Origin of the sequence: Pseudooceanicola algae (assembly GCF_003590145.2) — a bacterium.
Classification (GTDB): domain Bacteria; phylum Pseudomonadota; class Alphaproteobacteria; order Rhodobacterales; family Rhodobacteraceae; genus Pseudooceanicola; species Pseudooceanicola algae.
Genome location: NZ_CP060436.1, coordinates 3,360,172 through 3,415,829 on the forward strand (window position 1 = coordinate 3,360,172; position 55,658 = coordinate 3,415,829).

Annotated in this window: 54 protein-coding genes and 1 riboswitch (2 of these 55 only partly in view); of the genes, 30 read left to right on the forward strand and 24 right to left on the reverse strand. The window is 64.5% G+C overall.

The features are described from left to right. Together PSAL_RS15705 and PSAL_RS15710 are read right to left on the reverse strand one after the other, a co-directional pair. Positions 1–447, reverse strand: the 5' portion of a protein-coding gene (locus PSAL_RS15705) for an alpha/beta fold hydrolase (RefSeq protein WP_119838237.1). It extends 372 nt beyond the left edge of the window; the window shows 447 of its 819 coding nt (coding positions 1–447); the start codon lies at positions 445–447; the stop codon falls past the left edge of the window. After that, the gene (locus PSAL_RS15710) at positions 447–1,142 is read right to left on the reverse strand and encodes a haloacid dehalogenase type II (RefSeq protein WP_119838238.1); all 696 of its coding nucleotides are present in this window, start codon (positions 1,140–1,142) and stop codon (positions 447–449) included. The genes PSAL_RS15705 and PSAL_RS15710 overlap by 1 nt, the downstream gene beginning before the upstream one ends. A 201-nt stretch (positions 1,143–1,343) precedes the next feature. Between PSAL_RS15710 and PSAL_RS15715 the strand changes: the two genes are divergently transcribed. Next, the gene (locus PSAL_RS15715; protein ID WP_119838239.1) at positions 1,344–1,772 is read left to right on the forward strand and encodes an FKBP-type peptidyl-prolyl cis-trans isomerase; all 429 of its coding nucleotides are present in this window, start codon (positions 1,344–1,346) and stop codon (positions 1,770–1,772) included. Positions 1,773–1,853: 81 nt separating this feature from the next. Here the strand turns inward: PSAL_RS15715 and irr are convergent, their stop codons facing one another. Further along, positions 1,854–2,273 carry a Fur family transcriptional regulator Irr gene (gene irr, locus PSAL_RS15720; RefSeq protein WP_119838240.1) on the reverse strand — a complete coding sequence of 140 codons (420 nt, stop codon included), beginning with the start codon at positions 2,271–2,273 and terminating at the stop codon, positions 1,854–1,856. A 183-nt stretch (positions 2,274–2,456) separates the two neighbouring features. Here irr and fabA point away from each other — a divergent pair, with 183 nt between their 5' ends. The 3 genes from fabA to PSAL_RS15735 are packed head-to-tail and all read left to right on the forward strand — an operon-like array spanning position 2,457 to position 5,014. Further along, positions 2,457–2,966, forward strand: a complete 510-nt coding sequence (gene fabA / locus PSAL_RS15725; RefSeq protein ID WP_119838241.1) for a bifunctional 3-hydroxydecanoyl-ACP dehydratase/trans-2-decenoyl-ACP isomerase — start codon at positions 2,457–2,459, stop codon at positions 2,964–2,966. A 22-nt stretch (positions 2,967–2,988) separates the two neighbouring features. Continuing rightward, a complete protein-coding gene (gene fabB, locus PSAL_RS15730) occupies positions 2,989–4,218 on the forward strand; it encodes a beta-ketoacyl-ACP synthase I (protein WP_119838242.1) in 1,230 nt (409 codons plus the stop codon). Between the two features lie 7 nt (positions 4,219–4,225). Next, complete coding sequence (locus tag PSAL_RS15735; RefSeq protein ID WP_119838243.1) at positions 4,226–5,014, forward strand: enoyl-ACP reductase FabI; 789 nt, start codon at positions 4,226–4,228, stop codon at positions 5,012–5,014. A gap of 263 nt (positions 5,015–5,277) precedes the next feature. Here PSAL_RS15735 and trmB read toward each other — a convergent pair whose 3' ends face one another. From trmB to PSAL_RS15765, 6 genes are all read right to left on the reverse strand, one after another. After that, positions 5,278–5,991, reverse strand: coding sequence for a tRNA (guanine(46)-N(7))-methyltransferase TrmB (gene trmB / locus PSAL_RS15740; protein WP_119838244.1), 714 nt, complete (start codon positions 5,989–5,991; stop codon positions 5,278–5,280). A gap of 138 nt (positions 5,992–6,129) precedes the next feature. Then, on the reverse strand, positions 6,130–7,311 hold the full coding sequence (gene metK, locus PSAL_RS15745; protein ID WP_119838245.1) for a methionine adenosyltransferase: 1,182 nt from the start codon (positions 7,309–7,311) through the stop codon (positions 6,130–6,132). Between the two features lie 7 nt (positions 7,312–7,318). Continuing rightward, positions 7,319–7,367, reverse strand: a riboswitch (SAM-SAH riboswitch). 10 nt (positions 7,368–7,377) lie between these two features. After that, on the reverse strand, positions 7,378–8,967 hold the full coding sequence (gene lnt / locus PSAL_RS15750) for an apolipoprotein N-acyltransferase (RefSeq protein ID WP_196222726.1): 1,590 nt from the start codon (positions 8,965–8,967) through the stop codon (positions 7,378–7,380). Positions 8,968–8,975: 8 nt separating this feature from the next. After that, entirely contained in the window at positions 8,976–9,848 is an 873-nt protein-coding gene (locus tag PSAL_RS15755; protein ID WP_119838297.1) for a hemolysin family protein, read from the reverse strand. A gap of 295 nt (positions 9,849–10,143) precedes the next feature. After that, entirely contained in the window at positions 10,144–10,662 is a 519-nt protein-coding gene (gene ybeY / locus PSAL_RS15760; protein ID WP_119838247.1) for an rRNA maturation RNase YbeY, read from the reverse strand. Positions 10,663–10,792: 130 nt separating this feature from the next. Then, positions 10,793–11,839, reverse strand: coding sequence for a PhoH family protein (locus tag PSAL_RS15765; protein WP_408004187.1), 1,047 nt, complete (start codon positions 11,837–11,839; stop codon positions 10,793–10,795). Between the two features lie 457 nt (positions 11,840–12,296). Here PSAL_RS15765 and PSAL_RS15770 point away from each other — a divergent pair, with 457 nt between their 5' ends. Then, entirely contained in the window at positions 12,297–12,617 is a 321-nt protein-coding gene (locus tag PSAL_RS15770) for a hypothetical protein (protein WP_119838249.1), read from the forward strand. Positions 12,618–12,626: 9 nt separating this feature from the next. On the opposite strand, the gene miaB is transcribed toward PSAL_RS15770, so the two are convergent. Continuing rightward, a complete protein-coding gene (gene miaB, locus PSAL_RS15775; RefSeq protein ID WP_119838250.1) occupies positions 12,627–14,003 on the reverse strand; it encodes a tRNA (N6-isopentenyl adenosine(37)-C2)-methylthiotransferase MiaB in 1,377 nt (458 codons plus the stop codon). Between the two features lie 163 nt (positions 14,004–14,166). Here miaB and PSAL_RS15780 point away from each other — a divergent pair, with 163 nt between their 5' ends. Then, the gene (locus PSAL_RS15780; protein ID WP_119838251.1) at positions 14,167–15,033 is read left to right on the forward strand and encodes a glycosyltransferase family 2 protein; all 867 of its coding nucleotides are present in this window, start codon (positions 14,167–14,169) and stop codon (positions 15,031–15,033) included. Here the strand turns inward: PSAL_RS15780 and PSAL_RS15785 are convergent. Then, positions 15,008–15,937 (reverse strand): LysR family transcriptional regulator ArgP, encoded by a 930-nt coding sequence (locus PSAL_RS15785; protein ID WP_119838252.1) that lies wholly within the window; start codon positions 15,935–15,937, stop codon positions 15,008–15,010. The genes PSAL_RS15780 and PSAL_RS15785 overlap by 26 nt on opposite strands. Positions 15,938–16,054: 117 nt before the next feature. Here PSAL_RS15785 and PSAL_RS15790 point away from each other — a divergent pair, with 117 nt between their 5' ends. From PSAL_RS15790 to PSAL_RS15800, 3 genes are all read left to right on the forward strand, one after another. Continuing rightward, positions 16,055–16,654, forward strand: a complete 600-nt coding sequence (locus tag PSAL_RS15790) for a LysE/ArgO family amino acid transporter (RefSeq protein WP_119838298.1) — start codon at positions 16,055–16,057, stop codon at positions 16,652–16,654. A 99-nt stretch (positions 16,655–16,753) separates the two neighbouring features. Continuing rightward, positions 16,754–17,647, forward strand: a complete 894-nt coding sequence (locus tag PSAL_RS15795) for a DMT family transporter (protein ID WP_119838253.1) — start codon at positions 16,754–16,756, stop codon at positions 17,645–17,647. Between the two features lie 83 nt (positions 17,648–17,730). Continuing rightward, entirely contained in the window at positions 17,731–17,982 is a 252-nt protein-coding gene (locus PSAL_RS15800) for a YdcH family protein (protein WP_119838254.1), read from the forward strand. Here the strand turns inward: PSAL_RS15800 and PSAL_RS15805 are convergent. Continuing rightward, positions 17,967–19,367, reverse strand: coding sequence for a helix-turn-helix domain-containing protein (locus tag PSAL_RS15805; protein WP_119838255.1), 1,401 nt, complete (start codon positions 19,365–19,367; stop codon positions 17,967–17,969). The genes PSAL_RS15800 and PSAL_RS15805 overlap by 16 nt on opposite strands. Positions 19,368–19,463: 96 nt before the next feature. After that, entirely contained in the window at positions 19,464–20,693 is a 1,230-nt protein-coding gene (locus PSAL_RS15810) for a multidrug effflux MFS transporter (RefSeq protein ID WP_408004188.1), read from the reverse strand. A 221-nt stretch (positions 20,694–20,914) separates the two neighbouring features. Here PSAL_RS15810 and PSAL_RS15815 point away from each other — a divergent pair, with 221 nt between their 5' ends. The 10 genes from PSAL_RS15815 to PSAL_RS15860 all read left to right on the forward strand — a co-directional run bounded on the left by PSAL_RS15815 (position 20,915) and on the right by PSAL_RS15860 (position 30,763). Beyond that, positions 20,915–22,447, forward strand: a complete 1,533-nt coding sequence (locus tag PSAL_RS15815) for an acyl-CoA carboxylase subunit beta (RefSeq protein WP_119838257.1) — start codon at positions 20,915–20,917, stop codon at positions 22,445–22,447. Positions 22,448–22,480: 33 nt separating this feature from the next. Next, the gene (locus PSAL_RS15820) at positions 22,481–22,843 is read left to right on the forward strand and encodes a hypothetical protein (RefSeq protein WP_119838258.1); all 363 of its coding nucleotides are present in this window, start codon (positions 22,481–22,483) and stop codon (positions 22,841–22,843) included. Positions 22,844–23,206: 363 nt separating this feature from the next. Next, entirely contained in the window at positions 23,207–23,347 is a 141-nt protein-coding gene (locus PSAL_RS15825; protein WP_196222727.1) for a hypothetical protein, read from the forward strand. 66 nt (positions 23,348–23,413) lie between these two features. After that, positions 23,414–23,770, forward strand: coding sequence for a hypothetical protein (locus PSAL_RS15830; protein WP_119838259.1), 357 nt, complete (start codon positions 23,414–23,416; stop codon positions 23,768–23,770). Between the two features lie 394 nt (positions 23,771–24,164). Then, on the forward strand, positions 24,165–24,386 hold the full coding sequence (locus PSAL_RS15835; protein WP_119838260.1) for a hypothetical protein: 222 nt from the start codon (positions 24,165–24,167) through the stop codon (positions 24,384–24,386). A gap of 144 nt (positions 24,387–24,530) precedes the next feature. After that, on the forward strand, positions 24,531–26,531 hold the full coding sequence (locus tag PSAL_RS15840; RefSeq protein WP_119838261.1) for an acetyl-CoA carboxylase biotin carboxylase subunit: 2,001 nt from the start codon (positions 24,531–24,533) through the stop codon (positions 26,529–26,531). Between the two features lie 32 nt (positions 26,532–26,563). Then, positions 26,564–28,690, forward strand: a complete 2,127-nt coding sequence (gene scpA / locus PSAL_RS15845) for a methylmalonyl-CoA mutase (RefSeq protein ID WP_119838262.1) — start codon at positions 26,564–26,566, stop codon at positions 28,688–28,690. Between the two features lie 228 nt (positions 28,691–28,918). Then, on the forward strand, positions 28,919–29,458 hold the full coding sequence (locus PSAL_RS15850; protein WP_231388548.1) for a GNAT family N-acetyltransferase: 540 nt from the start codon (positions 28,919–28,921) through the stop codon (positions 29,456–29,458). A gap of 42 nt (positions 29,459–29,500) precedes the next feature. Beyond that, entirely contained in the window at positions 29,501–30,181 is a 681-nt protein-coding gene (locus tag PSAL_RS15855) for a molecular chaperone DjiA (RefSeq protein WP_119838264.1), read from the forward strand. 240 nt (positions 30,182–30,421) lie between these two features. After that, positions 30,422–30,763: a hypothetical protein gene (locus PSAL_RS15860; RefSeq protein ID WP_147407606.1), complete on the forward strand. Its 342-nt coding sequence runs from the start codon at positions 30,422–30,424 to the stop codon at positions 30,761–30,763. Between the two features lie 46 nt (positions 30,764–30,809). Here PSAL_RS15860 and PSAL_RS15865 read toward each other — a convergent pair whose 3' ends face one another. From PSAL_RS15865 to PSAL_RS15880, 4 genes are read right to left on the reverse strand one after another with little or no spacing between them, the layout of a single operon-like run. Further along, complete coding sequence (locus PSAL_RS15865; protein ID WP_119838266.1) at positions 30,810–32,378, reverse strand: Ppx/GppA family phosphatase; 1,569 nt, start codon at positions 32,376–32,378, stop codon at positions 30,810–30,812. A 53-nt stretch (positions 32,379–32,431) separates the two neighbouring features. Further along, positions 32,432–34,615, reverse strand: coding sequence for an RNA degradosome polyphosphate kinase (locus PSAL_RS15870; RefSeq protein WP_119838267.1), 2,184 nt, complete (start codon positions 34,613–34,615; stop codon positions 32,432–32,434). Positions 34,616–34,659: 44 nt separating this feature from the next. Then, on the reverse strand, positions 34,660–35,358 hold the full coding sequence (locus PSAL_RS15875; protein ID WP_119838268.1) for a DnaA/Hda family protein: 699 nt from the start codon (positions 35,356–35,358) through the stop codon (positions 34,660–34,662). A 4-nt stretch (positions 35,359–35,362) separates the two neighbouring features. Then, on the reverse strand, positions 35,363–36,463 hold the full coding sequence (locus PSAL_RS15880; protein WP_119838269.1) for an AI-2E family transporter: 1,101 nt from the start codon (positions 36,461–36,463) through the stop codon (positions 35,363–35,365). Between the two features lie 145 nt (positions 36,464–36,608). On the opposite strand from PSAL_RS15880, the gene proS reads away from it, so the two are divergent. Continuing rightward, entirely contained in the window at positions 36,609–37,946 is a 1,338-nt protein-coding gene (gene proS / locus PSAL_RS15885) for a proline--tRNA ligase (RefSeq protein ID WP_119838270.1), read from the forward strand. A 70-nt stretch (positions 37,947–38,016) separates the two neighbouring features. Here the strand turns inward: proS and PSAL_RS15890 are convergent, their stop codons facing one another. The 6 genes from PSAL_RS15890 to PSAL_RS15915 form a co-directional block, all read right to left on the reverse strand. Then, the gene (locus PSAL_RS15890) at positions 38,017–38,949 is read right to left on the reverse strand and encodes a 2-hydroxyacid dehydrogenase (protein WP_119838271.1); all 933 of its coding nucleotides are present in this window, start codon (positions 38,947–38,949) and stop codon (positions 38,017–38,019) included. A gap of 96 nt (positions 38,950–39,045) precedes the next feature. Further along, complete coding sequence (rodA, locus tag PSAL_RS15895) at positions 39,046–40,185, reverse strand: rod shape-determining protein RodA (RefSeq protein WP_119838272.1); 1,140 nt, start codon at positions 40,183–40,185, stop codon at positions 39,046–39,048. Then, positions 40,182–42,125, reverse strand: coding sequence for a penicillin-binding protein 2 (gene mrdA / locus PSAL_RS15900; RefSeq protein WP_119838273.1), 1,944 nt, complete (start codon positions 42,123–42,125; stop codon positions 40,182–40,184). Before mrdA ends, rodA begins: the two co-directional genes overlap by 4 nt. Before the next feature lie 31 nt (positions 42,126–42,156). Continuing rightward, on the reverse strand, positions 42,157–42,705 hold the full coding sequence (locus PSAL_RS15905; RefSeq protein ID WP_119838274.1) for a rod shape-determining protein MreD: 549 nt from the start codon (positions 42,703–42,705) through the stop codon (positions 42,157–42,159). Next, positions 42,698–43,657 (reverse strand): rod shape-determining protein MreC, encoded by a 960-nt coding sequence (gene mreC, locus PSAL_RS15910; RefSeq protein WP_119838275.1) that lies wholly within the window; start codon positions 43,655–43,657, stop codon positions 42,698–42,700. Before mreC ends, PSAL_RS15905 begins: the two co-directional genes overlap by 8 nt. Positions 43,658–43,747: 90 nt before the next feature. After that, positions 43,748–44,794 carry a rod shape-determining protein gene (locus PSAL_RS15915; RefSeq protein ID WP_119838299.1) on the reverse strand — a complete coding sequence of 349 codons (1,047 nt, stop codon included), beginning with the start codon at positions 44,792–44,794 and terminating at the stop codon, positions 43,748–43,750. 211 nt (positions 44,795–45,005) lie between these two features. On the opposite strand from PSAL_RS15915, the gene PSAL_RS15920 reads away from it, so the two are divergent. The 5 genes from PSAL_RS15920 to PSAL_RS15940 all read left to right on the forward strand — a co-directional run bounded on the left by PSAL_RS15920 (position 45,006) and on the right by PSAL_RS15940 (position 48,804). Beyond that, on the forward strand, positions 45,006–45,794 hold the full coding sequence (locus PSAL_RS15920; RefSeq protein ID WP_119838276.1) for a 23S rRNA (adenine(2030)-N(6))-methyltransferase RlmJ: 789 nt from the start codon (positions 45,006–45,008) through the stop codon (positions 45,792–45,794). A gap of 74 nt (positions 45,795–45,868) precedes the next feature. Further along, complete coding sequence (locus PSAL_RS15925) at positions 45,869–46,411, forward strand: sugar O-acetyltransferase (protein WP_147407607.1); 543 nt, start codon at positions 45,869–45,871, stop codon at positions 46,409–46,411. 76 nt (positions 46,412–46,487) lie between these two features. Next, positions 46,488–47,045: an NUDIX domain-containing protein gene (locus PSAL_RS15930; protein WP_196941866.1), complete on the forward strand. Its 558-nt coding sequence runs from the start codon at positions 46,488–46,490 to the stop codon at positions 47,043–47,045. 92 nt (positions 47,046–47,137) lie between these two features. Continuing rightward, positions 47,138–48,097, forward strand: a complete 960-nt coding sequence (locus PSAL_RS15935; protein ID WP_119838278.1) for a DUF808 domain-containing protein — start codon at positions 47,138–47,140, stop codon at positions 48,095–48,097. A gap of 287 nt (positions 48,098–48,384) precedes the next feature. Continuing rightward, positions 48,385–48,804, forward strand: coding sequence for a thermonuclease family protein (locus PSAL_RS15940; protein ID WP_231388549.1), 420 nt, complete (start codon positions 48,385–48,387; stop codon positions 48,802–48,804). A 90-nt stretch (positions 48,805–48,894) separates the two neighbouring features. Here the strand turns inward: PSAL_RS15940 and PSAL_RS15945 are convergent, their stop codons facing one another. Beyond that, complete coding sequence (locus PSAL_RS15945; RefSeq protein ID WP_119838280.1) at positions 48,895–50,463, reverse strand: 2-isopropylmalate synthase; 1,569 nt, start codon at positions 50,461–50,463, stop codon at positions 48,895–48,897. Between the two features lie 443 nt (positions 50,464–50,906). On the opposite strand from PSAL_RS15945, the gene PSAL_RS15950 reads away from it, so the two are divergent. From PSAL_RS15950 to PSAL_RS15970, 5 genes are all read left to right on the forward strand, one after another. After that, on the forward strand, positions 50,907–51,644 hold the full coding sequence (locus tag PSAL_RS15950; protein ID WP_119838301.1) for a sulfite exporter TauE/SafE family protein: 738 nt from the start codon (positions 50,907–50,909) through the stop codon (positions 51,642–51,644). Positions 51,645–51,694: 50 nt separating this feature from the next. Next, positions 51,695–52,360 (forward strand): SDR family NAD(P)-dependent oxidoreductase, encoded by a 666-nt coding sequence (locus PSAL_RS15955; RefSeq protein ID WP_119838302.1) that lies wholly within the window; start codon positions 51,695–51,697, stop codon positions 52,358–52,360. A gap of 76 nt (positions 52,361–52,436) precedes the next feature. Then, positions 52,437–53,786 carry a 3-phosphoshikimate 1-carboxyvinyltransferase gene (gene aroA, locus PSAL_RS15960; RefSeq protein ID WP_119838281.1) on the forward strand — a complete coding sequence of 450 codons (1,350 nt, stop codon included), beginning with the start codon at positions 52,437–52,439 and terminating at the stop codon, positions 53,784–53,786. A 129-nt stretch (positions 53,787–53,915) separates the two neighbouring features. Then, positions 53,916–54,554 (forward strand): (d)CMP kinase, encoded by a 639-nt coding sequence (locus PSAL_RS15965; protein ID WP_119838303.1) that lies wholly within the window; start codon positions 53,916–53,918, stop codon positions 54,552–54,554. A 267-nt stretch (positions 54,555–54,821) separates the two neighbouring features. After that, on the forward strand, positions 54,822–55,658 hold the 5' portion of the coding sequence (locus PSAL_RS15970; protein ID WP_119838282.1) for a LysR family transcriptional regulator. It continues 45 nt past the right edge of the window; the window shows 837 of its 882 coding nt (coding positions 1–837); its start codon is at positions 54,822–54,824; its stop codon lies beyond the right edge, outside the window.

The following is a 55,658-nucleotide window of genomic DNA, read 5'->3' on the forward strand; positions in this document are numbered from 1 at the left end:
GGCGGCGGCTTCGTCAAAGCTGTGATAGGGCGGGTCGATCCCGATATAGGTCGCGATGCTGGCGATCCCGGCGCTGTCGACCTCGGGGCCGACATCGTTCAGCGCCACGCCCAGCAGGCGGTCCTTGGCCGTGGCGGCCAGCACCATGGCGATCAAACCGCCGCGCGAGGTGCCAAGGATCGCGGCCCGGTCCAGCCCGAGGTGGTCAAGCAGCGCCAGTGCATCCTGAGATTCGGTGGGAATCGTGTAGGTCCCGGCGCCGGTCCAGGCCGACAGGCCGCGTCCCCGGTAATCCATCCGGATCATCCGCACCCCGTCCAGATGCGGCGCAAGGAAATCGAAATCCCGCGCGTTCCGGGTCAGCCCGGACAGGCAGAGCAGCGGCAGCCCTGTCTCGCTGTCTTCGTAGTAAAGCGAGGCCCCGTCGGGTGCCAGAAAGTGCGGCATCAGAAGATCTCCAACCCGGCGATCGGTGCCAGTGTGCTGAGGACGACATCGGGATCGCCCGGCAGGCGATCGGGTGGCAGGCCCGCCCGGTTGACCCAGGCCGCGTGAAAGCCATAGCTGCTGGCCGCCGTGACATCCCATCCGTTCGAACTGACAAACAACACGCTGTCGGGGGTGCCGCCGAAGCGCTGGCAGACAAGGTCATAGACCGGTCGCGCGGGTTTGAAAATCCCGACGGATTCGACCGACAGAAGATCGTCGAGAAGATCCGCAATTCCGGCCGATCCTGCCGCCGCAACGAGCATTTCCGGCGATCCGTTCGACAGGATGGCCGTCCCGATGCCGCGCGCCTTCAGCGTTTCAAGCAGGGCGGGCACCTCCGGATAGGCGGGCAGGTCGCGGTATAGATCCAGAAGCCGACGGCGCTGGGCAGGGGCGTCGGGCCCCTTGTCCAGGCCGGTGCTCTCCAACGCCCAGTCCAGCCCGTCTTCCGTCACTTGCCAGAAATCGCAATGCAGATCCCGGACCGCCCTGATCCAGGAATATTCCAGCTGCTTGCGCCGCCAGGCCTCGGCCAGTTCAGGCCAGGAGGCGGCCAGCGCCTGGTTCCCCGGTTCCTCGGCCGCGATCCGGGCCGCGCCGTTCACGTCGAACAGCGTGCCATAGGCGTCGAAAATGCAGGTCTTGATGGTCATGGTCACCGATGCCTTTCCCCAGGGTCGCGATGGGCGAAACCTGCCATGCCGCCGGGCGCGGGGGAAGGGCGGATGGGGGCAGGGACGGGTGGTTTGCACCTTCTGCGCGGCTGGGCTAAGATTGGGTCAATAGCGATGGGAACCTGGGGCCAGACCCCCAGCCCCGAAACTCACCCCCCAGAAAACAAGATTGGAAACGGCATGAGCACAGCCAAGGCAGGCGATACCGTCCGTATTCACTATACCGGCACCCTGAAGGACGGCACCACCTTCGACAGTTCTGCAGGGCGCGACCCGCTGGAATTCACCGTTGGGTCCGGCCAGATCATTCCCGGTCTCGACAATGCCATCCCGGGCATGGAAATCGGCGACAAGAAAACCGTCGAAGTCCCCTGTGACGAGGCCTATGGCCAGCGTGACCCCGATGCGATGCAGACCGTGCCCCGCGATGCGATCCCCGACACGATCCCGCTGGAAACCGGCCTGCAGCTTCAGATGAGCTCCCCCCAGGGGCAGGTGATTCCCGTCACCGTGGCCGAAATCAAGGACACCGAAGTCCTGCTGGATGCCAACCACGCCCTGGCCGGCAAGGATCTGGTCTTTGCCATCGAGATGGTCGAGATCGTCTGAGCACGACACGCAAGGACCGGAAACGAAATCGGGCGCCGCAAGGCGCCCTTTTTCATGTCGTCCGGAACTGCTGTTAGCGCGTTATTCCTCGCGGCGCAGGCGGATCACCACATCGACCTTGGCGATCGACGCCCCCTTGGGAGCGGATGGCAGTCGGGTGATTTCAAGCTGGTCACTGGGGGCGTCGGTCAGTTCGCCATCGTCTTCCCAGTAGAAATGCGGGTGGTCATGCATGTTGGTGTCGAAATAGCTGCGCGACCCGTCCACGGTTATCTCGCGCATCAATCCGGCGTCACAGAAGGCGCGCAGGGTATTATAGACAGTGGCCAGCGATACCGGCTGTCCCGTGCCCTTGGCCGAAGCGAAAAGGCTCTCGGCGGTCACATGCCTGTTGCGGCCATCCCCGATCAGAAGGGTGGCCAGACCAAGTCGCTGCCTTGTCGGTCGCAGACCTGCCTTGGAAAGCCAGGTCGCGCCCCGTTCGGTTGCCGTAGAACTCATGGCGTTCTTGTATCCCTTTGCCTGCTCGACAATATAGAGAAAAATGGGGGTGGGACGCAACACCAGTGGCAAAAGCGCAATCGGGTCGCACCCCGGCCGTTTTCCCGCCGTGCTTGCATGGCCTGCTGGCGCGGTGATAGAGGGGGCGGAACATGAAAAAGTTTGAGAAAGAGCGAGCTTCGGATGACCGACTACCCCACCAGCTTTGACCGCGACGACCTGCTGAAGTGCGCCCGCGGCGAATTGTTCGGGCCCGGCAATGCGCAGCTTCCGGCGCCGCCCATGCTGATGATGGACCGGATTACCGATATTTCGGGCGATGGCGGCCCGCATGGCAAGGGTCATGTGGTGGCGGAATTCGACATTACCCCGGACCTTTGGTTCTTTGATTGCCATTTTCCGGGCAACCCGATCATGCCGGGCTGCCTGGGCCTTGACGGTCTGTGGCAGCTGACCGGCTTCAACCTTGGCTGGCGTGGCTGGCAGGGGCGCGGATATGCGCTTGGCGTCGGCGAAGTGAAGCTGACCGGCATGGTCCGGCCTGACCGCAAGATGCTGACCTACCACGTCGATTTCACCAAGGCGGTGCAAACCCGCCGTCTGACCATGGGTGTTGCCGATGGCCGGGTCGAAGCCGACGGTGAAGTGATCTATATGGTCAAGGACATGAAAGTGGCTCTGTCAGAAGGCTGAGCCCAAATCCAGGGAGGCTTCCATGCGCCGAGTCGTGGTTACCGGATTGGGGATCGTCTCCTCTATCGGAAACAATGCAACAGAAGTGGTCGCGTCGCTGAAGGCGGGCCGCTCCGGGATCGAAGCATCGCCGGAAATGGCCGAGCACGGCTTCCGGTCCCGCATTGCCGGGACGCTCAAGATCGATCCTGCCGAGTTCATCGACAAACGGACCCTGCGTTTCATGGGGCCGGGGGCGGCCTATGCCCATATCGCCATGAGCCAGGCGATCGAGGATGCAGGCCTTTCGGAAGGCGATATCGTCAATCCGCGCACCGGCCTTGTGGCAGGATCCGGTGGGCCTTCGACCTCGGCCATGTTCGCGGCGCATCAGACGGTGCTGAAATCCGGCGCAACGAAGCGGATCGGCCCCTTCGCGGTGCCCAAGTGCATGAGCTCGACGATCTCGGCCAACCTGTCGACGGCCTTCAAGATCAAGGGCATCAACTATTCGATCACCTCGGCTTGCTCGACCTCGCTGCATTGCATCGGCAATGCGGCCGAACAGATCATGTTGGGCAAGCAGGACGTGATGTTCGCCGGTGGCGGCGAGGAACTGGACTGGACCTTGTCCTGCCTGTTCGACGCCATGGGCGCCATGAGCTCGAAGTACAACGACACGCCGGACCTGGCGAGCCGGGCCTTCGACGCCAACCGCGACGGTTTCGTGATCTCGGGTGGCGGCGGCATGCTTGTGCTGGAAGAACTGGAACACGCCAAGGCGCGCGGCGCAAAGATCTATGCCGAAGTGACCGGCTACGCGGCGACCTCGGACGGGCACGATATGGTCGCGCCGTCGGGCGAGGGCGGTGAACGGGCGATGCGTCTGGCACTGGAGACCCTGCCCGAAGGGCGCAAGGTCGGCTACATCAACGCCCATGGCACCTCGACTCCTGTCGGCGACGTGGGCGAAGTCCAGTCTGTGCGGCGCATCTTCGGCGAAGGCAATACACCGCCGATCAGCTCGACCAAGTCCATGACCGGCCACGCCCAGGGCGCTGCCGGGGCGCTGGAAGCGATCTTCTGCCTGCTGATGCTGGACGGCGATTTCATTGCCCCCTCGATCAACGTGCAGGAACTTGACCCGGCCATCACCCCGGCAGAAATCGCCACCACGCTGGTGGAAAATGCCGGTCTTGATACAGTGATGACCAATTCCTTTGGCTTCGGCGGCACGAATGGTTCGATGCTGCTGTCGCGCTATGACGGGTAGGGTGCAGATGGCAGGATCTATGCAGGGTAAACGCGGCCTGGTGATGGGGGTCGCGAATGACCGGTCTATCGCATGGGGAATCGCCAAGTCACTGGCAGAGGCGGGGGCGGAACTTGCCTTCACCTACCAGGGTGATGCCTTCGGCAAGCGGGTGAAGCCGCTGGCCGAAAGCGTCGGATCGGACATGCTGCTGGATGCGGATGTGACCAACGATGCCTCAATGGACGCGGCCTTCGCGATTTTGGCGGAAAAATGGGGCAAGCTCGATTTTCTCGTGCATGCCATCGCCTTTTCCAACAAGGACGAGCTTTCGGGGCGGTTCATCCACACCAGCCGCGAAAACTTCAAGAACTCGCTGGATATCTCCTGCTATTCGCTGATCGACGTGTCGCGCCGTGCGACGCCGCTGATGACCGATGGTGGGTCGATCATGACCCTGACCTACCAGGGCTCCAACCGCGTGACGCCCTATTACAACGTGATGGGCGTCGCCAAGGCAGCGCTTGAATCCGCTGTGCGCTACCTTGCCAACGATCTCGGGCCCCAGGGGATCCGCGTCAATGCGATCTCTCCCGGACCGATGAAGACCTTGGCCGGCGCGGCCATCGGCGGTGCGCGCAAGACCTTCCGCCAGACCGAGGCCAATTCCCCGATGCGGCGCAACGCGACCCTTGAGGCGATCGGCGGCACGGCGGTCTATCTCGCGTCGGATGCAGGGGCCTGCACGTCGGGCGAAATCATCCGCGTCGATGGTGGCTATCACGTGCTGGGCATGCCGCAGCCGGAAAACCTCTGAAGCCCATAGGTGGCTCTCTCCTCAGCCGGGCCAACGCCTCCGGCGGGGATATTTAAGACAGGGAAACTACGAAAAAACGCCCCTCTGACGGTACTGCCGAACAGAAGGGCGTTTCCCTGTGCGGTCATCGGGATCCCTCCCTGTACCGCGCCGCGATGGTCGCATTTCGAGCTTGACGATAGGTGAATTTCACCCCGTCCGTTTCCCTGTTTCAAATATCCCCCCGCCGGAGGCGTCGGTCAGCATGCTGACCGAAATCGAGACTACAGCTTCCGGAACGTCAGGTAGTGGGGCAGGCGGTCTTCGCGCAGAGCTTTTTGTTCGTAGCGCGTCGAAATCCAGTCGTCCCAGGGGGTCCGCCAGTCGGCAGGGCTTTCGGCAAGCCATTCAAACCCGTGGCGGGGCACCTGTTGCAGGGCCTGGCGGACATAGTCCGGGATGTCGGTCGCCACGCGGAAGATCGCGCCGGGTTTCAGCACCCGCGCGAGCGGGGCCAGATGTTCGGGCGTCACGAAGCGGCGACGGTGGTGGCGTTTCTTTGGCCAGGGGTCCGGGTAGAGCAGGAAAGCGCGTGAAACCGAGGCGTCGGGCAGCACATCGAAGACATCGCGCACATCGCCCGGATGCACGGCCAGGTTCGACACGCCCGCGTCGCGGATCTTTCCCAGCAACATCGCGACGCCGTTAAGGTAGGGCTCTGCGCCGATGATCGCGATCTCGGGGTTGCTGGCGGCCTGGTGCACCAGATGTTCGCCGCCGCCAAAGCCGATCTCCAGCCAGACCGGTCGATCACCAAAACGCGCGACCAGGTCGAGCGGGGTGCGGTCGGGGTTTTCTTCCCACCCGACTTTGCCGGGGGCCAGGGCGGCGAGGTCTTCCTCAAGGAAGACTTCCTGGGACTTGCGCAACCCCTTGCCCTTGAAGCGGCCGTAGAAGTTGCGCCATGGGGCGCCGGAGGGATGGGTGTCTTCACTCATAGCCGCCCTTTAAACGGGGCGCAGGCGCGGATCAACCGGGCATTTGGAGGTCTCCGGCTGCCCCCGGTTCGTCTTCGCTGAAAATGAAGGCCCCGCAGGAGGGATCCTGCAGGGCCTGGTCATGTTTCGTCTTGGCCCTCAGCAGGCTTTCTTCAGCGCTTCGATCAGGTCGGTCATTTCCCAGGAAAAACCGCCGTCCGCATCGGGTTCGCGCCCGAAATGGCCGTAGGCGGCCGTGCGCTGGTAGATCGGCTTGTTCAGCTCGAGATGCTCGCGGATGCCGCGCGGGGTCAGATCCATGACCTTGGCGACGGCGGCTTCGATGACGCTTTCGTCGACTTCGCCGGTGCCATAGGTCTCGGCATAGATCGACAGCGGTTTCGAGATGCCGATCGCATAAGACAGCTGAATCGTGCATTTCTTGGCCATGCCGGCCGCGACCACGTTCTTGGCCAGATAGCGCGCGGCATAGGCGGCCGAACGGTCAACCTTGGTCGGGTCCTTGCCGGAAAATGCGCCGCCACCGTGGGGCGCTGCGCCGCCATAGGTGTCGACAATGATCTTGCGCCCGGTCAGCCCCGCGTCGCCATCGGGCCCGCCGATGACGAACTTGCCGGTTGGATTCACCCACCATTCGGTTGCATCCGTCAGCCAGCCATCGGGCATGACTTCGCGGATATAGGGTTCGACGATGGCGCGGATATCGGCGCTGCTCTGGTTTTCGTCGGCGTGTTGGGTCGACAGCACCAGTTGCGTGACCTCGACCGGCACGCCGTTTTCATAACGCAGCGACAGCTGGCTTTTCGCATCCGGGCGCAGGGTAGGTTCCTCGCCGGATTTGCGCGCTTCGGCCAGCCGCTTGAGAATGCCATGGGCGTAGTGGATCGGCGCCGGCATCAGCTGTTCGGTTTCATCCGTGGCATAGCCGAACATGATGCCCTGATCGCCCGCGCCTTCGTCCTTGTCGTTGGAGGCATTCACCCCCTGGGCGATATGGGCGGATTGTTCGTGCAACAGGTTGGTGACCTTGCAGGTGTTCCAGTGGAACTTGTCCTGTTCATAGCCGATGTCCTTGATGCACTCGCGGGCAATCGTCTCGATCTTGTCCATGTACTGGCTGAGTTTCTGCTGGTCGGCCAGGCCGACCTCTCCTCCGATCACCACGTGGTTGGTGGTGGCGAAGGTCTCGCAGGCGACGCGGGCCTCGGGTTCTTCGGCGATCAGCGCGTCCAGCACCGCATCGGAAATTCGGTCGCAAACCTTATCGGGATGGCCCTCTGAAACGGATTCAGAAGTGAAAATATAGTTCTGTCGTGTCATTTGAAAGTGCTCCGGTATTACTAACCTGCCCCGTCAGGAAGCCGTTGGGGCGGCGGATAATCCTCGTTACGACTGCCCGCCGATATGGTCAATCGCTTTATGGGATGCGGGTGTATGCCGGGTTAACCTTGCCCGGATCGCGAAGATAAACGCCACAAATGCCAGCAGCAGGGCCGGCAGGTCGCCGAAACGGGCGTAGGGCGTGGTCGCGAGGGGCGGCGGCAACACGACATCCAGATAGCCGTCGACGCCAAGCGGCAGGCTGTCCAGTACCTTGCCATCCGCCGCAATCAAGGCTGAAACCCCGGTATTGGCGACGCGGATCATCGGCAGCCCCTGTTCGGCGGCGCGCAGCCGTGCCTGTGCAAGATGCTGATAAGGTCCGGAAAATGTGCCGAACCAGCCATCATTGGTGATCTGCAGCAGGAAATCGGGCCGTCGGGGTGCGTCGCGGATGTCTTCGGGAAAGACCGCTTCGTAGCAGATCAGCGGCAGGGCCGCGCCGACGCCGGGAATATCCAGCACCTGGGGGCCGGGGCCGGGCGTATAACCGCCCCCGAATTGCGCCGCCAGTGCGCCAAGTCCAAAGCGGCCCAGCAGGGTATCGAAGGGCAGGTATTCCCCGAAGGGCACCAGATGGTGCTTGTCGTAGATATCGGCAATCCTTGCGTCCGATCCGATGACCGCGAGAGAGTTGAAGTATCGTCGGCGCGGGTCGCTGTGTTGCAACCCGACGGCCAAGGGCACCCCGAGAGAGGCCTCTGACAGGACCTGCGGCAGGCTTGGGTTCGTATCCAGCAGATAGGGCACGGCGGTTTCGGGCCAGACGACAAGGTCGGGGCGGGCAGGGCCGTCAGGGCCGTTTCCGGGGGCGCCGGAGTAGTCCAGAAGACGATTGAAATACATTACCGACTTCTCGGGGTCCCATTTGTCGCGTTGCGCGGCATTGGGTTGAACCAGCCGGATGATCGGCGCGTCCGGGCCGGCGGGCAGGGCGAGAGCAACGAACCGGGCGGGCAGCAGCAGCATGGCGGCGAGCAGCACCGCCCCGGTCAGTCCCGGCACAAGGGCGCCGCGGCGTGTCGCTCCGGTCAGGCTGGCGATGACCATGCCCAGGCTGGCGGCAGGCAGCAGCAACGCCAGGCTAAGCGCATGGGCCCCGCCGATGGCTGCCAGCGGCAAGGCCGGGCTGGAGATCAGGCCATGGCCGATCAGGGCCCAGGGGAATCCGGTGAAGATCACGCCGCGCAGCGCTTCGGCCAGGGTCAGGGTGGCGGCAAAGGCCAGCGCCGGACGCCAGCGCCCCACCGGGGCGGCCCATTTCGCTGTGCCAAGCGCCAGGCCCCAGAACAGCGCCAGCCCGGCTGCCATCAGGATCAACGCAAAGGGCGCCATCCAGCCATGCCGGGCGATATCGACCAGAAAGGGCTCGACGATCCAGCTGAGCGCCGCGCCGAAATATCCAACGCCGAAACACCAGCCAAGCCGCGCGGCGGACTTTGGCGAGGGCGCGCGCAGCAGTGCGGCGAACAGCAAGGCAAAACCGATCAGGGGCAGGGGCCAGAGCGATACGGGCGCCTGCCCGCCAGCTGCCAGCCCCCCGGCCGCAAGCGGCCAGAGAGCATTCAGCCAGCGGGCTTTCCTGTCCTCACGCACGGAGGCCGTCAGCCGTTTTCGCCGAGGGGAACATGGGTGTTCAGTCGCACACGCAGCTTCTTGATGCGGCGCGGGTCGGCCTCGACCACTTCGAATTCATGGCCTTCGGGGTGTTCCACGACCTCTCCGCGTGCCGGGACGCGGCCCGACAGCATGAAGACCAGTCCGCCGAGGGTGTCGATCTCTTCTTCGTCGACCGCATCGACATCGGTCAGGGAGGTGCCGATTTCTGCCTCGAAATCCTCGAGTGGGGCCTTGGCCAGCGCGAGGTAGCTGCCCGAGGCTTCGCGGGACCACATGGCGTCTTCGTCGACGTCGTGTTCATCCTCGATCTCGCCGATGACCTGCTCGATCAGGTCTTCGATCGTGACCAGCCCGTCTACGCCGCCGTATTCATCGATCACCAGTGCCATGTGCCGGCGTTCGCTTTGCATTTTCTGCAGCAGCACACCTATGGGCATCGAGGGCGGCACGAACAGCAGCGGGCGCAACAGCGCCTTCAGACTGAAGCGGGTCATCCCGTTCCAGCCGTGCTTCAGAGCGAAATCCTTGAGGTGGACCATGCCGGTCGGGCTGTCGAGCGTGCCCTGGTAGACCGGCAGACGCGTCATGCCGCTTTCACGGAAGATCGCCACCAGGTCGGGCTGGTTGATGGTCGAGGGCACGGCCACGATTTCCGCCTTGGGAATCGCGACGTCTTCCACCCGCATCTCGCGCAGGTTCAGCAGCGAATGCCGCCGCCGTTCCTCCTGGCTTTGCCGGGGCGTGTCCTGATTGGCATAGGGAGAGTCGTCTTCGGGTGTGCCGCCGAAACCCAGCCAGCGCTTCAGGAAGCCGGGACGCTGGGGCGCATCCGGTCCGTCGGGGTCATTGGCTGCCATTTCGAAATGCAATCCTGCATGAGAGGCGCCATTGGTACGCTCCGTTTCGTCGGAGGTCCCGGAGTGAAGGCCGTGGCCCTCGTGGCCGAGGCGGCCAGCATCTCCTGACTCTGCATCCAGGCCGGTGTCGTCACCAAAGCCGGATCGCGCGGCGTCGTCGAATTTCACGACAGATCCGCCGATCTGCGCCCCGCTTATAGACGCGGGGTCTGGGTCCATTGAACGCGCGCCCTGCGCCGCGTTAGGAGACCCGTCTGTACTATCGCCCATCTTACCTTTCCATCAAACAGCCGGATCAAGTTCCGGGTATTTGATTATATGGGTCAGGAATGCCCAGTTTGCCAAGTATTTCCACCTCGATTTCTTCCATCAGCTCCGCATCTCCGTCGCGGATGTGGTCATAGCCCAGAAGATGAAGGATTCCGTGCACCACAAGATGGCTGACGTGATCGGCGAAAGGCAGCCGGGCGGACTCGGCTTCGCGTGTGCAGGTGTCGAAGGAAATCGCGATATCGCCCAATTCCACCGGGCCGGGAAAATCGGGGGGCGAGGGCGCATGGGGGCGCGCGCCTTCATCTTCCGGGGCCAGATCCTCGGCCGGCCAGGAAAGCACATTGGTGGGCGTGGGCTTGTCGCGGAATTCGGTGTTCAACTCGGCGATGCGCGCGTCGTCGCAGCCCATCACGCAGATCTCGAACCCATCGGGGTCAAGCGAGAGGTGGGCAAGCGTGGCCAGCCCGGCGGTTTCGGCCAGGGTGTCCAGGTCGATGTCCTGCCAGCGGTCATCTTCGTATAGGCAATCTATCAGTGTCATGGCGCCGCCATAGCATCATGGACAGCGGCGCGCCATCGACCGAATTGCCGCCCCGCGATGGGGCGGCAAGGCGCGGAAATTGGCCTTTCGCCGGCCCGTCGTGAGGCTCGTCGCGAGGCCCGTCGCGCGGTCAGGCTTCGTCAGCCTCGTAGGCCTCGATGATCTTGGCGACCAGCGGGTGACGCACGACATCCTTCGACGTGAAGTAGTTGAAGGTGATGTCGCCGATCTGGCCAAGCAGCCGTTCGGCATCCTGAAGACCCGATTGCACGCCACGCGGCAGGTCGACCTGGGTGCGGTCGCCGGTGATGACCATGCGGGAGCCTTCGCCCAGACGGGTCAGGAACATCTTCATCTGCATCGAAGTCGCGTTCTGCGCCTCGTCCAGCACCACGTAGGCATTGGCCAGCGTTCGCCCGCGCATGAAGGCCAGCGGCGCGATCTCGATCCGCTTTTCCTCAAGCAGCTTGGCCAGTTGCTTGGCCGGAAGGAAATCGTTCAGCGCGTCGTAGAGCGGTTGCATGTAGGGATCGACCTTGTCCTTCATGTCGCCGGGCAGGTAGCCAAGCTTTTCGCCGGCTTCGACGGCGGGGCGGGACAGGATGATCTTGTCGACATGGCCTTCGATGAACATCGACACGCCCACGGCCACGGCAAGATAGGTCTTGCCGGTCCCCGCCGGGCCAATGCCGAAGCCCAGTTCATGGGCAAAGAGGTTCTGCACATAGGCCTTCTGCGCGGCGGTGCGCGGTTCGACCATCTTCTTGCGGGTCTTGATCTCGACCGCGCCGCCGCGGAACATTTCCAGCTGATCGCCAAGCGGCTTGGGCGGGGTCTTGGCACCGTCGCCTTTGCCGTTCATGCGCAGTTCGCGGTCGATATCGGCGCTGCCGACCTCGCGCCCCGCTTCCAGCCGGGCATAGAGCGCGCGCAGCACGTCGATCGTCTCCTTGGCGGCCTCCGCGCTGCCGATGGCAACAAGGTAATTGCCCCTCCGCAGGATCTGGGTGCCAAGCTTGCCCTCCAGTTCTGACAGATTGCGGTCATGTTCGCCGCACAGCTCTATCAGCAGGAAGTTGTCGGGAAATTCGACGGCAGCTTCGGCAAGTTGAGTGTCATCCGGTTGCGGGGGCAGAAGGCTTGTGGCCAAGAAGGACTCCTTCATCAATAGGGTCATGGCGGGGCATGGCAGGGGCCATTTGCCGCCCTGAGGTCAGCGTGGCAGGGCGCGAAGGTTCCGGCAAGACAAGAATGACCTGAAACCCTGAAATCCCGCTGCGATGCCCTGACGACAGCCTCGGGCGGCCAGTTCCCGCCGTTCTGGCCGAGGGCTTTCGGGCTCCGACAAGCACGAGAGGGCGCTTGGAGGGGAGCAAAACAAGGTAAACACGCCGGGTCCCGGGAAATTGACCATAAAAGCAGAAAAACGCGGTGATGCTGTTTCGGGCCATTGACGCTGCGGCTTGGCCGGCAAATATTGCGCCCAGACGATTAAGAGAGCGTGAATCGCACTCTCCGCTTCATCCGGGACCGCAAAGCGGCTTTCGAAGCGGATGTCTTTCAGTAAATGCAATGGATTGCCGGTTCGGCGCTGCCTTTGGGTGGCCTGACGGCTGGCATCAAGAGGATAAAAGATGATCTATAATATTCTTCGGGCCGCTGCTGCGGCTGGCCTTGTTGCGCTTTGCGCAGGCCCTGTCCTGGCCGAACAGCCTTCCGACGATGCCACGGCGCAAGGGGTGGTCAAGGTGTCCTGTTTCCGCGGGCCGTTCACGGCGGTGATCTGGGATCACCCAAACGAATCCTTCGTCGACACGCTGATGGATATCGGTTTTTCTCATGATCGGGCCGTCGAGATCGGCGAACGGGTGTGCCGCGATGAACGGATTGTGGATCACCACGATCAGATCGTTGCACGCACGCGCGAGTTGATCGCAAGCACGCCACGCAACTAGGTCGCTGGCCTAGATCAGCGCCCCGGAGAGCGAATTCGTCCCGCTGCTCAGGATCCGCACGCGTCGCAGATCGCCGGGGGCCAGTGCGGGTGCCCGATCACCCGTCCGGCCGCCGGTTCGGTCGCCAGTCTGGTTGTCGACGGTGACATGGACGGCATGAAGGTAGTCGGACTTGCCGATCATCTGCCCGTCCAGCCGACCGGGTTTTTCGAACAACACGCCGACTTCGCGGCCGACCATGGCATCCTGCAGCTTGCGTTGCTGGGTGGCCAGAAGCGATTGCAAGGCCTGAAGGCGGGCGGCGGCGACATCGTCGGGGACCATGCGCTCGCCCTTTTCCGCCGCCGGTGTGCCCGGACGGGCGGAGTAGCGAAAGCTGAAGGCGGTGCCGTATTCGACCCGGCGCACCAGATCCAGCGTGGCCTCGAAATCGGCATCGGTTTCACCTGGGAAGCCGACGATGAAATCCCCCGAGAGGTGAATATCGGGCCGCGCCTGGCGAATCCGGTCGATCAGGCGGAAATAATCGTCGCGCCCGTGTTTGCGGTTCATCGCCTTCAACACCCGGTCAGAGCCTGATTGCACTGGCAGATGCAGGTAGGGCATCAACTTGGCGCAGGTGCCATGGGCCGCGATCAGGTCGTCCTGCATGTCATTGGGGTGCGAGGTGGTGAAGCGCAGGCGTTCCAGGCCGTCGATCTCGGCCAGGGCATGGATCAGGCGGGCCAGGCTCCAGTCGCCCCCCCTCGGCCCGGCGCCGTGGTAGGCGTTGACGTTCTGGCCCAGCAGGGTGATTTCGCGCACACCCCTGTCCACCAGGTCGCGGGCTTCTGTCAGGATCCGATCGGCGGGGCGGCTGAATTCGGCGCCGCGGGTATAGGGAACGACGCAGAAGGCGCAGAACTTGTCACAGCCTTCCTGCACGGTCAGAAAGGCCGTTGGCCCCCGCCGGGCGCGGGGCCGTGCCTTCAGGGCCTCGAACTTGTCCTCTTCGGGGAAATCCGTGTCCAGCACCTTGGCGCCGTGACCGGCCTTTGCCTCCATCTCGGGCAGGCGGTGGTAGCTTTGCGGGCCGACGACCAGATCGACCATCGGCTGGCGGCGCATGATTTCCTGGCCTTCGGCCTGGGCCACGCAGCCGGCCACACCGATCTTCAGATCCGGTTTCGCCTCTTTCAGGTTCTGGAAACGGCCAAGCTCCGAATAGACCTTTTCGGCGGCCTTTTCGCGGATATGGCAGGTGTTCAGCAGGATCATGTCGGCGTCTTCGGGCGAAGAGACCTGATCATAGCCCGACCCGCCGAGCGCCTCGGCCATGCGTTCGCTGTCATAGACATTCATCTGGCAGCCGTAGGTCTTGATGAACAGCTTCTTGGTTCCGGCCATGGGCGCCTGCCTTTTGCAGAAAAACAAGGGGATCAGGGCGTTTCCCTACACCAGGTGGCAGGGGGCTTGCAATGTGCGCGCGTGCGGGGTTTCCTGCACCAAAGCAATGCGGCGGCGGCCCCTTCGCCCGATTGAGACCGACAAAGACCCGCGGAGGCGCTTCTTGTATTTCAACAGCCTGCAAAGATTCATTGCCCGCGGCGCGGCGATCCTGGAAAAGGGTCCGATCGCAATGATCTTCGCCGAAGACGAGGTGGAGCTGGACGCGACCCTGCGTCATCATCGCGAAGCCGGGTTCCTGCAGATCCTGCTGTTCGCGCCGGACCATTTTACCCTGGCCGATGATCTTGATCCGGTGGTGACGCGCATCGGCTATTCCATGACCCGCGACAAGGCACTGTCGACCGCCGTCAACGCGGTGAACGAGGCCGCGCCGGTGGGGACCTGGCTATATTACTGCTACAACGCCGAATTCCTGTTCTACCCCTTCCGCGAAACCCGCACGGTGGGCGAATTGCTGATCTTCCATGCCGAGGAACGGCGCGATGCCATGCTGACCTACGTGGTCGACATCTATGCCGACGATCTGAGCCGCTACCCCCATGCGGTATCGGTCGAGAATGCCTATCTCGACCGCTCGGGCTATTACGCGCTGGCGCGGCTGGACGAGAACAATCACCCGCGTGAACGTCAGCTGGATTTCTTTGGCGGTCTGCGCTGGCGCTACGAGGAACATGTGCCCGAGAACCGGCGCAAGATCGACCGGATCTCGTTCTTCCGGGCGCGGCCGGGGCTGCACCTGCGCGAAGATCACACCTTCGACGATCAGGAGCTGAACACCTTTTCCTGTGCTTGGCACCACAATCTGACGGCCTGCATCTGTTCCTTCCGCACCGCCAAGGCGCTGAAGCATAACCCCGGATCGCGCCAGGATATCCAGAGCTATTACTGGTTCAATTCCGAGAAATTCGAATGGAGCTCGCGTCAGCTTCTGGACCTCGGGCTCATGGAGCCGGGGCAGTGGTTCTAGGCGCCTCTGCCGGCAGCAAACGGGCAAGGGCGACCTGACGCAGGGAGTCGGTCAGCGGGGCAAGGCCGGGGCGCATCAGGCGCGAGACCTGCCAGTAGAGCGCGACATCGACGGGCGTGTCGGGGCGCAGTTCCACAAGGGCTCCGCTGGCCAGGTCGGCGCGGACACTCAGTTCCGGGTTCAGACCCCAGGCGAGGCCGTGACGCGCGCCCTGCTGAAAAGCTTCGGACGAGGGCATCACGTGGCGCGGCGGGGGCGGCAGGTCGGTGGGCGCGACATGGGCGTCGACCCACCTGTCCTGCAGGCGGTCCTTGGCATCGAATAGCAGGACCGGCGCGCGCGCCATGGCTTCGGGCGTCAGCCCGACGGGAAAGTACCGCGCGACAAAGCCCGGGCTGGCCGTCGCGAGATAGCGCATCCGGCCAAGGAAAATCGCATCGCATCCGCGCAGCGGCGTGGCGGTGGCGGTGATGGCGGCCATGACGCGGCCTTCGCGCAGCCAATCCGCCGAATGGCCTTCGTCATCGACCCGCAGGTTGAACTGCAGGCCCGGCGCGCTGTCCTGCGCCCGCGCCAGCGCTTCGGGGAACCAGGTCGCGAGGCTGTCGGCATTGACGGCGACAGAGACCTGGCCGCCGGGGCGTTCGACCTGCCCGATCTGGTGCAGGGCGCGGGATTCCAGCAGGGCAAGCTGTTCGGCATGCTGGGCCAGACGTGCCCCGGCCTGTGTGCCGGTCGCGGGCGGGCCGCGCTGTACCAGCACCATGCCAACCTGTTCTTCCAGCGCGCGCAGACGTTGTGACACGGCCGATTGCGTCACGCCCAGTTCTGCCGCCGCGCGGTCGAAGGATCCGCGCCGCAAGATCGCGGCCAAGGTGGCAAGCTGGGCGGGGTCTAGGGGCATTAGCTTTGCTTATCCAGATCAAGGAATATTCACTGGATACATCGCGCCACGCCCCCTAGTCAAACCCGACAGAAGTCACGGGCCGTCCGGGCCCGGCAGGGAAGGGCCCAGTAAATGATGACAGCATGGCGCGCGGGATTCGGGATCGGATTGTCGCTGATCGTGGCGATCGGGGCTCAGAACGCCTTTGTATTGCGCCAGGGGCTGTTGGGGCGTCATGTCTGGGCAGTGGTGCTGATCTGCGTGCTGTCGGACGCGGCGCTGATTGTCTTCGGGGTCACGGGGTTTGCCCATCTGACCAACCGCTTTCCCGGGCTCGACATGGTTCTGCGGCTGGGCGGCGCCCTGTTCCTTGTCCTGTTCGGCGCCATGTCCCTGCGCAGTGCATGGCGCGGCGACAGCGTGCTGGAAGCCGCCGGCCAAACGGTCTCGGGCCTCGGCCGGACCATCGGGGTCTGCATGGCGCTGACCTGGGGAAATCCGCATGTCTATGTCGATACGGTCCTGCTGCTTGGCGCAGTTTCTGCCGATTTCGAGGACAAGCGTGCCTTTGCCATCGGGGCCATTACCGCATCGACCCTGTTCTTCATCCTGCTCGGCTTCGGTGCCCGGTGGTTGCGCGGGCTGTTTCGCACCGCGCGGTCCTGGCAGATCCTGGATGTCGTGGTGGCCCTCATCATGTGGGCCATCGCCGCCCGGCTGCTGTTCTGGAGCTAGGCTGCCGCCCCGCAGGCCCGTCGGTTGGGTCGGCGGCGTCTGGCGCGCGTCCCACGCCAGTACTTGTGTGAACCAGGCATTGGCCTTAGGGCAGGATGCATGATCGAAGCACGTATCTCTCGCCCGCTCTACGGGGTGTTCTGGATGCTGGCCACGGGGCTGGTCTTCGTGGCGGTGACCGCGCTTGTCAAAAGCCTCGGGACCGCTTTGCCGGCCAGCGAAGCGGCCTTTTTGCGCTTTGCCCTGGGGCTGGTCCTGCTGCTGCCGCTGCTGAAGAAGTTCTCCCGGCTGAAAATCACCGCTACGCAGTGGAAGCTGTTCCTGCTGCGCGGCGCGATCCATTCGGTCGGGGTGGCCTTCTGGTTCTTTGCCATGGCGCGGATCCCGCTGGCCGATGTGACGGCGATGAACTACCTCTCGCCGATCCTGATTACCATTGGTGCCGCGATTTTCCTCGGGGAAAAGCTGCATGTGCGCCGGATCGGGGCCGTGATCGCGGGGCTGATCGGCGCGCTGATCATCCTGCGGCCCGGCCTGCGCGAGATCGGCGCGGGGCATCTGGCGATGCTGGCCACGGCCAGCTGTTTCGCGGCCTCCTACATGATTTCCAAGCGTCTGTCCGATGACAGCGACCCGGCGCTGATCGTGGCCATGCTGTCGGTTACGGTGACCATCGGTCTGGCCCCGATGGCGCTGCCGGTCTGGGTGGCGCCGGACCTGACACAGCTTGTCACGCTGTTCGCGGTCGCGGTTTTGGCCACGGCGGGGCATCTCTTCATGACCCTGGCCTTCAAGGAGGCGCCGATGACCGTGACCCAGCCGGTCACCTTCCTGCAGCTGGTCTGGTCGGTGCTTGTCGGCGCGCTGGTCTTTCACGAGGCGGTCGATCCCTTCGTGATTCTGGGCGGTGTGCTGATCCTCTCGGCCGTCAGCTTCATCACCTGGCGCGAAGCGGTGCTGAAACGGCGAGAGATCACTCCGCCTGCGGTCTAGACCCCTTCCCGTTTGATCCGCGTCAAGGCGGGGCGGCCCGGCGGCGGCTAGGTCTGTTGCAGCAACAAAGGAAGGGACCCCAGATGTCCAATACACCACACCAGCTGCACGACGAATTTCCGCAATTCGCGCAGGCCCTGCATGACCTGAAGACGCAGGATGCGCATTTCGCCCGCCTCGCGGAGGAGTATCAGGAGGTCAACGGCCAGATCCACCGGGCCGAAACCGATGTCACCCCGATCTCGGACGCCGCAATGACCGACCTGCGCAAGCGCCGGGGCGCGCTGCGGGATCAGATCTTTGCCGCGCTGAAGATGGCTCAGCCCACCTCGTAAGGCAGGGTGCCGCGGGCGTTGGGATCGATCGTCAGCTTGCGTTCCAGGGGCGGAACCGAGCGTTGGTGGCAATCCTCGCGCTCGCAGATCCGGCAGGAAATCCCGATGGGTTCAAAGGCGCGCGGATTGCCGATGTCGAGGCCATCCGCATAGACCAGCTTGTCCGCATGGGCCACTTCGCAGCCGAGCGCGATAGCATAGCGGCGCACCGGCGCGCCCCAGCGGCCGCCGGGTTTGCTGACGTCATGGGCCAGGCTGACATAGCGCACACCGTCCGGGGTTTCGGCCAGTTGGCGCAGGAACTGGCCGGGCGTCTCGAAGGCGCGGTGGACGTTCCACAGCGGGCAAGCCCCGCCGTAGCGGGCGAATTGCAGCAGTGTCGCTGAATGCCGCTTGGTGATGGTGCCGGCCTGATCGACCCGCACGAAGAAGAAGGGTACGCCCTTGGCGCCGGGCCGTTGCAGGGTCGACAGCCGGTGCGCGACCTGTTCGATCGAGGCGCCAAAGCGCATCGCCAGAACCTCAAGATCATGGCGCTCGACCCGCGCGGCCTCGAGGATCCGGGCATAGGGCATCAGCGCGGCCCCGGCAAAGTAGTTGGCCAGCCCGATCTTGGCGATGGCGCGGGAGGTTTCGGACTGGAACCGGGCCAGGTCCAGCGTGGCTTCCAGCAGCTTGTCCTGTTCCAGCAGGGCGACCTGCAACAGCAGCTGAAAGGTCTGGGTTTCCGGCGCGGCGCGCAGCGACAGGGTCAGCTGCTTTTCCCCCGGATCGTAGTGGCGCAGGGCGTCGGTATCGGCAAAGCGCACCCGCACCCCGCGATTGCCAAGTGCTGCGACGGCGCGGACCCGGATGTTGTTTTCATTCCGCACCGGCGTCGCGAAATGTTCGGCCGCGCGGTCCACCGCATCAATGTAATTGTCGCAGTAATGGAAGAAATCGCGCACCTCGTCCCAGGGGCTGGGGGTGGCGCGGGCGTCTTCGCGCCCCAGTGCCTCGTCCAGCGAGGCAAGCCGTTCATGGGTCTGCCGATAGGCCCGGTGCAGATGCAGGAAGGCCCGCGCCAGCGTCGGCGCGTTCGAGGCCGTCAGCCGCAGGTCGGCCAGGGGCGGCGAAATCTCGGCCAGCACCGGGTCGGCCATCGCCTCGCGCATGTCGCTGACCAGGCGTTCGTGATCGCCGGTCGAAAGCTCGGTCACATCGACGCCGAATTCCTGCGCCATGGCCAGCACGACCGAGGTCGAGACCGGCCGATTGTTGTTTTCCATCTGGTTCAGATAGGGCAGGGAGACGCCAAGCTTGGCGGCAAAGTCCTTTTGCGTCAGGCCGAGGCGCTGACGTATTTCCCGAAGCTTTGCCCCGGCATAGAGTTTCTGAGCAGCCATTCCCCACCTGTCAACGATTTGCAACTTAGCCCGTCGGCAAGGCTAACTTTGCAAACCATGGTTAACAAGCGGTAAGGTTTCGTGGGAATTTCGGGTCTAAAGCGCGGCCAGCCGGGCTTCGCGCCGCATCACGGCGAGGATCGACAGCATTCCCCCGATGCCGCAGGCCAGCATCAGCCAGATCAGTGGGAAATGCCCGCTTTCGGGGCTCAGCAGCGCGCCGGCCAGGGCCGACAGGGCCGCGCCGCCGCCGATCATCATGGCGCCGCCAAGGCCCGAAGCGGTACCGGCCAGGTGCGGGCGCACCGACAGCATGCCCGCATTGGCCGACGGGACGATCATGCCATTTCCCAGGCCGACAAAGACCATGCCGCCGAAAAACGCGTAATGGCTGCCGATTTCCCCGTAGGCGAGGCCAAGCGACAGGATCATGCCAAAGGTGATGATAATGGTGCCGATCAGGATCAACCGGTTCATCCCGACCCGGGTGGCCAGGCGCGCGGTGGCCCAGTTGCCGAAGAAATAGCCGCAGCCTGCCGTGGCGTTGAAGGTGCCGAATTGCGCCGGTGTCAGGTGAAAGACCTCTGTCGCGACGAAGGGTCCCCCGCCGAGGTAGGCAAAGAAGGCACCCGATGCCAGGGCCGCGGCCATGCAATAGCCCCAGAACCGGGGCGAGGTCAGCAGGTCGGGATATTCGCCGAATTGCCGCATCAGCGACAGGCCGCTGGGTTTCGATGTTTCCCCGAGGTCGATCCAGGTCACTGCAAAGACCCCTAGGCCGAAGCTGAACAGCAACCAGAAGGAGGCCTGCCAGCCGAACCAGACATCCAGCACGCCGCCCAGCATCGGGGCGAACATCGGCACCATCGACATGCCCATGGTGACATAGCCCATGACGGCCGCCGCCCGGTCGCCTTCGTACATGTCGCGCACGGCGGCGCGGGACAGGGCCATGCCGGTGGCAATGGCGGCCTGAAGGATGCGGAAGGCGATGAACACCTGAAAGTTCGGCGCCATCAGGCAGCCGAGCGTCGCCAGGAGGAAGACCACGAGGCTGAAGAGCAGCACCGGACGTCGCCCGAACCGGTCGCCGAGCGGTCCGATGAACAATTGCAGCGCTCCGCTGGCCGCCAGGTAGGCGGCGACCGACAATTGGACGACCTTGTAGTCGATCTGGAAATGATCCGCGATCCGGGGCAGCGACGGCAAGAAAATGTTCATTGTCATGGCCGACAATCCGGCCAGCATTACCAATGTGACAAGATGCGGCGGCGTGCGCCCTGTTCTTGTGCCCTGTGGCGTGCCATGATCGCTGGAGTTCATCATGGCATCCTGCTAATCGCGTGATAGGGGCATGTCCATGTGCTCTGCATCCACTTTGCAGATTTGCACTTTGCAAATTCCCGATTGCAATGGATTTGCAAATTTGCCCGATTTCCCTTTGTAACGTCGATTTCCAGCCTTATGGTCACGAAAAGCGCGGCGCGGACGACCCGTGGCGCCAGCGACCGTGACAGGCGCCCGACGGGGCGCGGGAAGGACATCGCATGAAGGACATCCTGCAGGAGCTGAAAGATCGGCGCGAAACCGCCCGGCTGGGCGGCGGCACGACCCGGATCGACGCGCAGCATGGCAAGGGCAAGCTGACGGCGCGGGAACGCATCGACCTGCTGCTGGATGCCGACAGCTTCGAAGAATTCGACATGTTCGTGGCCCATCGCTGCACCGATTTCGGCATGGAAAAGAACCGCACCTACGGCGATGGCGTGGTCACCGGTTGGGGCACGATCAATGGCCGCATGGTCTATGTCTTCAGCCAGGATTTTACCGTTTTCGGCGGCTCTCTTTCCGAAACCCATGCCCAGAAGATCTGCAAGATCATGGACATGGCGGTGCAAAACGGCGCCCCGGTCATCGGGTTGAACGATTCCGGCGGCGCGCGCATCCAGGAAGGTGTCGCCTCGCTGGCCGGTTATGCGGATGTCTTTCAGCGCAACGTGCTGGCCTCGGGCGTGGTGCCGCAGATCAGCGTGATCATGGGCCCCTGCGCAGGCGGGGCGGTCTATTCCCCCGCGATGACCGACTTCATCTTCATGGTGAAGGACAGCTCCTACATGTTCGTGACGGGCCCCGATGTGGTCAAGACCGTCACGAACGAGGTCGTCACGGCCGAGGAACTGGGCGGCGCCAGCACCCACACGAAGAAATCCAGCGTGGCCGACGGGGCCTTCGAAAACGATGTCGAGGCCCTGGCCGAGGTCCGGCGCCTGGTCGATTTCCTGCCGCTCAACAATCGCGAAAAGCCGCCCGTGCGGCCCTTCTTCGATGATGTGACGCGGATCGAGAAAAGCCTCGATACGCTGATCCCGGAAAACCCCAACGCGCCCTACGACATGAAGGAACTGATCCTGAAGACGGCGGACGAGGGCGATTTCTACGAGATCCAGGAAGACTTCGCCAAGAACATCCTGACCGGTTTCATCCGGCTCGAAGGGCAGACCGTGGGCGTGGTGGCGAACCAGCCCATGGTGCTGGCCGGCTGCCTTGATATCGACAGTTCGCGCAAAGCCGCGCGCTTCGTGCGGTTCTGCGATTGCTTCGAGATTCCGATCCTGACCTTCGTCGATGTGCCCGGGTTCCTGCCCGGCACGGGGCAGGAATTCGGCGGTGTCATCAAGCACGGCGCGAAGCTGCTGTTCGCCTATGGCGAAGCGACGGTGCCCAAGGTGACCGTGATCACCCGCAAGGCCTATGGCGGGGCCTATGACGTGATGGCGTCCAAGCATCTGCGCGGCGATTTCAACTATGCCTGGCCGACGGCCGAGATCGCGGTGATGGGCGCCAAGGGCGCGACCGAGATCATCCATCGTGCCGATCTGGGCGACCCGGACAAGATCGCCGCCCATGCCAAGGATTATGAAGACCGCTTCGCAAATCCTTTTGTCGCAGCAGAACGCGGCTTCATCGATGAGGTGATCCAGCCGCGTTCGACCCGACGGCGCGTGGCGCGGGCCTTTGCCAGCCTGCGCAACAAGAAGCTCGAAAACCCATGGAAGAAACACGACAATATCCCGCTTTGAGGGGTGGAGCGGGCAAGGCAGGTAAGGGACGGTATGACGCGCAGCAGGTGGCACAGGCTGGAACAGCAGGACGGCACGGTGACCGTGACCCGCCGTCTGCCGGTGCGTTTCGATCTGCGGGTCGAAACCTGTCTGGCCGCGCCCGACCCACTGTCGCGCACCGCGTTGGCGCATCAGATCCGCCAGGACCTGTGGCGCGCGCTGCGGGATCTGCCCGGCCTCAGCCCGGCGGTCACGCTGCGCCGCACCGGCGGGGTGATCGAGATCACCGCCGGAGGGCGACTTGAACGCGGTCGGGTGTCGGAACGCGACAGAAACCGCTGCCTTGCAGTGCTGGAAGACCCGGCGCGACAGGCAAGGTGGCTTGCACATGCGGGGCGGCGCTGCGATGGCTGACCTTTCCTGTCCCCAATCCGCATCCTTGCGGGGTCGGGGGCCAGATACACTCCGCTCCGGTCTGCGGCCCGCCCTTCAGGCAGCCGCGACAGGACACAGAGGCGAAACTCCCTGCCGGTCGACGGCAGGCCGCGATTGGAACACAGACCCCATGCCTTCGGCCCAGATCCAAGCGTTTCGACGGGCGCCGCGCCCGGATGATGCGCAAAAGAAAAGTAACGATACCTCTACACGAATCCGAAACTCCGCTATCCTCTTGCAGGGGCGCCAGCGGGCGTCCCGTAACGCAGTCCCCGGACCGGCAGCGACAGCATTGCCCGCGCCGGGCCTCATGTCGGGCCTTTGGCCTTATCGGAGCATTTCATGTCCAAATTCCTTCCCGTCCTGTTCGCGCTCGGTCTTGTCGGCGGTCTGTCCGCCTGCGCCCAGCCCGAAGAAGAAGTCATCATGGTCGCGCCCGAGCCCATCTCGAGCGAACCGGTCTACACCGGCAAGTACAAGTAAGACCGTCGCGGGCCGGATCATTCCGGTCCGCGCACGCCTGTCCGGCGCAGCACGGGGGGGCATCGCATGCTGAAGCATCGCGGCTTTCCGGGGCGTCTTGCCGGGACCGATTTCCAGTTCACCATCCGGCGCGCCAACCCCAAGGGCGTGACGCCGATCAAGCGGCTGGAACGCTATCGCGACCGCCGGGCCCCCGACCGCAAGGCCGACGAGGCCTTCATGGGGGCGCTCTGGGCGCATTTCGGCGATCAGCCCTTTGAACGCGGCAATCTCGATGCAGGGCGGCTGAGCTGGTTGTTCGGCCGAGAGGTCGTGGCGGCCGAAGATCCCTTTGACCCGGTCAGTTACGACGCGCTGCTCGTCATCGACGAGACCGCCGCGCGCGCCGCCTTCCCCGATGCCTTCGAGGGAGATTGGGCGTGAACCTGCCGAGCCTGCGCCATACTGGGCCGAAACTGGCTGATCCCCCGGGGTCAGGCAGGTTTCGCTTTGCGCTTTCGGCCGGGCGGCGCAGGCTGACGTTGAACGCTCTTGCTGGTCTGCGGACTGGTGAGGCGGTCAATCACTATTGTTACCCTTCCCCTTCTGGGCGGCCCGGTGTCCCCGATTGCCGGCCGCCCAACTTTTTCCCCCGATCCCTTGCGGCCGCACCCGCCGATGCGGGTTTCCTGCCGGTTTTTCCCAAGGCGGCGGCGAAGTCCTGCCGGGGGGGCTGCGCCTGCGCTTTCCCGAAGCGGGCGTTTCAACTATTCATGGAACTTGCCCCTGCGGTCAGCGTTAGACCTATCAGATGGGATCAACATGAAGGTGTGAAGAGATGCGGAATATCACTGGTCAAAAGAAAAACTGGATCATCGCGGCCCTGTTCTGCACGGGTCTCGCGGCCTGTGGCCAGACGGTTGGTGAACAGGCCATCGTCGGCGGCGCCGTGGGCGCGGGCGCCTCGGCCGCAACCGGTGGCAGCATGGGGTCGGGCGCGCTTGTCGGCGCTGCGGCCAACGTCGCCTACTGCCAGACCAACCCCAGCGCCTGCAACTGACCAGGCCCTGATTTCAGACCTGCCGGCCCGCTCCGAACCGGGGCGCGGCCTTTCAATGACCCTCGTCGCGAACCTTCGCGGCGGGGGTTTCGTTTTGCCTGCCGCTGCCATGGCGGGTGGGGTTATTTCGCGAAGAGGCACAGCATGTTCAAAAAGATCCTGATCGCCAACCGGGGTGAGATCGCCTGCCGGGTCATCAAGACGGCCCGCCGGATGGGGATCTCGACCGTGGCGATCTACTCGGACGCCGACCGCAACGCGCTGCATGTCGAAATGGCGGATGAAGCCGTCCACATCGGCCCGGCCCCTGCCAACCAGTCCTACATCGTCATCGACAAGGTGATGCAGGCGATCCGCGCCACCGGTGCCGAGGCCGTCCACCCCGGCTACGGCTTCCTGTCCGAGAACCCGAAGTTCGCCCAGGCGCTGGAAGCCGAGGGCGTTGCCTTCATCGGCCCGCCCGTCAAGGCGATCGAGGCGATGGGCGACAAGATCACCAGCAAGAAGATCGCGCAGGAGGCCGGCGTCAGCACCGTGCCCGGCTACATGGGCCTGATCGCGGATGCCGAGGAAGCCGTGAAGATCTCGGGCGAGATCGGCTATCCGGTTATGATAAAGGCCAGCGCGGGCGGCGGTGGCAAGGGGATGCGCATCGCCTGGAACGAAGGCGAGGTCGCCGAGGGCTTCCAGTCGTCCAAGAACGAGGCAGCCAATTCCTTTGGCGACGACCGGATCTTCATCGAGAAATTCGTCACCCAGCCGCGCCATATCGAGATCCAGGTGCTTTGCGATGCCCATGGCAACGGCATCTACCTGGGCGAGCGGGAATGCTCGATCCAGCGCCGCAACCAGAAGGTCGTCGAAGAGGCCCCGAGCCCCTTCCTTGACGAAGCGACGCGCAAGGCAATGGGCGAACAGGCGGTCTCGCTCGCCAAGGCCGTGGGCTATGCCAGCGCCGGGACGGTCGAATTCATCGTCGATGGCGCGAAAAAGTTCTACTTCCTTGAAATGAACACCCGCTTGCAGGTCGAACATCCCGTGACCGAGATGATCACCGGCGTCGATCTGGTCGAACAGATGATCCGCGTTGCCAATGGCGAACCGTTGAGCATCGGCCAGGACGACGTGACCCTGACTGGCTGGGCCATCGAGAACAGGCTGTATGCCGAGGACCCCTATCGCGGCTTCCTGCCCTCCATCGGGCGGCTGACCCGTTATCGCCCCCCCGCCGAGGTCGCCGAGCCCGGCCTTATGGTGCGCAACGATACCGGCGTCTACGAGGGCGGCGAGATCTCGATGTATTACGACCCGATGATTGCCAAGCTCTGCACCTGGGCCCCGACACGGGCCGAGGCGATCGAGGCGATGCGGGTGGCACTGGATTCCTTCGAGGTCGAGGGGATCGGTCACAACCTGCCCTTCCTGTCGGCGGTCATGGATCACCCGGTCTTCGTCAGCGGTGAGATGACCACCGCCTTCATCGCCGAGGAATGGCCGGACGGCTTTGCCGGTGTGGAACTGGACGGTGCCGCCCTGCGCCGCATCGCCGCCGCCTGTGCTGCCATGCACCGCGTGGCCGAGATCCGGCGTACCCGGATTTCGGGGCGCATGGACAATCATGAACGCAAGGTCGGCAACGATTGGGTCGTGACCCTGCAGGGCGAACGTTTCGACGTGACGGTCTGCGCCTATCCCGGCGGGTCCGAGGTCGGTTTTGACGATGGCACGTCGCTGAAGGTTTCGGGCGATTGGACGCCGGGCGATACGCTGGCCTCCATGACGGTCGATGGCACGCCGCTGGTGCTGAAGGCCGACAAGATCACCGGCGGTTTCCGCATCCGGTCACGCGGTGCGGACACGAAGGTGCTGGTGCGCAACCCGCGGCAGGCGGACCTGGCCCGGCACATGCTGGAAAAGGTCGCGCCGGATACCTCGAAACTGCTGCTCTGCCCGATGCCCGGTCTGGTGGTGAAGATCGACGTGGCCGAGGGCGACGAGGTCCACGAGGGCCAGCCGCTTTGCACCATCGAGGCAATGAAGATGGAAAACATCCTGCGGGCCGAAAAGAAGGGCGTCATCGCCAAGGTCAATGCAGGCCCCGGCGACAGCCTTGCCGTGGACGAGGTGATCCTGGAATTCGAATGAAGGCCGCAAGGCAGCGCAGGGAAGGGGGCAAGATGTCCAAGACCGATGAATGGGCCGAACTGGCCAAGAAGGAACTGCGCGGGCGTCCGCTGGACGACCTGACCTGGGATACGCTGGAAGGCATCCCGGTCAAGCCGGTCTATACGGCCGAGGATACCGACGGGCTGCCCCATATGGGCAATATGCCCGGCTTCGGTCCCTTCACCCGTGGGGTGAAGGCGACGATGTATGCGGGCCGCCCCTGGACGATCCGGCAATATGCGGGCTTTTCGACGGCCGAGGAAAGCAACGCTTTCTATCGTCGCAACCTGGCTGCCGGTCAGCAGGGGGTGTCGGTGGCGTTCGACCTGGCGACACACCGGGGCTATGACAGCGACCACCCGCGCGTCGAAGGCGATGTCGGCAAGGCGGGCGTGGCCATCGACAGCGTCGAGGACATGAAGATCCTCTTCGACGGCATCCCGCTGGACCAGGTGTCGGTTTCCATGACGATGAACGGCGCGGTGATCCCGATCCTGGCCAGCTTCATCGTCGCGGGCGAAGAGCAGGGCCATGACAAGGCACTGCTGTCCGGGACCATCCAGAACGACATCCTGAAGGAGTTCATGGTCCGCAACACCTATATCTATCCGCCCGAACCTTCGATGCGGATCATCTCGGACATCATCGAATATACCTCCGCCGATATGCCAAAGTTCAACTCGATCTCGATCTCGGGCTACCACATGCAGGAAGCCGGGGCGAACCTGGTGCAGGAGCTGGCCTATACCCTGGCGGACGGGCGCGAATACGTGCGCGCGGCCATCGACGCCGGGATGGATGTGGACAAGTTCGCCGGGCGGCTGTCGTTCTTCTTTGCCATCGGTATGAACTTCTTCATGGAAATCGCGAAGCTGCGCGCGGCCCGGACCCTCTGGCATCGCGTGATGACCGAGGTAGGGGCGAAATCCGACCGCTCCAAGATGCTGCGGACCCATTGCCAGACCAGCGGCGTTTCCCTGCAGGAGCAGGACCCCTACAACAACGTCATCCGCACCGCCTACGAGGCGATGAGCGCGGTGCTGGGCGGCACCCAAAGCCTTCACACCAATGCCCTGGACGAAGCCATCGCCCTGCCCACTGATTTCTCGGCCCGGATCGCACGCAACACCCAGCTTGTGCTTCAGGAAGAGACCGGCGTGACCAATGTCGTCGATCCGCTGGCGGGCAGCTATTACATCGAAAGCCTGACCAACGATCTGGTCGAAAAGGCCTGGGCCCTGATGGAAGAGGTCGAGGAAATGGGCGGCATGACCAAGGCCGTCGCCTCGGGTATGCCCAAGCTGCGGATCGAGGAAAGTGCGGCCAAACGTCAGGCCCTGATCGACCGGGGCGAGGACGTGATCGTCGGCGTCAACAAGTACCGAAAGGACAAGGAAGACCCGATCGACATCCTGGATGTCGACAACGTCGCGGTGCGCGCCAGCCAGATCGCGCGTCTGGAAAGCATCCGCGCCAGCCGCGACGAAGCCGCCTGCACTGCGGCGCTGGATGCCCTGACCCGTTGTGCGCAGCAGGGCGGCAACCTGCTGGCCGCGGCGGTCGAAGCCGCCCGCGCCCGCGCCACGGTAGGAGAGATCAGCATGGCGATGGAAAAGGAATTCGGCCGCCACCGCGCCGAGGTCAAGACACTGGCCGGGGTTTACGGCGCCGCCTACGAGGGCGACGAGGATTTCGCCGCCATCCAGAAATCGGTCGAGGCTTTCGCCGAGGAAGAAGGCCGCCGCCCGCGCATGCTGGTGGTCAAGATGGGTCAGGACGGCCATGATCGCGGCGCCAAGGTCATTGCGACGGCCTTTGCCGATATCGGCTTTGACGTGGACGTCGGCCCGCTGTTCCAGACGCCCGCCGAGGCCGCGCAGGATGCCATCGACAACGATGTACACGTGATCGGCATCTCCAGCCAGGCGGCAGGGCACAAGACCCTTGCACCGCAGCTTATCGCGGCGCTGGAAGCTCAGGACGCGGGCGATATCCTGGTAATTTGCGGCGGGGTGATCCCGCAGCAGGATTACGATTTCCTGAAAGCCGCCGGGGTGAAGGCGATCTTCGGACCGGGCACCAATATCCCGACAGCGGCGCAGGATATCCTGACCCTGATCCGCGCCGCGCGCGGCTAGGCTCATCCGGGTTGCGGGGGCCGCCATGCGCGTGTCGCCGCCCCGCTTTCGGGCAGGCCGGGGGCAATCCTGATCACAGGTCCGGGTAGGCGCCTGCGGGCCCTTGTCAATCCGCCGTGGTCTTGGAAAAAGGTTCGGATGCAGACCTTTGCGGGACGGCGGCCGAAGCCCGGTTCCGATCCCGCCCCATTGGACCCCGGCCAGGTGCCTCTTCCGCAGGAGCCCGCTTTGACAGAGTCTTCGACCCCTTCCGCCATGGCGGCGCGCGCTGCTGCCGGATTGATCCTGAGGCCCGCCGCACCGGGTGATTATGCCCGCATTCTGGAAATCTGGGCGCCGGTCTATCGCGAAACGACGGCGACCTTTGCCTCTCGGGAAAAGACCCCGGAAACCCTGGCCGATTACGTCGAGACCCGCCGTGCCGCGGGGCGGGAGACCTTTGTGGCGGAGGTCGATGGCGGGTTGCTTGGCTTTGCTTCCTATGACCAGTTTCGCGGCGGAGATGGTTTTGTGCATGCGATGGAACATACCATCATCCTTGCGCCCGAGGCCCGTGCCCGTGGTGTGGGGCGCGCGCTGATGCAGGCGGTCGAGGCCCACGCCCGCGCCGCCGGAGCGCATGTGATGGTCGCCTGCGTCTCGGGCGAAAACGCCGTTGGCGTCGCCTTTCACGCGGCCCTCGGCTATGTCGAAACCGGGCGGATGCCACAGGTCGGGCGCAAGTTCGAACGCTGGCTCGATCTGGTGTTGATGCAGAAGATGCTGTGATGTCGCGCTGACAATACCGCGCTGCCGCGATAAGGTTGCGAAATGTCGATCTGGACCCGCATAGCAGAAGCGCTTCGCGCGCTGACAAACGGAGAACCGCTTTCGGTCGTCTTCGACCATCTGCGCGGCCCCCGCGAACGCTCTGTCGCCTTCACCATCGCCGTCATCGCCCTGGGGGCCAAGATGGCCAAGGCCGACGGGCAGGTTACCCGCAACGAGGTCACGGCCTTTCGCGAAGTCTTCCAGATCCCGGCCGAGGACGAGGCAGGCGCGGCGCGGGTCTTCAACATGGCCCGTCAGGACGTCACCGGGTTCGAAGATTACGCGGCCCGCATTGCCCGGATGTTCGGGGCGGACAACCAGGTGCTCTGCGACCTGATGGAAGGGCTGTTCCACATCGCCGTGGCCGACGGAACCTATCACGAGGCCGAAGATGCCTTTCTGGCCCGCGTGGCCGAGATCTTCGGCATACCGCCGCATCGCTTTGCCCATCTGCGGGCCCGCTTCGTGCCGGATGCGGGGCAGGACCCCTATACAGTGCTGGGCGTTTCGCCCGATGCGCCCATGTCCGAGATCCGTGCAGCCTGGTCCCAAGCGGTGCGCGAAAGCCACCCCGATCAGATGATCGCCCGTGGCGTGCCGGCCGAAGCGGTGAAGATGGCCGAGCGGCGCATGGTCGATATCAACCGCGCCTGGGACGAGATTCAGCGCATCGGGGCCTGACCGCAGCCGGAGGCCGGTCAGTCACACCCGAGGACGGCTCTGGGGCGTGAAATCGCCGATCTTGCACGCCACAGGCGGTCGTATTTTCGCCAGACCTTTGTGGCGGCGCGGGGTGACCCTATATCAAGTCTCATGAAACGATATGTTCTGCCTCTCATGGTCTCGCTCGCCGCCCCGCTTCCCGTGATGTCTCAGGATCAGGGTCGCGATCCCGGGCAAGGTCAGATTCCGGATGGGGACATGCAACGCAGCCCGCCGGGCGCCGAAACGGGCGAGGACGAGAATTCATCGAAGATGAAGCAGGGCCTGCAATTGTTCCTTGACGGGTTGTCGGGGGGCATGGGGCAGACCTTTGACGGCATGGGCCAGATGGCCGAAGATGCAGCCCCCGCGCTGCGCGATCTCTTTGCCCGGCTGGGGCCCGCGTGGCAGGAGGTGCTGGACCAGGTCAAGGATTTCTCGGATTACGAGGCGCCGCAGATCCTGCCCAACGGCGATATCCTGATCCGACGCAAGGAGGAGGCCCCGGAATATGTGCCGGCAGTGCCGGGCGAGAACGAGGATGGCTCGGTCGACCTTTGAAGCGCGGGCCGTGCCGCACCCGTCGACCGGGCGCGGCAGGGACGTATCAGGCGCGGACCATTCGGGCGCGCGGATTGCCGACCTTGACCGAAACTTCGGCATTCAGCGAATTGGCCAGCGACCGGAAGCGGGATTCGGCGACCTCGCCGAACAGCGGCCCGGCGGCGCTGGTCAGTTCCAGTTCCAGAACCTTCTTCTTGGGGAACCAGCGCATCAGCCCGATTTCCGTATCGCGCTCGGGCCAGAGCATTGCACCGAAACGCATCGCCTTGCCGAGGATCTCGGCCTGTAGCTGTTCCTCTTCCGTCAGCAGACCGTAAAGGTTCTCGAACTGGGTGCCGTTGCGGTTGTTCTTGTAGCGATGCAGCAGCGCCAGACCGAGGAAGACCCGCTCGGAATGCTTCAGCCCGCCAAGGTTGGCGCGGGTGGAATTGTCGAAACAGACCTCGGCGCGGTAATCGGGATGGGCGCGCCAGGTCACGTCGTGCAGCAGGCAGGCGGCCAGCACCAGGCGCTTGCGCTCGGGGCGGGCGGATTTGAAGATCGGCTCGATGAACCGGTAGAGGCTGCGTCCGAAACCCGGCAGCCGCGCGTCCTTCTGTTCCGCGAAACGGCAGGCCTCGATCAGTGGATCGCGGTCGCGCAGCTTTTGCGGCATCTGTTCGTAAAGCAGCCCCTCGCGGATGCCGTAGGAGGACAGCGCGATGTCATGCGGCTTGAACTGGCGTACGACCTCCAGCAGCACTTCGGAGGCCAGCGGCACCAGCCCCATCCGGGTCGAGGACAGCGAGCATTTCTTGCGCAGCTGGTCGAGGTCCTGATCGGCGATGTAATCCACCGTGGCGCGCACCGACTTGGCCGTCATGCGGTATTCATGCAGCACGTGCAGCGGGTAGTTGCGCCGCGCCATATCGATCCGTGCGATGGCCCGCCAGGACCCGCCGACCAGGAACAGCCGGTTGCGGTCCAGTTCGATCTTGTCGGCCAGCTTGGCGACTTCTTCCCGGATATAGGCCTTGCGTGCCTTCTTGGACCCCTTCAGATCGGTCAGCTTCAGCGGCCCCAGTTGCGATGTCTCGCGTTCAAGGATCTCGCCGTGCTGGATGCGGGCGAGTTCCATGGAGGACCCGCCGATGTCGCAGATCAGCCCATAGGCGCCGGGCCAGCCAAGCAACACGCCCTGAGCGGACAGCCGGGCCTCTTCGCGCCCGTCGATGACATAGATGTTCAGGCCGGTCAGCCCGGCGACCTCGGCGATGAAATCGGGGCCGTCCTCGGCTTCGCGGACGGCGGCGGTGGCGACGGCGGACAGGGGCGCGGCGCCCATGCCCTCGGCCAGAAGCTGGAACCGCCGGATCGCGGCCAGCGCGCGGCGGCGGCCCTCGGGGTTCAGGCGCCCGGTTTCGGCCATGCCGGCACCGAGGCCGCACATGATCTTCTCATTGTAGAAATAGGCCGGGCTGCGCGCCGCGCCGTCGAAGACGACGAGGCGGACCGAATTCGACCCCACGTCGACCACGCCGACCCGGCTGAGCGCCCGCGCCTCGGCATCGTTGAACAAGGGGCGCCCGAAGGGGCCCCAGTCGCCAGGCGTCTTTAGGTCTTCACCATCCATATTCGGCGGTTCCTGCACTGCTGTGTGTTTATGATGCGGCTTTCGGGCCGGGGTCAACCGGCCTGCATCTCACGGGTCAGTTTCGGCACATCTGCGGCACCGGCGCTGCCCCGCCCCGACAGAGACGGGTTTTCCATGAAGAAACGATGGCAATTAAAGGCGTTCTGGCCATCTTCGAGCGTGATGCCGCGACGGAAACTGCCATCCGGCTGCATGACCCAGCTTTGCGCCTCGTCGCGCAGGTTGGCGGCCATGATCTGGCTGACGATCTGGTCCTTGACGGTCGGCGTCGTGCATTCGACCAGCGTCTCGACCCGGCGGTTCAGGTTGCGCCCCATCCAGTCGGCCGAGGAAAAGAACACCCGCGCCCCGTCAGAGGGCAGGCCGTGGCCGTTGCCGTAGCAGACGATGCGCGAATGTTCGAGGAACCGCCCGACGATGCTTTTGACCCGGATATTGGGTGACAGGCCGGCGATGCCCGGTTGCAGCCCGCAAATGCCCCGGATCACCAGGTCGATCTTCACCCCGGCCTGTCCGGCACGGTAGAGCGCGTCGATCATGTCGCTTTCGATCAGCGAATTCATCTTGGCCCAGATCTGTGCGGGGCGGCCCGCGCGGGCATGATCGGCCTCGGCGTCGATCATGCGGATCATGTCCTTCTTCATGCTCAACGGCGAGATTGAAAGGTTCTCGAGCATCTCCGGCTGGGCATAGCCCGACAGGTAATTGAAGACCCGCGTCGCATCGCGTCCCAGCCCCGCGTCGCAGGTAAAGAAGCTGAGGTCGGTATAGATCCGCGCCGTGATCGGGTGATAGTTGCCGGTGCCGAAGTGGGAATAGGTGACCAGCTCGCCCTTTTCGCGCCGCACGACAGAGCTGATCTTGGCGTGGGTCTTCCAGTCGACGAACCCATAGACCACATGCGCGCCCGACCGTTCCAGACGGCGGGATTGCTGGATATTGGCGGCTTCGTCGAAGCGCGCCTTCAACTCGACCAGCGCGGTGACGGATTTGCCTTCTTCGGCGGCTTCGCACAGCGCCTCGACGATGGGGCTGTTCTTGGAGGTCCGGTAGAGCGTCTGCTTGATCGCCACCACGTCGGGATCGCGGGCGGCTTGTTGCAGGAAGCGGACCACCATGTCGAAGGTCTCGTAGGGGTGATGCAGCAGCATGTCCTTCTGACGGATCGCGGCGAACATGTCGCCGTCGTGATCCTGCACCCGTTCGGGCACCCGCGGCGTGAAGCGCGGCCAAAGCAGGTCGGGCCGGTTGTCCAGCACCAGTTCGGACAGGGCCGAGATGCCGATCAGCCCGTCGACCTCGATCACGTCGTCGCCGCTGACCCGGAGGGCCCGCTTGATCACCGCTTTCAGGTTGTCCGGCGCGCCAGAGGAAATCTTAAGCCGCACGACTTCGCCGCGCCGGCGCCGTTTCAGCGCGGTCTCGAATTCGCGCACCAGGTCCTCGGCTTCTTCCTCGACCTCCAGATCGCTGTCGCGCAGCACCCGGAAGGTGCAGGCGCCCGTCGCGCGATAGCCGGGGAACAGCCGTTCCAGGTGGACCAGAACCAGTTCCTCGAGCGGCAGGAAGCGCTGGCTGCCGTCCTTGGTCGGCAGGCCGACGAAGCGGTCGATCTGATGCGGGATCGGCAGCAGCGCCTGCAGCGCCCGGCGGTCGCGTTTGCGTTCCAGTTGCAGCGCCAGCGAAAAGCCGAGGTTCGGGATGAAGGGAAAGGGATGCGCCGGGTCGATGGCCAGCGGCGACAGTACGGGAAAGACCCGTGTCAGGAAGATGTCCCCGAGGTAGTCGAGATCGTCATCGCAAAGATCTTCGCGCGTCAGGATGGAAATCCCGGCCTCGGTCATCAGCTTGCGCAGGGTGCCCAGGACGAACTGCTGGTGCTGCATCAGCTTGCGGGCGTTGGCATTGATCCGCACCAGTTGTTCCACCGGCGTCAGCCCGTCGTCCGAGGCATTGGTGCTGCCGGCTTTGGCCAGTTCGCGCAGCCCGGCGACGCGGACGGTATAGAATTCGTCCAGGTTGGTGGCGCTGATCGACAGGAAACGCAGCCGTTCCAGAAGCGGGACGGCGGGGTTTTCCGCCTCTTCCAGAACCCGCCAGTTGAAGCCGAGCCAGCTCATTTCACGGTTGAAGAACCGCGAGGGGCCGTCCCGGTCGATCTCCGGCATGGTGACCGGAGGTGGTACTGGGGTGTTTAGAAAATCTGCTTCTGTCATGGCTCATTACTGGGATCTGGGGTCCGATGTGGACCCGGAAAAGGTTACGGTTCTGCGGCGTTGCCGTCCAATTGCCTGAGCACGCGCGCCGCCATTGCCCGGGTGACCGGGCGCTGATCGGCCAGCGATTGTGCGTCCAGCGCGGCCGCAACACGGCGCGCCATGCGAAAGGACCGCTCAACCCGCAGTAGCAGGTAGGGGATCACATCGGGACTGGGCATGATCTGGCGTTCGCTGAAGAACTTGATGAAAAGGGCTGATAGCAAGGCATCGTCGGGGGCCGCAAGGCGTATTGCGGGGGTGGCCTGCATGCGGCTGGCAAGATCGGGTAAGGCGATCTCCCACAGGGCCGGGGCGCTGCGTCCGGTGATCAGCAGGCTATGACCTTCGGCCAACACCAGGTTGTGCAGGTGGAACAGCGATTCTTCTGCGGCGCGATTACCGGCGATGGCGGGAACATCCTCGATCGCGACCGGACCATGGGACAGGGAGGGGATGTCGCTGGCCGGCAAGGCGGTGGCGGGCAGGATGATGGCACCGCTGCTTTCGGCCCAGATGCGCGTCAGGTGGGTCTTGCCCGCCCCCTCCGGCCCCCAGAGCGCGACCTTGGAGGCCGCCCAGCCGTCGGGCCAGCTTTCCAGCATGGCGAAGGCGACCTGATTGCCGGAGCCGAGAATGAAATCTTCACGGCCCATTGCCTCGGTCGCGGGCAGCAGGGGCAGGCTTGGCTGGTCGGACGGCATGGGACTAGTCGGCAATCCGCGAGGCGGAATCGTCTGTCGGGACGGTGGTAGGCGTCTCGTGACCACGATAAAGCGTGCTGTCCTTGTAGCGCCGGATCAGGAACCGGGCGATCACGCCGATCGCGGCGGCCAGCGGCACGGCGGCCAACATGCCGACGAAGCCGAAGAGCGACCCGAAGGCCGAAAGCGCGAAGATCAGCCAGACCGGGTGCAGCCCGACCGAACTGCCGACCAGGCGCGGCGTCAGGAAGTTGCCCTCGACCATCTGGCCGACGGCGAAGATGCCCGCGACCAGGCCGATCATCACCCAGTCGCCCCAGAACTGGAACAGCGCCAGCCCGATGGCCATGGCCCCGCCGACCAGCGAGCCGACGTAGGGAATGAAGGTGATCAGCCCGGCAAAGGCCCCGATTACCAGCCCGAATTGCAGCCCCACCAGCATCAATGCCACGGCGTAGAAACTGCCCAGGATCAGGCAGACCGAGCCCATGCCGCGCAGGAACCCCGCCAGGGTCTTGTCGATATCCCGCGCCAACTGGCGGATCACAGGGGCATGTTCGCGCGGCAGCAGGCTGTCGACATTGGCGACCATGCGGTCCCAGTCGTAAAGCAGGTAGAAGGCCACCACCGGCACGATGACGAAAAGCACCACCAAGTTCAGCATCGAGCCCACGGAGACAAGCGCCGAATTCAGCAACTCTCCCCCCTTGGATTGCAGGGTTTCGCCGACCGAGGCGAGGGTCGAGCGCAGCACCGATTCCTCGTTCAGCAATTCGGGGAAATGCTGGGTCAGGAAGGCCTGAAACTTGTCAATCAGCTCGGGCGCTGTCTGGAACAGCTGGATCGTCTGGTTGATCAGCGTCGGGATCACCAGCAGCGCCAGCACGACGAAGATCATGACCGCGCAAAGCGTGATCAGCGTCGTGGCCAGCGCGCGCGAGGCACCCCAGGCTTCGATCCGGTCGGCAATGGGGTCGAGGAAATAGGCGATCGCGGCGCCCAGCAGGAAGGGCATGATGACATCGCCCATCCACCAAAGCGCAAAGATGAACACCGCAGCCGCGATGCCCCAGTATTTCAGTTGCTGGCGGACGGGCAGGGTCAGGGCGTGATCTCCTCTTTTCCTCTATCTCACCTTGTCAGGCGCGGAATTCAAGCGTTAAGCAGGGGATCCGGGGGCAATAGCCATTGCCCGCGTGTTTCGCCTCTAATAAACCAAGCGGCGAGTTGATTGAGAGGCCAAAAGCCAGATGCGTCTGTCCCGCTATTTTCTGCCCGTCCTGAAGGAAACCCCTGCCGAGGCGCAGATCGCCAGCCACCGGCTGATGCTGCGCGCCGGGATGATCAAGCAGGCCAGCGCCGGGATCTATTCCTGGCTGCCGCTTGGCTACAAGATCCTGAAGAAGATCGAGACCATCGTGCACGAGGAACAGGTCCGCGCCGGCCATATCCCGATGCTGATGCCGACGCTGCAAAGCGCTGACCTGTGGAAGGAAAGCGGCCGCTATGACGCCTACGGTCCCGAGATGCTGCGCATCCGTGACCGGCAGGACCGCGACATGCTTTACGGGCCCACGAACGAGGAGATGATCACCGACATCTTCCGCAGCTACGTGCGTTCCTACAAGGATCTGCCGCTGACGCTGTATCATATTCAGTGGAAGTTCCGGGACGAGATCCGCCCCCGCTTCGGCGTCATGCGCGGCCGCGAGTTCCTGATGAAGGACGGCTACAACTTCGACCTGACCAAGGAAGACGCGCTGCACGCCTACAACCGCCACCTTGTCAGCTACCTGCGCAGCTATGAACGCATGGGCCTTCAGGCGATCCCGATGCGCGCCGACAGCGGCCCGATCGGCGGCGACGACACCCATGAATTCCTCGTGCTGGCGGAAACCGGCGAAAGCGAGGTCTTCTATGACGCCGAGATCACCGATCTGAAGTTCGGCGACCGCGAGATCGACTACGATTCGGTCGAGCAGTGCCAGGGCGTGCTGGAGGAATTCACCAGCCGCTATGCCCGCACCGACGAAACCCACGACGAAGCCGTCTGGGCCGATGTCCCCGAAGACCGCCGCCGCGTGGCGCGTGGCATTGAGGTGGGGCAGATCTTCTACTTCGGCACCAAGTACTCCGAGGCGATGAACGCCGTGGTGCAGGGGCCGGACGGCAAGCAGGCGCCGGTCCACATGGGCAGCCACGGCATCGGCGTCAGCCGCCTGCTGGGCGCGATCATCGAAGCCAACCACGACGACAAGGGCATCATCTGGCCCGAGGGCGTCACGCCGTTCCACGTCGGGATCGTCAACATCAAGTCCGGCGATGCCGAGGCCGACGCGGCCTGCGAGGACCTTTACAAGAGCTTCGTCAAGCTGGGCCTGGAGCCGCTTTACGACGACCGCAACGAACGCGCGGGCGGCAAGTTCGCGACCATGGACCTGATCGGCCTGCCCTGGCGGGTCACCGTCGGGCCGCGCGGCCTGAAGAACGGCGTGGTCGAACTGACCTCGCGCCGCACCGGCGAAAGCGAGGAACTGCCCCCCGAAGAGGCCGTCGCGAAGATCGCGGCGATCTACGCGGGGGTCTGATCCTGGCCATCGGGAATGGACGAAAAGGCGGGCCCCGTGGGGTCCGCCTTCTGCTTGCTGGCGCCAGGCGTCAGTAGCCGCGCTCCCGATCGACCAGGTACAGGAAGGGCTGTCCGGCCTCACCGCGCTTGATGTTCTCGGCAATGACCTCGGCGGCGGTAATGGCCCGCGTGGCCGAGGCGATATGCGGGCAGACCGTCACGCCCGGATGGGCCCAGAAGGGATGCTCCACCGGCAGCGGCTCTGCCCGGAAGACATCCAGCGTGGCGTGGGCGACCTGACCGCTGTCGAGCGCCGCGATCAGCGCCTCGTCGACGATAAGCGGGCCGCGGCCGGGGTTCAGGAGGACGGCGCCGTGCGGCAAAAGCGCCAGACGCTCGGCATCCAGAAGGTCCTCGGTCTCGGCCGTCAGCGGCAGAAGCAGGATCAGGATCTGCGCCCCGGAAAGCGCCGTTTCCAGGCCATCGGCACCATGCAGGCAGGTGATGCCTTCGATGTCATGGGGGCTGCGGCTCCACCCGGTCACGGGGAATTCGAGGTCGGTGAGCGCCTTCGCGCAGGCAGTGCCCAACTCGCCAAGTCCAAGGATCGTGACAGGACGTTCGCGGGCCAGAGGCGGGACCCGGTGTTCCCAGGTGCCGTCCTGATGGTTCAGGAAGTAGTCGATATCCAGGTGATGGCGCAGGGCGTGCCCGGTAACCCATTCGATCATGCCGCGGGTCAGCCCGTGATCGACCATGCGGCACAGCGGCTGGGTCAGGGTGTCGTTGCCGACCACGCTTTCGACCCCGGCCCAGAGGTTCAGCACCGCCTTGCAGCGGGTGAAGGGCGTGAAATCCTGAATCTCGGAATTGGGCGCATAGACGATGTAATCGACCTCTTCAGGCGCAAAGTCCTTCCGCAGGTCGATATCGTCCAGCCCGGCTTTTGCGAAGGCGTCGCGCAGGGGGGATTCGTATTCTTTCCATTTCGGAGAGATGGCGGCGAAGAGGACGTTCGTCATGGGGACCTTTCGGGGCGGATGGAAACTGCCCGCAAGGTAACAGCGCAATTGGTGGGCACAACCTGGGCAGGGCCCGCGCGCGTCCTGAACGCAGCCTCAGCGCGGTTTATGGACATGCGCGCTTTGTACGAGGCCGAAGGCGAGCATCAGCACCAGCATCGCCGAGCCGCCATAGCTGACCAGCGGCAGCGGTACACCGACAACCGGCGCGAGGCCCATGACCATCGACATGTTCACGGCAAAGAACAGGAAGAACGTCGTGGCTATCCCAAGGGTCAGCAGCGCGGCATAGCGGTTCTGGTTGTTCATCGCCGAGGACACGCAGAACAGGATGATCAGCGCATAGAGGATCAGCAGGCTGGTCCCCCCGATGAAGCCGAATTCCTCGGCCAGGGTGGTAAAGATGAAATCGGTATGTTTCTCGGGGAGGAAGTTCAGGCGGGACTGGGTCCCCTGCATGTAGCCGCGTCCGGCCCAGCCCCCCGAGCCAAGCGCGATCTTGGACTGGGTGATGTGATAGCCCGCGCCAAGCGGGTCCTGCGAGGGGTCCAGAAACGTGTCGATGCGGCGGAACTGGTAATCCTTGATCAGCTGCCAGTCGGTGCCCCGGCTTTCGAAGACCGTCCAGACAAGGCCGACGGCCGCGCCGATGACGGCGGCGAAATAGGCCCAGTGCACGCCAGCCAGGAACATCACCGCTCCGCCCCCGGTCAACAGCAGGATCGCGGTGCCGAGATCGGGCTGTTTCAGCACAAGGACGGTCGGCAGGATCACGATAAGCACCGGGATCGTCACCCAGACCGGATGCGACACTTTGCGCACGGGCAGCCAGTCGTAATAGGCGGCCAGGAACATCACCAGCGCGATCTTCATCAGTTCAGAGGGTTGCAGGCGCAGCGGCCCGATGTCGATCCAGCGTTGCGCACCCATGCCGACGGTGCCGAAGAATTCCACGAAGACCAGCAGCATCAGCGAGATGGCATAGGCCAGTACCGACATGTTGCGCCAGAACCAGATCGGCACCATGGCGATCACGAACATCATCACCATGCCGACGGCGAAACGCTTCATCTGCGGCTCGGCCCAGGTCGACAGGTTGCCCCCCGCCACCGAATACAGCATCAGGAACCCCGCCGAGGCGACCGCAGCGATCAGCAGCGCCAGGGGCCAGTTGAAATAAAACACCTTGCGCAGCCCCGACGGGACGCTCTTGACGGAATATTCCAGGTAGCTCATGCGCGGCTCATCTTCTCGCGGTCGATGCGGGGGCGCAGGGCGCGCAGGCGTTTCTGCTGCTCGGCGATGTGCTCGCGATCCTTGGCCGGGTAGGCATCCAGTGGCGGGTCACCGTCGTAGATCGCCTGAAGCGTGATGTCGCGGGCGATCGGTGCGGCGACCGAGGACCCGCCACCGCCATGTTCCACCACCACGGCCACGGCGACCTTCGGGTTGTCATAGGGTGCGTAATCGACCCAAAGCGCATGGTCGCGGCGCTCCCAGGGCAGATCCGCGTTGGAGGTCACCCCCATGGCCCGCTCGGCGGCGGTGATGTTGCGGACCTGGCTTGTGCCGGATTTCCCGGCCATGCGCAGGTTCTCGGCAATCACGCGGGACCCGTAGCCGGTGCCCCGGCGGGCATTGGAGACCTCGAACATGCCTTCACGCACGGTCCGCAGGCTGCTTGCCGAAATGCCAAGGCTTTCGCCCGCGCCCGAGGGCTGTTCGACCCCGTCGATGGTCTTGATCAGCCGGGGCGTGACATTGTTGCCCGAGGCGATCCGCGCCGTCATCACGGCCAGTTGCATTGGCGAGGCCAGAACGAAGCCCTGCCCGATGGAAGAGTTCACCGTATCCCCGATCACCCATTCCTGACCGCGCACTTCGCGCTTCCATTCCTTGGTGGGGGCCAGCCCCGTCGCCACCGCCGACATGGGCAGGTCATGCGGCACGCCGATGCCGAGGCGGCGGGCCATGTCTGAAATCCGCTCGATTCCGACTTCCAGCGCCAGCTGGTAATAGAAGACGTCGCAGCTTTCGCGCAGCGAGCCGACGGTATTGAGCGAGCCATGCCCTCCGGACCGCCAGCAGTGGAACCTCCGGTTCGACACCTCGAGGTGGCCGTTGCAGTAATAGGTGTCGTGTTCGGTGATGACCCCGGCTTCCAGCCCCGCCAGCGCCACGACCATCTTGAAGGTCGAGCCGGGCGGGTAGATCCCCTGCACGGTCTTGTTGGCCAGGGGGCGGAAGTTGTTGCCCGTCAACATGCGGTAATCGGCGACCGAGATCCCGCGCACGAAGAGGTTGGGATCGAAACTGGGGGCCGAGCCGATGGCCAGGATGTCGCCATTGGTGCAATCGATGACCACGGCGGCGGCGCTTTCTTCGCCAAGGCGGGCCTGGACGTAGTTCTGCAGCAGGTAATCGGTGGTCAGCTGGATATTTGCCCCGGCCTGGCCTTCGCGGCGGTCCAGTTCGCGCATGACGCGGCCCACGGCATTGACCTCGACCCGCTTGGCGCCGGCCGAGCCGCGCAGGGAGTCCTCCATCTTGGCTTCCAGCCCGACCTTGCCGATCTGGAAGCGCGGGATCATCAGCACCGGGTCGGGATCCTCGATCTTGCCAAGGTCGTAATCCGACACCGGCCCGACATAGCCCACCACATGGGCGAAATCCTGATTCAGGGGATAATTGCGCGACAGGCCGACCTCGGGCGTGATGCCGGGCAGGGCGGGGGTGTTGACGGCAATGCGCGACACATCTGTCCAACTGACCCGGTCGGCGAGCGTGATCGGCAGGAAGGGGGCCGAGCGCTGCATTTCGGCGCGGGCGCGGGCGATGTCCTGTTCATCCAGGTGCACCAGTTGCGACAGGCGGTCGATGACCGCATCCACGTCGCCGGCGTCCTCTTCGACCATGGTGATCCGGTAGGCCGGTTCATTGCTTGCGATGGCGATGCCGTTGCGGTCGAATATCTCGCCCCGCGACGGCGGGATCAGGCGCATGTTGATGCGGTTCTCTTCGGCCAGCATGCGGAACTGGTCGGCCTGATCCACCTGCAGGAAGCGCATGCGCCAGGCCAGCAACCCGACGAAGCCAAGCTGCATCCCGCCCAGCACCAGCGTGCGTCGTCCGATCCGCCGGGTCGAAACCTGGGTGTCCTTCGCGGTGCGTCTCATGGCAGACAGCTTTTCCTTTGCGGGGCGCGGGTCATATCCGGTGCCCCAGGTTGTCGACTTCGCCCACGGCAGCGCGGCGCAGGCCGAAGAACAGGTTCGAAAAGACCGAAGCCGCCGGATAGATCGCCACGGTGGCGACAAGCTGGCTGAGGGTCACGGCGATCTGCGGCCGGTCGAGAACGAACAGGACCAGCCCCAGGCGGTAACTGAGCAGGATCACCGCGCAGGTGACCGATGCGGCCAGCCATTCGGTCAGGAAGGTCCGTTCCCGCATGGCGCGGGAATAGCGTTTCAGCCGGTGGATCAGGAACAGGCTCAGCGCGGCCAGCAGGCCGGGTGGGCGCATCAGCAGCAGGTCCGAGAACAGGAACAGCACTGCCAGCATGGGCGAGGGCACCAGTTCCGGCCGGCGGATGGCCCAGACCAGGGTCAGCGCCAGCATCAGGTCTGGCCCGGCCAGCAGGCGCGGCACGGTCTCCAGCGGCAGCAGGCTGAACATCATCAGCCCGATGTAAAGCGCGACAAAGGCCAGGCGCAGACCCATGATCCGGGGGACTGAGGCGCGGATCGCATCAGCCATCCTGGGCGCCCTCCGCAAGGCCGGGGGCCGTTATGTCGCTGGCCTCGGGCAGGGCCACGGGACCGGCAATCCCCGGCCCCTGAAGCGGCGGCGGCGGCGGGGTGATCAGCCCGCCCGGTTCATGCAGCGCTTCGGTGCCGCGACTGCGCAGCACGCGCAGGAATTCGAGGCGTTCGTAATCCGCCGCCAGCCGGACCCGCAGGCGGCCGCTGGCGTCCTGGGCGACATGGCCGACCAGCAGCCCGGCGGGAAAGACATCACCGTCGCCGGAGCTGACGACCCGGTCGCCGGGCCGCACAAGATCCGGGTTTTCGATGAAATCCACCGGCGGGGCGGCGGTATTGTTGCCCATCACCATGCCATCCTGCCCCGATGGCTGGATCGAAACCGGCAGCCGCGACGAGGTATCGGTCAGCAGGATCACCCGGCTGACCTCGGATCCCACACCCGAGATACGCCCAACCAGGCCGATGCCGTCCATTGCCGCCCAGCCATCGACGATCCCGTCGCGCACGCCGATGTTCAGCAGCACCGATTGCCGGTACGGAGAGCCTGAATCGGCCATCACCACCCCGGTCACATAGGTCAGCTGCGGATCGAGGCGGACGTTGTTTAGGTCCAGCAGCCGGGCGTTTTCCTGTTCCAGCTGCAGGGCGGCCTCTTTCCAGGCCTTCATCTGCTGCAATTCGCGGCGCAGTTCCTGGTTCTGATCGTGAATGCGGGCGTAGCTTTGGAAATCGCGGACCAGTTTCACCGCGCCGGTGACAGGGGCCATGGCCCAGTCCATCCCCGGCATCACCCGGTCGATCACATGCGACCGGAACCGTTCGACCCGCGGGCTGTCGATGCGCCAGACCAGAAAGATCGCCACCAGCACCAGCACGGCGATCCCGGCCAGCAACCGGCGGATCGGGGTGACGTAGTCTTCGTCCTGTTGGCGATCCTTGGCCATGGGACTCCAAGCCGTTCAGGGGGTTAACGACTCCGACCCGGTGGGGCACACCGGGTCGGGAAGAGAAGGCGTGCCGTCAGAGTGGTCGGCTCAGCTGTCGTAGTCAATCGCGTGGCGCAGTTGCTTTTCGTATTCCAGCGCCTTGCCGGTGCCGAGGGCCACGCAATTCAGGCTTTCATCTGCAATGGAAACGGCCAGCCCGGTCTGTTCGCGCAGCGCCAGATCAAGGTCGCCCAGCAGCGCGCCGCCGCCGGTCAGCATGACGCCGCGGTCGACGATATCTGCCGCGAGGTCGGGTGGGGTGGCTTCCAGGGCGGTCATGACCGCTTCGCAGATCTGCTGGACCGGCTCGGACAGGGCCTCGGCGATCTGGGCCTGGGTGACCTCGATCTCCTTGGGGACACCGTTCAGCAGGTCGCGGCCGCGCACCTTCATCGAGGCGCCGCGCCCGTCGTCGGGCATCCGGGCCGTGCCGATGGAGGTCTTGATGCGTTCGGCGGTCGATTCGCCGATCAGCAGGTTCTGCTGGCGCCGCAGGTAGGAAATGATGGCTTCGTCCATCCGGTCACCGCCGACCCGCACCGAGCGGGCGTAGACGATATCGCCCAGCGACAGCACGGCCACCTCGGTGGTGCCGCCGCCGATGTCGACGACCATGTTGCCGGTCGGGTCGGTGATCGGCATGCCGGCCCCGATGGCCGCCGCGATGGGTTCCGCGATCAGCCCTGCGCGGCGTGCGCCGGCAGACAGGACGGATTGCCGGATCGCGCGCTTTTCAACCGGCGTGGCACCATGGGGGACGCAGACGATGATCTTGGGTTTCGAGAAGGTAGAGCGCTTGTGCACCTTGCGGATGAAATACTTGATCATCTCTTCGGCCACGTCGAAATCTGCGATGACCCCTTCGCGCATCGGGCGGATCGCCTCGATGCTGCCCGGTGTCCGGCCAAGCATCAGCTTGGCGTCCTCGCCCACGGCCAGGACCTTCTTGATGCCGTCCTTGACGTGGTAGGCAACCACGGAAGGTTCCGACAGGACAATGCCGCGCCCCTTGACGTAGACCAACGTGTTCGCGGTCCCAAGGTCGATCGCCATGTCCGAAGAAAAGAGCCCAGGCATTCTGCTGAAAAGAGCCATTCGTTGTGCTGTCCCGATTTCGTTCCCCAACAGGTCCAGCGACACTGCCGGTCCGGACCGTTCGTCCTTATAGGCCCCGCATATCCTTGAGGAAAGGGGAGGGCGGTGTCATTTCAGCGTCTTTTCGCCACGAAGCCGTGATTTCTCGGGGCTGACGGCGCGGGAACCGTCGGGGATTGAATGCGGGGCGGGCAGGGCGTATCGCCATGGCATGTTATCTTATCAGCATATCTATCATGCCGGGAATCCGGCCGATCTGCACAAGCATGCGCTTCTGGCGGTTATGCTGGCGCGCATGGTGGCCAAGCCCAAGCCGATGACCTATGTCGAGACCCACGCCGGACGCGGTCTTTACGACCTCACGAGCGTCGAGGCCCGCAAGACCGGCGAAGCCGAGGCCGGCATCGGACGCCATGCCCACGCGTTTGCGCCCGACCACCCCTATGCCATGGCGTTGCAGGCATTGAGGGCCGAAAAGGGCGCTTCTGCCTACCCCGGATCGCCACTGCTGGCGGCGGGGCTGCTGCGCGATTGCGACCGTCTGCATCTGGCCGAACTACATCCGCGCGAATATGCGGCGTTGCGTCAGGCCATGGGCCGGCAGGTGAGTCTGGGTCAGGCCCTGCTGCACCGTCAGGACGGCTTTGCCATGGCGCAATCGGTCTGCCCGCCCGACCCGAGGCGCGGGCTGATCCTGATTGATCCGTCCTACGAGGTGAAGGCCGATTACGATGCGATCCCCGGTTTCGTGAAGACGCTGCATCGCAAGTGGAATGTCGGTGTGATCGCCCTGTGGTACCCGATCCTGCGCGATGGTCGGCACAAGGATATGCTCACGGCGCTGGAGGCGCTCGACCTGCCCGTCGTGCTGCGCAGCGAACTGACCTTTCCACCCGTGCGCGCTGGACATGGCATGGTCGGCAGCGGCATGTTCATCGTCAACACGCCCTTCGGGACCGAGGACGAGGCGGCGCGGTTGCGCGGGCTTTTCGCCGGGTAGGGGGCCAGCCCCCAAGGCTCGGGGTGCCGAGCCTTCCCCCGGAGTATTTTCGGCCAGATGACAGGAGCCCTGTGATGACCGAGTTCGACAAGATGATGGCGGGGGAATGGTACAATGCGCTGGATCCCGCGCTGGAAAGGCGGCGCCAGGCTGCGCGGGTGGTCGAGCATCAGCACAACAGCACGCATCCGGACCGGCGCGGGGCGATCGGGGCCGGGTTGCGGGCGATCTTTGCGGAAGTTGGCGAAGGGGCCTGCATCGAGGCGCCGTTTCACATCGCCTACGGGTTCAATATCCGGCTTGGGGCGGGATGCTATCTGAATGCGAACTGCGTGATCCTGGATTCCGCACCGGTGACCATCGGGGCGCGGTGCCTGCTTGGGCCGGGGGTCAAGATCTGCTGCCCGGATCATCATCGCGACCCGGTGCAGCGCAGTCAGGGGCTGGAGATCGCCCGGCCGGTGGTTCTGGAACCCGACGTCTGGCTGGCGGCTGGGGTGATCGTCTGTGGCGGTGTCACTATCGGGGCGGAGGCCATCGTCGGTGCGGGTTCGGTCGTCACCCGCGACGTGGCGCCGGGGGCGAAGGTGGCCGGGGTGCCGGCGCGCGCGATCTGATCCCCGATCCGGTCTTGCGCCCGCATCGCGAAGCGGGCTTTCTGCGCCGGGGAGGCGACAGCAAGCAGGAGAGCCCATGCGTGGTAAGATCACACGGCAAGCGACGCGGATTGCCTACAAGAACAACTGGATGACGGTCCACGAAGACGATGTGACCTTTCCCAACGGGCACCAGAGCATCTTTGGCGTCGTCGAAAAACCCGATTTCGTCGCGGTGATTCCGGTCGATGCAGAGGGGCGGATCCATCTGGTCAGCCAGTACCGCTATGCGGTTTCGACCCGGACCTGGGAGATCCCGCAGGGCGCCTGGCCCAACCGCCCGGATGCGCCGCCCGAGGAGGTGGCCCGAGGAGAATTGCGCGAGGAAACCGGCTTTCGCGCCGCCAGCATGGAGTTGCTGGGCCGCATGTACCAGGCTCCGGGTCTCTCGACGCAAAGCTGCCATCTGTACCTCGCCACGGGCCTGACGGCGGGCGAGACGGAGCGCGAAGTGACCGAGAGCGATATGGAATGCGCCGGTTTCACGCTGGCGCAATTGCGCGGGATGATCGCGGCGGGCGAAATCATGGATGGCACCAGCATGGCGGCCTTCGGGATGCTGGCGCTTCAGGGGCGGCTCGACAGCCTCGGCTGAGGACGGAGTGTTGGGCTGCGGTGGCCCTTGTCGGACGGGCCGGCGGCGCTATTGTCGCAACAGGCGCCGGGCAGCACGCGCAAGGGGGATACATGAGCGGATTACTGGCACTTCTTGACGACGTGGCGGCCATCGCCAAGCTGGCGGCGACCTCGGTCGATGATGCCTTCGGGCAAGCGATGAAGGCGTCCTCCAAGGCGGCGGGGGCGGTCATCGACGATGCGGCCGTGGCGCCGAAATATGTTCAGGGCTTTTCCGCCGCGCGGGAACTGCCGATCGTCGGGAAGATTGCGCTCGGCTCGCTGCGCAACAAGGCGCTGTTGCTGCCGGGGCTGCTGTTGTTGTCCTATTTCCTGCCGCAGGCGATTGCGCCGCTGCTGATGCTGGGCGGGGCCTATCTGTGTTTCGAGGGGGCCGAGAAGGTCTGGCATGTGCTCAGTCCGGGCCATCATGATCTGGCCGAGGCGGTCGAGCGCAAGAAGGCGGATCCGCATCTTGAGAAAAAGAAGGTGAGCGGCGCGATCAAGACGGATTTCATCCTGTCCGCCGAGATCATGACGATCACCCTTTCGGCCCTGCCCGAGGGCCAGTCGATCTGGGTGGAGGCCGGGGCGCTGGCGATTGCCGGTCTGCTGATCACCTTCGTGGTCTATGGCGCCGTGGCGCTGATCGTGAAGGCGGATGACCTTGGCCTGGCGATGGCGCAGCATGGCCGCCTGGGTCTGACCCGCGGCCTCGGCCGGCTGATCGTCAAGGGCATGCCGACCTTCCTGAGCGCGCTGACGATCGTCGGTACCGCCGCGATGATCTGGGTTGGTGGCTCGATCATTGTGCACGGCGTTTCCGAGATGGGCTGGCATCTGCCCGAAGAGATGATCCACCATGCCTCGGAAGTCGTGTCGCAAGGGCTTGAGACGGGTCGGGCCGCTGTCGCCTGGGTGGTGACGGCCTTCCTGGACGGAGTGCTGGGGCTGGCGCTTGGCGCGGTGATTGTGGCGGGTTGGAGCCTGATATCCGGCGTGTTCTCGAAGGGGCATGGCAAGGCGTCCTGAGCTGGCGAACCCTGTAGCTGCTGTCCCTGTTGCGACAAGATCGGGGGAAGCACGTGGGAAAAGGCAGGCACTTCTGCTTTCCTAAACCTTTGGACATCCGCACGTAATCTCCTTAAGGTTGTGCGATGCTTAAGGTCCTGCTTCGCCTGTTTCGTCCTGCCCCCACCAAGAGTTCCCGTCGGCGCCGTGAAGCCGCGGGACCTGATAGAGCGCCCGCGCCCGTCCGTAAACTTCCGGTCAAGGCGGCACGTCCGGAAGATCCGCCAAGGGGCATCCCATCTCCGGCAGTGCTGAAGGGCAAATGCTACGTGATTGACGGCGATACCGTGGTGATCAGCGGAACCCGGATCAGGATCGCCGGGATCGATGCGCCGGAGCTGGATCACCCCTGGGGGAAAAAGGCGAAGTTTACCCTGATCGGCCTCTGCAAGGGGCAGATCATCACGGCGACCCTGAGCGAAGAGATGTCGTACGACCGGGTGGTTGCCACATGCCATCTGCAGGATGGCACGGACCTTGCAGCCCGGTTGGTGGAGGAGGGTCTTGCGCTCGACTGGCCGAAGTTTTCGGGCGGGGCCTATCGTCATCTGGAACCCCCCGGCGTGCGGCGCAAGCTGTGGCGGGCGGCTGCCCGACAGCAGGGACGGATGAAGCCGGCGGAGTCCGATCAGCAGCCCGAGAAGCTGGCCAGCGAGGTCAGCAAATGACGGCCCGCCACAGGCATCGCGCAAATGAATGCAAAACGGCCCCGAAGTGCTTCGGGGCCGTTTCTGGTTGGGTTGATTGTCAGGCGCGGCCTAGCCGGCGTCCTTGTAGCTGATCTCGCGCGTGTCGCCGCCGGCGGCGACCTTGTCGCGGCGCACCAGGATGCGGTTCAGGGCGTGGACATAGGCCTTGACCGAAGCCACGACCGTGTCGGTATCCGCGTTGGAACCGGTGACGATGCGCCCGTCCTCGTTCAGCCGGACCGAGACGGTGGCCTGGGCATCGGTGCCTTCGGTCACGGCGGAGACCTGATAAAGCTCGAGCTTGGCGCTATGCGGGAAGATCTCCTTCACCGCGTTGAAGGCGGCATCGACTGGGCCGTCGCCGGTGGTCTTGGCGCGGCATTCGGTGCCGTCGACGATCATCACCATCTCGGCGGACTGACCGCCGGTGCCGCAGATCACGGTCAGTTCCTTCAGGGCGATGCGGTCGGGGGTCGCATCGTCGGACACCCGCACCAGCGCGATGAGGTCGTCGTCGTAGACTTCCTTCTTGCGGTCGGCGAGTTCCTTGAAGCGCAGGAAGACATCGGCAAGCTGGTTATCGGCAAGCTCGATCCCGAGTTCGTTGAGCTTGGAGCGCAGGGCAGCGCGGCCCGAATGCTTGCCCATGACGAGCGAGGTCGCGGCAAGGCCGACATCCTCGGGGCGCATGATCTCGAAGGTTTCGGCGTTCTTGAGCATGCCGTCCTGGTGGATCCCGCTTTCATGAGCGAAGGCGTTCTTGCCCACGATGGCCTTGTTGAACTGCACCGCAAAGCCCGAGACGGCGGCGACGCGACGCGAGATGTTCATGATCTTCGTGGTGTCGATGCGGGTGCCCCATGGCATGATGTCGTTGCGCACCTTGAGCGCCATCACGACCTCTTCCAGGGCGGTATTGCCGGCCCGTTCTCCGAGGCCGTTGATGGTGCATTCGATCTGGCGTGCGCCGGCTTCCACGGCGGCAAGGCTGTTGGCCGTCGCCATGCCGAGGTCGTTGTGGCAATGGGTGGCAAAGACGACCTCGTCCGCGCCGGGCACCTTTTCCAGAAGCATCCGGATCAGGTCGGCGCTTTCACGCGGGGCGGTATAGCCGACGGTGTCGGGGATGTTGATCGTCGTCGCCCCGGCGCGAATCGCGATTTCGACCGTGCGGCAGAGGTAATCGTGTTCCGTGCGGGTCGCATCCATCGGAGACCACTGGATATTGTCGCAGAGGTTGCGCGCATGGGTCACGGTGTCATGGATCCGCTCGGCCATCTGATCCTTGTCGAGGTTGGGAATCGCGCGGTGCAGCGGCGAGGTGCCGATGAAGGTATGGATGCGCGGTTGGGCGGCGTGTTTCACGGCCTCCCAGCAGCGGTCGATATCCTTGAAGTTGGCACGTGACAGGCCGCAGATCACCGAATTCTTCGAGCGTTTCGAGATTTCGGAAACCGCGTTGAAATCGCCTTCGGAGGCGATGGGAAAGCCTGCTTCGATCACGTCCACGCCCATTTCGTCGAGAAGCGAGGCGATCTCGAGCTTCTCTTCATGGGTCATGGTGGCGCCGGGGGATTGTTCACCGTCGCGCAGGGTGGTGTCGAAGATGATGACGCTGTCTTGCGATGGATTGGTCATGTGATGTCTCTTTCTATTCTCCAGATGCCTTGGCGCGAGAGGCTGATCCCCTGAGCAGGTCGCGCCGCAACGGCACCGCTCAGAGGCGGATTAGGAGACGCAGGCCGGCACGAACCACGCCCGAGGGGCGCTGTGCAGAGGGGAGGGGGGCCTGGAACATCATGCAGGGGTCTTTACCGGAGGGGCGGCGCCTTGGGAAGATGGAAATTTCGCTGCAGGTGCGAAGGCGCGGGGTGCGCGCAGGGCTTCATTTCGCAGAGTGGCTGGGCCGGATCGACGCCTCCGGCGGGGATATTTCCGACAGGGAAACGGGCAGGGGCGGTTCGCCGGGCCAATTCGGTTTGTCATTTGCGCGCAAGCATCTTGACCCGGCAGGGGAAAGCACGAGGTTGCGGGGCGGGCCCCGAGGGCCGGAAGTGGCGGGCGCGCCGGGAGAGACAGATTTGGACCAGACAATCCTGTTGCTGATGGCGGCATTGATCGTGGGTGTGTCGAAGGGGGGCTTGTCCACGGCAGCGGCCATTGCGGTGCCGATGCTGGCGCTGTTCATGAACCCGATCGAGGCGGCAGCGACGTTGTTGCCGGTCTATATCGTCACCGACTGGATCGGGGTCTGGCTGTACCGGCATGACTTTTCGGGGCGCAACGTGCTGATCCTGATGCCGTCGATGCTGTTCGGGGTGGTGATTGCCACCGTGATCATGCCCTGGACGCCGGAGAGCCTGTTGCTGATATTCACCGGGTTGATCGGGATCTGGTACATCGGGCGCAGCTGGCTGCGGCGTGGTGGTGGCCCTGCGACCGAGGCGCGCATCCTGCCGGGGGTCTTCTGGGGGACGATCACCGGGATCACCAGTTTCATCACCCATTCCGGGTCACCGCCCGTTCAGGCGTATCTTCTGCCGCAGCAACTGCCCAAGCTGACGTTTGCGGGGACCGTGGCGCTTTCCTTTGCTTTCGGCAATCTGATCAAGGTGCCGGCCTATGCGATGATCGGGCAGCTGGAGGGGCTGGACTGGTCGCTGATCGCGGGGCTGTCGGTGACGGGGATCCTTGGCACCTTCATCGGGCGCTGGCTGACGCGCAGGTTGCCCGAGGCGGTCTATCTGAAGTTTCTGAAGGTCATGCTTGGCCTGCTGTCGGTGATCTTGCTGGGCAAGGGCATTTCCGATTTGATCTGATCCGGGCGGCGGTGCGTAGATCCCGTGATACAGGCGGGAGGTTGATCATCATGAAACGCGCACTCGTGATCGGGGCCAGTGGCGGGATCGGGGCCGCGCTGGTCACGCAATTGCAGCGTCGCGGCGTGAAGGTTCATCCGCTTTCGCGCAGGGTGGACGGGTTGGACATCACCAATGAGGCCAGCCTTGCGGCGTCGTTGGGCGGGCTTGAGCCGGGATATGATCTGGTGATCTGCGCAACCGGGGCGTTGGAGGGGGCCGGGCATCCGCCGGAACGCGCCCTGAAGCATCTGACAGCCGAGGCGCTGGCGGCGCAATTCGCGGTCAATTGCATCGGCCCGGCGTTAGTGCTGAAACATGCGTTGCGCCTGTTGCCACGCGATCGGCGGGCGGTTTTCGCGGTGCTTTCGGCGCGGGTCGGTTCGATCGGGGACAATCGGCTGGGCGGTTGGTACAGCTACCGCGCCGCAAAGGCCGCGCTGAATCAGGTCATTCGCAGCGGCGCGGTGGAGATGGCGCGGAGCCACCCCCAAGGGCTTTGCCTTGCGCTGCATCCCGGCACCGTGGCGACGCCTTTTACCGATAGTTACGCCGGGCGCTACGCCCGCCAGACCCCCGGGGAAGCCGCCGGGCATCTGCTGGATGTGATCGCCTCCCTCGGTCCCGAAGACACGGGCAGCTTCCATGACTGGCGCGGGGCGCCTGTGCCCTGGTAGGGTGCCGCCGCTTTTGGCCGTGACCCGGCGCGCGCTCTGCGGTATCAGGCGGCGGAATTCGCGAGGGGAGATCCAGATGTCGCATGCAGGCGCGCCGCAGGAGATGAGCGCACGGGTCAAGGGGCCCCTGACCGGTGAAGCTCATGTGCCGGGAGACAAGTCGATCAGCCACCGGTCGCTGATCCTTGGCGCCATGGCCGTAGGCAAGACCACGATCACCGGCTTGCTGGAAGGCGAGGATGTGCTGGACACCGCCAAGGCGATGCGCGCCTTCGGGGCCGAGGTCAGCCGCGATGCGGATGGCGTCTGGTCGGTGCATGGCGTTGGCACGGGCGGCTTTGCAGAGCCTGACCGGGTGATCGATTGCGGCAATTCGGGCACCGGTGTGCGGCTGGTGATGGGGGCAGTGGCGACCTGCCCGATCTCGGTCACCTTCACCGGGGACGCCAGCCTGTGTTCGCGGCCCATGGCACGGGTCACCGATCCGCTGGCGCTGTTCGGCACGCAGGCCGTCGGACGTTCGGGCGGGCGGCTGCCGATGACGCTGGTCGGCGCGGCTGATCCGGTGCCGGTGCGCTACGTGGTGCCGGTGCCCTCGGCGCAGGTGAAAAGCGCGGTGCTGCTGGCCGGGCTGAACGCGCCGGGCCGGACCGTGGTGATCGAAAAGGAAGCGACCCGCGATCACACCGAACGGATGCTCGCAGGCTTCGGGGCCGAGATTTCGACCGAAGTCACGGAAGAGGGTCGGGTCATCACCCTGACCGGTCAGCCAGAGCTGAAACCGCAAGCCATCGTGGTGCCGCGAGATCCCTCCAGCGCCGCCTTTCCGGTTTGCGCGGCGCTGATCGTGCCGGGCTCGGATGTACTGGTACCCAATATCGGCCTCAATCCCACGCGCGCCGGCCTGTTCGAGACCCTGCGCGAAATGGGCGCCGATCTGACCTATGAAAACCCGCGCGAAGAAGGCGGTGAACCCGTGGCTGACCTGCGCGCGAAATATTCCCCCGACATGCAGGGCATCAGCGTTCCCCCCGAACGCGCGGCCAGCATGATCGACGAATACCCGATCCTGTCGGTCGTGGCCGCCAATGCCTCTGGTCGCACGGAAATGCGCGGCGTCGCCGAATTGCGGGTCAAGGAAAGCGACCGGATCGAGGCGATGGCCACAGGCCTGCTGGCCAATGGCGTCAGCGTCGAGGCGGGCGATGACTGGTGGATCGTCGAAGGCGCCGGGCCGGGTTCGGTCGCGGGCGGGGCGACGGTGGAAACCCATCTCGACCACCGGATCGCCATGTCGTTCCTCTGCCTCAGCCTGGCGTCGCAGGACCCGGTGGTGGTGGACGATGCGGGCCCGATCGCGACCTCCTTCCCGATCTTCCGGAACCTGATGGAAGCCCTTGGCGCGACCTTCCAGACCGAAAGCTGATCTGGACAGCCGGTGGGTCGGGAACCTGCCAGCCCCGCAGGAACAGGCATTGCGGGGCTGGAACATGTCGCCCTGCGGTGCCAGATTGTACCCCCGAAGGAACGCTTTGACAGCCTGCAAGGAATGCCCATGACCATCACGATTGCCATCGACGGGCCTGCTGCAGCGGGCAAGGGCACGATCAGCAAGGCCGTTGCGGCGCGGTTCGGCTATGGGCACCTTGATACCGGGCTTCTGTACCGGGCGGTCGGCGCGCGCGTGCTGGACGGGGAAAGCCCGCTGGAAGCGGCCGAAAACCTGCGCCCCGAGGATCTGACCCGCGAGGATCTTCGCAGCGCCGATGCCGCGCGGTCCGCCAGTCAGGTTGCGGCCCTGCCGGACGTGCGCGCCGCGCTGGTTGATTTCCAGCGCGCCTTTGCCCGTCGTCAGGGGGGCGCGGTGCTGGACGGGCGCGACATCGGCACGGTGATCTGCCCCGAGGCCGAGGTGAAGCTGTTCGTCACCGCCAGCGACGCAGTCCGCGCCGACCGTCGCTATCGCGAGATGGCCGCGACCGGGGCGGAGGTGACGCCGGAGGGCGTGCTTGCGGACCTGCGGGAACGCGACGCCCGCGATTCCGCCCGCGCGACCGCGCCGCTGAAACCGGCAGAGGATGCGGTGGTTCTGGATACATCCGAGATGGAAATCGGCGAGGCCGTTGCGCAGGCCGTCGCGGTGATCGAGGCTGCGATTGCCTCCACTCAGATGCGGGACGACGATCCCGCCTGATCCTGCGTGGCGCGCGGCTCTGGCCTATGGCGCGCGGTAGGACCAGGGCGCTGACCTGCGCCCGAGTTTCAGCACCTTGCGCACCAGCCTGAAAAGCGCCTTCGGGCCGGGATGCCCTAGGGCGTAAAAATCGTCTTCCCGTAGTTTTCCCGTGGGAAGAGGCCTGAGAATCGGCATCATCGTCGCCTCCGTTGCATTTCCTTTTTGAAAAGGTACCTTGCGGCAAGCGTCCGATCTGCGGCGCATTCGGAAAGAGGTCTTTCATAAATGAAAGAGATGCCCTGGAGCGAGCTTCAGCTTTTCTTTCACGTCGCAGAGGCCGGCGGGCTAAGCGGCGCGGCGCGGGCGACCGGACTGTCGGCCCCGACCCTTGGGCGGCGGATGCTGGCGCTGGAACAGCAGACCGGGCAGGCGCTGTTTCACCGCAGCCAGACCGGCTATGGCCTGACCCCGGCGGGCACGGCGTTGCTGAGCCGGGTGCGGGCGATGCGCGCCGCCGCCGCCCCGGTGCAGGACCTGCTGAGCGCCGAGGCCGCGGCGCCTGTCATCCGGCTGTCAGCGGGCACCGCCACGGCCTTTTTCCTGGCGGACCGGATCGGTGCGCTGGTAAAGCCCGGCGACGGCATGCGGCTGAACTTCGTCACGACCGAGGCCGTGCTGGATATCGCCCACCGGGAAATCGACCTTGGTATCCGCAACCGTTCCGCCGACAGCGGCAACCTGGCGACCCGCCGGCTGGGGCCGCTGCGCTTTGCGCCCTATTGCAGTTATACGGTGGCGGATCCGGGGACGCTCGACTGGGTGGGGATGGACCCCGAACATGCGCGGCACCCGGCGGCGCATTGGCTGCATGAGCAGGATCACCGCATCGGCGTTCTGGCCAATTCCGTCGCCACGGTGCACCAGCTGGTCAAGGCGGGAGCGGGGATCGGCGTGATGCCCTGCATGATCGGCGACAGCGATCCGGCGCTGGCCCGTGCCGGGCCGATCATCGCCGCGCTGGACGAGGTGCAATACCTGGTCATGCATGCCGATGATCGCCACCGCCCGGTAATGCGCCGCCTGATCGAACGGATCGTCACGCTGTACCGCGACAACGCCGAT

Excerpts from the sequence above, each read along its gene's own strand:
- PSAL_RS15710 (WP_119838238.1), bottom strand. The coding sequence starts at position 1,142 with ATGACCATCAAGACCTGCATTTTCGACGCCTATGGCACGCTGTTCGAC.
- PSAL_RS15715 (WP_119838239.1), top strand. The coding sequence starts at position 1,344 with ATGAGCACAGCCAAGGCAGGCGATACCGTCCGTATTCACTATACCGGC.
- irr (WP_119838240.1), bottom strand. The coding sequence starts at position 2,273 with ATGAGTTCTACGGCAACCGAACGGGGCGCGACCTGGCTTTCCAAGGCA.
- fabA (WP_119838241.1), top strand. The coding sequence starts at position 2,457 with ATGACCGACTACCCCACCAGCTTTGACCGCGACGACCTGCTGAAGTGC.
- fabB (WP_119838242.1), top strand. The coding sequence starts at position 2,989 with ATGCGCCGAGTCGTGGTTACCGGATTGGGGATCGTCTCCTCTATCGGA.
- PSAL_RS15735 (WP_119838243.1), top strand. The coding sequence starts at position 4,226 with ATGGCAGGATCTATGCAGGGTAAACGCGGCCTGGTGATGGGGGTCGCG.
- trmB (WP_119838244.1), bottom strand. The coding sequence starts at position 5,991 with ATGAGTGAAGACACCCATCCCTCCGGCGCCCCATGGCGCAACTTCTAC.
- metK (WP_119838245.1), bottom strand. The coding sequence starts at position 7,311 with ATGACACGACAGAACTATATTTTCACTTCTGAATCCGTTTCAGAGGGC.
- PSAL_RS15755 (WP_119838297.1), bottom strand. The coding sequence starts at position 9,848 with ATGGCAGCCAATGACCCCGACGGACCGGATGCGCCCCAGCGTCCCGGC.
- ybeY (WP_119838247.1), bottom strand. The coding sequence starts at position 10,662 with ATGACACTGATAGATTGCCTATACGAAGATGACCGCTGGCAGGACATC.
- PSAL_RS15765 (WP_408004187.1), bottom strand. The coding sequence starts at position 11,839 with ATGACCCTATTGATGAAGGAGTCCTTCTTGGCCACAAGCCTTCTGCCC.
- PSAL_RS15770 (WP_119838249.1), top strand. The coding sequence starts at position 12,297 with ATGATCTATAATATTCTTCGGGCCGCTGCTGCGGCTGGCCTTGTTGCG.
- miaB (WP_119838250.1), bottom strand. The coding sequence starts at position 14,003 with ATGGCCGGAACCAAGAAGCTGTTCATCAAGACCTACGGCTGCCAGATG.
- PSAL_RS15785 (WP_119838252.1), bottom strand. The coding sequence starts at position 15,937 with ATGCCCCTAGACCCCGCCCAGCTTGCCACCTTGGCCGCGATCTTGCGG.
- PSAL_RS15790 (WP_119838298.1), top strand. The coding sequence starts at position 16,055 with ATGACAGCATGGCGCGCGGGATTCGGGATCGGATTGTCGCTGATCGTG.
- PSAL_RS15795 (WP_119838253.1), top strand. The coding sequence starts at position 16,754 with ATGATCGAAGCACGTATCTCTCGCCCGCTCTACGGGGTGTTCTGGATG.
- PSAL_RS15800 (WP_119838254.1), top strand. The coding sequence starts at position 17,731 with ATGTCCAATACACCACACCAGCTGCACGACGAATTTCCGCAATTCGCG.
- PSAL_RS15805 (WP_119838255.1), bottom strand. The coding sequence starts at position 19,367 with ATGGCTGCTCAGAAACTCTATGCCGGGGCAAAGCTTCGGGAAATACGT.
- PSAL_RS15810 (WP_408004188.1), bottom strand. The coding sequence starts at position 20,693 with ATGATGAACTCCAGCGATCATGGCACGCCACAGGGCACAAGAACAGGG.
- PSAL_RS15815 (WP_119838257.1), top strand. The coding sequence starts at position 20,915 with ATGAAGGACATCCTGCAGGAGCTGAAAGATCGGCGCGAAACCGCCCGG.
- PSAL_RS15820 (WP_119838258.1), top strand. The coding sequence starts at position 22,481 with ATGACGCGCAGCAGGTGGCACAGGCTGGAACAGCAGGACGGCACGGTG.
- PSAL_RS15825 (WP_196222727.1), top strand. The coding sequence starts at position 23,207 with ATGTCCAAATTCCTTCCCGTCCTGTTCGCGCTCGGTCTTGTCGGCGGT.
- PSAL_RS15830 (WP_119838259.1), top strand. The coding sequence starts at position 23,414 with ATGCTGAAGCATCGCGGCTTTCCGGGGCGTCTTGCCGGGACCGATTTC.
- PSAL_RS15835 (WP_119838260.1), top strand. The coding sequence starts at position 24,165 with ATGCGGAATATCACTGGTCAAAAGAAAAACTGGATCATCGCGGCCCTG.
- PSAL_RS15840 (WP_119838261.1), top strand. The coding sequence starts at position 24,531 with ATGTTCAAAAAGATCCTGATCGCCAACCGGGGTGAGATCGCCTGCCGG.
- scpA (WP_119838262.1), top strand. The coding sequence starts at position 26,564 with ATGTCCAAGACCGATGAATGGGCCGAACTGGCCAAGAAGGAACTGCGC.
- PSAL_RS15855 (WP_119838264.1), top strand. The coding sequence starts at position 29,501 with ATGTCGATCTGGACCCGCATAGCAGAAGCGCTTCGCGCGCTGACAAAC.
- PSAL_RS15860 (WP_147407606.1), top strand. The coding sequence starts at position 30,422 with ATGCAACGCAGCCCGCCGGGCGCCGAAACGGGCGAGGACGAGAATTCA.
- PSAL_RS15865 (WP_119838266.1), bottom strand. The coding sequence starts at position 32,378 with ATGGATGGTGAAGACCTAAAGACGCCTGGCGACTGGGGCCCCTTCGGG.
- PSAL_RS15870 (WP_119838267.1), bottom strand. The coding sequence starts at position 34,615 with ATGACAGAAGCAGATTTTCTAAACACCCCAGTACCACCTCCGGTCACC.
- PSAL_RS15875 (WP_119838268.1), bottom strand. The coding sequence starts at position 35,358 with ATGCCGTCCGACCAGCCAAGCCTGCCCCTGCTGCCCGCGACCGAGGCA.
- proS (WP_119838270.1), top strand. The coding sequence starts at position 36,609 with ATGCGTCTGTCCCGCTATTTTCTGCCCGTCCTGAAGGAAACCCCTGCC.
- PSAL_RS15890 (WP_119838271.1), bottom strand. The coding sequence starts at position 38,949 with ATGACGAACGTCCTCTTCGCCGCCATCTCTCCGAAATGGAAAGAATAC.
- rodA (WP_119838272.1), bottom strand. The coding sequence starts at position 40,185 with ATGAGCTACCTGGAATATTCCGTCAAGAGCGTCCCGTCGGGGCTGCGC.
- mrdA (WP_119838273.1), bottom strand. The coding sequence starts at position 42,125 with ATGAGACGCACCGCGAAGGACACCCAGGTTTCGACCCGGCGGATCGGA.
- PSAL_RS15905 (WP_119838274.1), bottom strand. The coding sequence starts at position 42,705 with ATGGCTGATGCGATCCGCGCCTCAGTCCCCCGGATCATGGGTCTGCGC.
- mreC (WP_119838275.1), bottom strand. The coding sequence starts at position 43,657 with ATGGCCAAGGATCGCCAACAGGACGAAGACTACGTCACCCCGATCCGC.
- PSAL_RS15915 (WP_119838299.1), bottom strand. The coding sequence starts at position 44,794 with ATGGCTCTTTTCAGCAGAATGCCTGGGCTCTTTTCTTCGGACATGGCG.
- PSAL_RS15920 (WP_119838276.1), top strand. The coding sequence starts at position 45,006 with ATGTTATCTTATCAGCATATCTATCATGCCGGGAATCCGGCCGATCTG.
- PSAL_RS15925 (WP_147407607.1), top strand. The coding sequence starts at position 45,869 with ATGACCGAGTTCGACAAGATGATGGCGGGGGAATGGTACAATGCGCTG.
- PSAL_RS15930 (WP_196941866.1), top strand. The coding sequence starts at position 46,488 with ATGCGTGGTAAGATCACACGGCAAGCGACGCGGATTGCCTACAAGAAC.
- PSAL_RS15935 (WP_119838278.1), top strand. The coding sequence starts at position 47,138 with ATGAGCGGATTACTGGCACTTCTTGACGACGTGGCGGCCATCGCCAAG.
- PSAL_RS15945 (WP_119838280.1), bottom strand. The coding sequence starts at position 50,463 with ATGACCAATCCATCGCAAGACAGCGTCATCATCTTCGACACCACCCTG.
- PSAL_RS15955 (WP_119838302.1), top strand. The coding sequence starts at position 51,695 with ATGAAACGCGCACTCGTGATCGGGGCCAGTGGCGGGATCGGGGCCGCG.
- aroA (WP_119838281.1), top strand. The coding sequence starts at position 52,437 with ATGTCGCATGCAGGCGCGCCGCAGGAGATGAGCGCACGGGTCAAGGGG.
- PSAL_RS15965 (WP_119838303.1), top strand. The coding sequence starts at position 53,916 with ATGACCATCACGATTGCCATCGACGGGCCTGCTGCAGCGGGCAAGGGC.